Source organism: Streptomyces sp. NPDC057877, assembly GCF_042796855.1.
GTDB lineage: Bacteria > Actinomycetota > Actinomycetes > Streptomycetales > Streptomycetaceae > Streptomyces.
Map to the genome: position 1 here is coordinate 1 of NZ_JBHVMS010000007.1, position 56,746 is coordinate 56,746.

The 56,746-nt window shown below is 72.8% G+C and carries 52 protein-coding genes and 1 rRNA gene (1 of these 53 cut by a window edge); 37 read left to right on the forward strand and 16 right to left on the reverse strand.

The window, feature by feature from the left end; all coding sequences use genetic code 11:
- From rrf to ACFVQG_RS21575, 3 genes are all read left to right on the forward strand, one after another.
- A 5S ribosomal RNA gene (gene rrf, locus ACFVQG_RS21565) occupies positions 1–93 on the forward strand; the annotation flags it as partial.
- Between the two features lie 187 nt (positions 94–280).
- Entirely contained in the window at positions 281–1,159 is an 879-nt protein-coding gene (locus ACFVQG_RS21570; protein WP_383387104.1) for a hypothetical protein, read from the forward strand.
- Complete coding sequence (locus ACFVQG_RS21575) at positions 1,138–1,860, forward strand: tetratricopeptide repeat protein (protein ID WP_383387017.1); 723 nt, start codon at positions 1,138–1,140, stop codon at positions 1,858–1,860. The genes ACFVQG_RS21570 and ACFVQG_RS21575 overlap by 22 nt, the downstream gene beginning before the upstream one ends.
- 95 nt (positions 1,861–1,955) lie before the next feature.
- On the opposite strand, the gene ACFVQG_RS21580 is transcribed toward ACFVQG_RS21575, so the two are convergent.
- The gene (locus tag ACFVQG_RS21580; RefSeq protein ID WP_383385624.1) at positions 1,956–3,248 is read right to left on the reverse strand and encodes a DUF1015 family protein; all 1,293 of its coding nucleotides are present in this window, start codon (positions 3,246–3,248) and stop codon (positions 1,956–1,958) included.
- A gap of 84 nt (positions 3,249–3,332) precedes the next feature.
- On the opposite strand from ACFVQG_RS21580, the gene ACFVQG_RS21585 reads away from it, so the two are divergent.
- The 4 genes from ACFVQG_RS21585 (at position 3,333) to ACFVQG_RS21600 (ending at position 7,454) form a co-directional block, all read left to right on the forward strand.
- A complete protein-coding gene (locus ACFVQG_RS21585) occupies positions 3,333–4,361 on the forward strand; it encodes an HAD hydrolase-like protein (RefSeq protein ID WP_383385627.1) in 1,029 nt (342 codons plus the stop codon).
- Positions 4,362–4,423: 62 nt separating this feature from the next.
- Positions 4,424–5,470 carry a FecCD family ABC transporter permease gene (locus ACFVQG_RS21590; RefSeq protein ID WP_383385630.1) on the forward strand — a complete coding sequence of 349 codons (1,047 nt, stop codon included), beginning with the start codon at positions 4,424–4,426 and terminating at the stop codon, positions 5,468–5,470.
- A gap of 2 nt (positions 5,471–5,472) precedes the next feature.
- Positions 5,473–6,558: a FecCD family ABC transporter permease gene (locus ACFVQG_RS21595; RefSeq protein ID WP_383387020.1), complete on the forward strand. Its 1,086-nt coding sequence runs from the start codon at positions 5,473–5,475 to the stop codon at positions 6,556–6,558.
- Positions 6,555–7,454 (forward strand): ABC transporter ATP-binding protein, encoded by a 900-nt coding sequence (locus tag ACFVQG_RS21600; protein ID WP_383385633.1) that lies wholly within the window; start codon positions 6,555–6,557, stop codon positions 7,452–7,454. The genes ACFVQG_RS21595 and ACFVQG_RS21600 overlap by 4 nt, the downstream gene beginning before the upstream one ends.
- Here the strand turns inward: ACFVQG_RS21600 and ACFVQG_RS21605 are convergent.
- Complete coding sequence (locus ACFVQG_RS21605) at positions 7,438–7,785, reverse strand: sterol-binding protein (protein WP_383385636.1); 348 nt, start codon at positions 7,783–7,785, stop codon at positions 7,438–7,440. The genes ACFVQG_RS21600 and ACFVQG_RS21605 overlap by 17 nt on opposite strands.
- A 42-nt stretch (positions 7,786–7,827) precedes the next feature.
- Here ACFVQG_RS21605 and ACFVQG_RS21610 point away from each other — a divergent pair, with 42 nt between their 5' ends.
- The 5 genes from ACFVQG_RS21610 (at position 7,828) to ACFVQG_RS21630 (ending at position 13,136) form a co-directional block, all read left to right on the forward strand.
- Positions 7,828–8,106 (forward strand): hypothetical protein, encoded by a 279-nt coding sequence (locus tag ACFVQG_RS21610; RefSeq protein WP_383385639.1) that lies wholly within the window; start codon positions 7,828–7,830, stop codon positions 8,104–8,106.
- Between the two features lie 60 nt (positions 8,107–8,166).
- A complete protein-coding gene (locus ACFVQG_RS21615; protein ID WP_383385642.1) occupies positions 8,167–8,982 on the forward strand; it encodes a TlyA family RNA methyltransferase in 816 nt (271 codons plus the stop codon).
- Positions 8,979–9,884, forward strand: coding sequence for an NAD kinase (locus ACFVQG_RS21620; protein WP_383385645.1), 906 nt, complete (start codon positions 8,979–8,981; stop codon positions 9,882–9,884). Before ACFVQG_RS21615 ends, ACFVQG_RS21620 begins: the two co-directional genes overlap by 4 nt.
- 136 nt (positions 9,885–10,020) lie before the next feature.
- Positions 10,021–11,769, forward strand: coding sequence for a DNA repair protein RecN (gene recN / locus ACFVQG_RS21625; RefSeq protein ID WP_383385648.1), 1,749 nt, complete (start codon positions 10,021–10,023; stop codon positions 11,767–11,769).
- A gap of 230 nt (positions 11,770–11,999) precedes the next feature.
- Positions 12,000–13,136, forward strand: a complete 1,137-nt coding sequence (locus ACFVQG_RS21630; RefSeq protein ID WP_383385651.1) for a glycosyltransferase family 4 protein — start codon at positions 12,000–12,002, stop codon at positions 13,134–13,136.
- A 77-nt stretch (positions 13,137–13,213) separates the two neighbouring features.
- On the opposite strand, the gene ACFVQG_RS21635 is transcribed toward ACFVQG_RS21630, so the two are convergent.
- The 3 genes from ACFVQG_RS21635 to ACFVQG_RS21645 all read right to left on the reverse strand — a co-directional run bounded on the left by ACFVQG_RS21635 (position 13,214) and on the right by ACFVQG_RS21645 (position 18,164).
- Positions 13,214–14,875, reverse strand: coding sequence for a PucR family transcriptional regulator (locus ACFVQG_RS21635; protein ID WP_383385654.1), 1,662 nt, complete (start codon positions 14,873–14,875; stop codon positions 13,214–13,216).
- Positions 14,876–14,908: 33 nt separating this feature from the next.
- Positions 14,909–16,291: an FAD-binding oxidoreductase gene (locus ACFVQG_RS21640; protein WP_383385656.1), complete on the reverse strand. Its 1,383-nt coding sequence runs from the start codon at positions 16,289–16,291 to the stop codon at positions 14,909–14,911.
- A gap of 70 nt (positions 16,292–16,361) precedes the next feature.
- Entirely contained in the window at positions 16,362–18,164 is a 1,803-nt protein-coding gene (locus ACFVQG_RS21645; RefSeq protein ID WP_383385659.1) for a glycoside hydrolase family 15 protein, read from the reverse strand.
- A gap of 503 nt (positions 18,165–18,667) precedes the next feature.
- Here ACFVQG_RS21645 and ACFVQG_RS21650 point away from each other — a divergent pair.
- The 11 genes from ACFVQG_RS21650 (at position 18,668) to ACFVQG_RS21700 (ending at position 31,278) form a co-directional block, all read left to right on the forward strand.
- Entirely contained in the window at positions 18,668–20,335 is a 1,668-nt protein-coding gene (locus ACFVQG_RS21650; protein WP_383385661.1) for a CTP synthase, read from the forward strand.
- An 83-nt stretch (positions 20,336–20,418) separates the two neighbouring features.
- Positions 20,419–21,045 carry an NUDIX domain-containing protein gene (locus ACFVQG_RS21655; RefSeq protein ID WP_383385664.1) on the forward strand — a complete coding sequence of 209 codons (627 nt, stop codon included), beginning with the start codon at positions 20,419–20,421 and terminating at the stop codon, positions 21,043–21,045.
- A 161-nt stretch (positions 21,046–21,206) separates the two neighbouring features.
- Positions 21,207–23,297 carry a tetratricopeptide repeat protein gene (locus ACFVQG_RS21660; RefSeq protein WP_383385667.1) on the forward strand — a complete coding sequence of 697 codons (2,091 nt, stop codon included), beginning with the start codon at positions 21,207–21,209 and terminating at the stop codon, positions 23,295–23,297.
- A 129-nt stretch (positions 23,298–23,426) separates the two neighbouring features.
- Positions 23,427–24,551, forward strand: coding sequence for an alanine dehydrogenase (gene ald / locus ACFVQG_RS21665; protein WP_383385670.1), 1,125 nt, complete (start codon positions 23,427–23,429; stop codon positions 24,549–24,551).
- Between the two features lie 556 nt (positions 24,552–25,107).
- On the forward strand, positions 25,108–26,100 hold the full coding sequence (locus ACFVQG_RS21670) for a ParA family protein (RefSeq protein ID WP_383387023.1): 993 nt from the start codon (positions 25,108–25,110) through the stop codon (positions 26,098–26,100).
- Positions 26,085–26,660, forward strand: coding sequence for a hypothetical protein (locus ACFVQG_RS21675; protein WP_383385673.1), 576 nt, complete (start codon positions 26,085–26,087; stop codon positions 26,658–26,660). The genes ACFVQG_RS21670 and ACFVQG_RS21675 overlap by 16 nt, the downstream gene beginning before the upstream one ends.
- A gap of 18 nt (positions 26,661–26,678) precedes the next feature.
- Positions 26,679–27,755, forward strand: a complete 1,077-nt coding sequence (locus tag ACFVQG_RS21680) for a segregation and condensation protein A (protein ID WP_383385676.1) — start codon at positions 26,679–26,681, stop codon at positions 27,753–27,755.
- A complete protein-coding gene (scpB, locus tag ACFVQG_RS21685) occupies positions 27,752–28,396 on the forward strand; it encodes an SMC-Scp complex subunit ScpB (RefSeq protein ID WP_383385679.1) in 645 nt (214 codons plus the stop codon). The genes ACFVQG_RS21680 and scpB overlap by 4 nt, the downstream gene beginning before the upstream one ends.
- Positions 28,396–29,463, forward strand: coding sequence for a pseudouridine synthase (locus tag ACFVQG_RS21690; protein WP_383385683.1), 1,068 nt, complete (start codon positions 28,396–28,398; stop codon positions 29,461–29,463). Before scpB ends, ACFVQG_RS21690 begins: the two co-directional genes overlap by 1 nt.
- A 76-nt stretch (positions 29,464–29,539) precedes the next feature.
- Complete coding sequence (locus ACFVQG_RS21695; protein WP_383387026.1) at positions 29,540–30,259, forward strand: NUDIX domain-containing protein; 720 nt, start codon at positions 29,540–29,542, stop codon at positions 30,257–30,259.
- The gene (locus ACFVQG_RS21700; protein ID WP_383385686.1) at positions 30,256–31,278 is read left to right on the forward strand and encodes an ADP-ribosylglycohydrolase family protein; all 1,023 of its coding nucleotides are present in this window, start codon (positions 30,256–30,258) and stop codon (positions 31,276–31,278) included. The genes ACFVQG_RS21695 and ACFVQG_RS21700 overlap by 4 nt, the downstream gene beginning before the upstream one ends.
- 2 nt (positions 31,279–31,280) lie before the next feature.
- Here the strand turns inward: ACFVQG_RS21700 and ACFVQG_RS21705 are convergent, their stop codons facing one another.
- Both ACFVQG_RS21705 and ACFVQG_RS21710 read right to left on the reverse strand, forming a co-directional pair.
- Complete coding sequence (locus ACFVQG_RS21705) at positions 31,281–31,970, reverse strand: DNA polymerase beta superfamily protein (protein WP_383385689.1); 690 nt, start codon at positions 31,968–31,970, stop codon at positions 31,281–31,283.
- Between the two features lie 21 nt (positions 31,971–31,991).
- Positions 31,992–32,393: a Rieske (2Fe-2S) protein gene (locus ACFVQG_RS21710; protein ID WP_383385692.1), complete on the reverse strand. Its 402-nt coding sequence runs from the start codon at positions 32,391–32,393 to the stop codon at positions 31,992–31,994.
- Positions 32,394–32,568: 175 nt separating this feature from the next.
- Here ACFVQG_RS21710 and aroH point away from each other — a divergent pair, with 175 nt between their 5' ends.
- The 5 genes from aroH (at position 32,569) to der (ending at position 37,006) form a co-directional block, all read left to right on the forward strand.
- Positions 32,569–32,931 (forward strand): chorismate mutase, encoded by a 363-nt coding sequence (aroH, locus tag ACFVQG_RS21715; RefSeq protein WP_383385695.1) that lies wholly within the window; start codon positions 32,569–32,571, stop codon positions 32,929–32,931.
- Positions 32,928–34,013 (forward strand): prephenate dehydrogenase, encoded by a 1,086-nt coding sequence (locus ACFVQG_RS21720; RefSeq protein ID WP_383385698.1) that lies wholly within the window; start codon positions 32,928–32,930, stop codon positions 34,011–34,013. The genes aroH and ACFVQG_RS21720 overlap by 4 nt, the downstream gene beginning before the upstream one ends.
- Before the next feature lie 108 nt (positions 34,014–34,121).
- Entirely contained in the window at positions 34,122–34,799 is a 678-nt protein-coding gene (cmk, locus tag ACFVQG_RS21725) for a (d)CMP kinase (protein ID WP_383385701.1), read from the forward strand.
- Positions 34,796–35,443, forward strand: a complete 648-nt coding sequence (locus ACFVQG_RS21730; protein ID WP_383385704.1) for a lysophospholipid acyltransferase family protein — start codon at positions 34,796–34,798, stop codon at positions 35,441–35,443. The genes cmk and ACFVQG_RS21730 overlap by 4 nt, the downstream gene beginning before the upstream one ends.
- Positions 35,444–35,524: 81 nt before the next feature.
- Positions 35,525–37,006, forward strand: a complete 1,482-nt coding sequence (gene der / locus ACFVQG_RS21735) for a ribosome biogenesis GTPase Der (protein WP_383385707.1) — start codon at positions 35,525–35,527, stop codon at positions 37,004–37,006.
- Positions 37,007–37,061: 55 nt separating this feature from the next.
- Here the strand turns inward: der and ACFVQG_RS21740 are convergent, their stop codons facing one another.
- Positions 37,062–37,463: a hypothetical protein gene (locus ACFVQG_RS21740; RefSeq protein ID WP_383385710.1), complete on the reverse strand. Its 402-nt coding sequence runs from the start codon at positions 37,461–37,463 to the stop codon at positions 37,062–37,064.
- A 76-nt stretch (positions 37,464–37,539) separates the two neighbouring features.
- Positions 37,540–38,322 carry a hypothetical protein gene (locus ACFVQG_RS21745; protein ID WP_383385713.1) on the reverse strand — a complete coding sequence of 261 codons (783 nt, stop codon included), beginning with the start codon at positions 38,320–38,322 and terminating at the stop codon, positions 37,540–37,542.
- A gap of 545 nt (positions 38,323–38,867) precedes the next feature.
- Between ACFVQG_RS21745 and ACFVQG_RS21750 the strand changes: the two genes are divergently transcribed.
- Positions 38,868–39,551 (forward strand): transglycosylase family protein, encoded by a 684-nt coding sequence (locus ACFVQG_RS21750; RefSeq protein WP_383385715.1) that lies wholly within the window; start codon positions 38,868–38,870, stop codon positions 39,549–39,551.
- A gap of 114 nt (positions 39,552–39,665) precedes the next feature.
- Positions 39,666–40,256, forward strand: coding sequence for a transglycosylase family protein (locus ACFVQG_RS21755; protein WP_383385719.1), 591 nt, complete (start codon positions 39,666–39,668; stop codon positions 40,254–40,256).
- On the opposite strand, the gene ACFVQG_RS21760 is transcribed toward ACFVQG_RS21755, so the two are convergent.
- The 3 genes from ACFVQG_RS21760 to ACFVQG_RS21770 are packed head-to-tail and all read right to left on the reverse strand — an operon-like array spanning position 40,183 to position 44,038.
- Positions 40,183–40,884 (reverse strand): ABC transporter ATP-binding protein, encoded by a 702-nt coding sequence (locus ACFVQG_RS21760; RefSeq protein WP_383385724.1) that lies wholly within the window; start codon positions 40,882–40,884, stop codon positions 40,183–40,185. The genes ACFVQG_RS21755 and ACFVQG_RS21760 overlap by 74 nt on opposite strands.
- The gene (locus ACFVQG_RS21765; RefSeq protein WP_383385727.1) at positions 40,881–43,559 is read right to left on the reverse strand and encodes an ATP-binding cassette domain-containing protein; all 2,679 of its coding nucleotides are present in this window, start codon (positions 43,557–43,559) and stop codon (positions 40,881–40,883) included. Before ACFVQG_RS21765 ends, ACFVQG_RS21760 begins: the two co-directional genes overlap by 4 nt.
- Positions 43,559–44,038, reverse strand: coding sequence for a hypothetical protein (locus ACFVQG_RS21770; protein WP_383385730.1), 480 nt, complete (start codon positions 44,036–44,038; stop codon positions 43,559–43,561). Before ACFVQG_RS21770 ends, ACFVQG_RS21765 begins: the two co-directional genes overlap by 1 nt.
- A 127-nt stretch (positions 44,039–44,165) precedes the next feature.
- On the opposite strand from ACFVQG_RS21770, the gene ACFVQG_RS21775 reads away from it, so the two are divergent.
- From ACFVQG_RS21775 to ACFVQG_RS21785, 3 genes are read left to right on the forward strand one after another with little or no spacing between them, the layout of a single operon-like run.
- The gene (locus tag ACFVQG_RS21775) at positions 44,166–44,714 is read left to right on the forward strand and encodes a hypothetical protein (protein ID WP_383385732.1); all 549 of its coding nucleotides are present in this window, start codon (positions 44,166–44,168) and stop codon (positions 44,712–44,714) included.
- Positions 44,683–45,984, forward strand: coding sequence for an ABC transporter substrate-binding protein (locus ACFVQG_RS21780; protein WP_383385735.1), 1,302 nt, complete (start codon positions 44,683–44,685; stop codon positions 45,982–45,984). Before ACFVQG_RS21775 ends, ACFVQG_RS21780 begins: the two co-directional genes overlap by 32 nt.
- A 23-nt stretch (positions 45,985–46,007) precedes the next feature.
- Positions 46,008–46,982 carry a helix-turn-helix transcriptional regulator gene (locus ACFVQG_RS21785; RefSeq protein WP_383385738.1) on the forward strand — a complete coding sequence of 325 codons (975 nt, stop codon included), beginning with the start codon at positions 46,008–46,010 and terminating at the stop codon, positions 46,980–46,982.
- Here the strand turns inward: ACFVQG_RS21785 and ctaD are convergent.
- A complete protein-coding gene (gene ctaD, locus ACFVQG_RS21790; RefSeq protein WP_383385740.1) occupies positions 46,927–48,618 on the reverse strand; it encodes a cytochrome c oxidase subunit I in 1,692 nt (563 codons plus the stop codon). The two genes, ACFVQG_RS21785 and ctaD, sit on opposite strands and share 56 nt — an antisense overlap.
- 440 nt (positions 48,619–49,058) lie before the next feature.
- Between ctaD and ACFVQG_RS21795 the strand changes: the two genes are divergently transcribed.
- Positions 49,059–49,274 (forward strand): I78 family peptidase inhibitor, encoded by a 216-nt coding sequence (locus ACFVQG_RS21795; protein WP_383385742.1) that lies wholly within the window; start codon positions 49,059–49,061, stop codon positions 49,272–49,274.
- 47 nt (positions 49,275–49,321) lie between these two features.
- On the opposite strand, the gene ACFVQG_RS21800 is transcribed toward ACFVQG_RS21795, so the two are convergent.
- On the reverse strand, positions 49,322–50,479 hold the full coding sequence (locus tag ACFVQG_RS21800) for a phosphatase PAP2 family protein (protein ID WP_383385745.1): 1,158 nt from the start codon (positions 50,477–50,479) through the stop codon (positions 49,322–49,324).
- 240 nt (positions 50,480–50,719) lie between these two features.
- Complete coding sequence (locus ACFVQG_RS21805) at positions 50,720–51,925, reverse strand: hypothetical protein (RefSeq protein ID WP_383385749.1); 1,206 nt, start codon at positions 51,923–51,925, stop codon at positions 50,720–50,722.
- A 294-nt stretch (positions 51,926–52,219) separates the two neighbouring features.
- On the opposite strand from ACFVQG_RS21805, the gene ACFVQG_RS21810 reads away from it, so the two are divergent.
- A complete protein-coding gene (locus ACFVQG_RS21810) occupies positions 52,220–53,824 on the forward strand; it encodes an MFS transporter (RefSeq protein WP_383385754.1) in 1,605 nt (534 codons plus the stop codon).
- A 124-nt stretch (positions 53,825–53,948) separates the two neighbouring features.
- The gene (locus tag ACFVQG_RS21815) at positions 53,949–55,139 is read left to right on the forward strand and encodes an acyl-CoA dehydrogenase family protein (RefSeq protein WP_383385759.1); all 1,191 of its coding nucleotides are present in this window, start codon (positions 53,949–53,951) and stop codon (positions 55,137–55,139) included.
- A gap of 39 nt (positions 55,140–55,178) precedes the next feature.
- Here ACFVQG_RS21815 and ACFVQG_RS21820 read toward each other — a convergent pair whose 3' ends face one another.
- Positions 55,179–55,616, reverse strand: coding sequence for a cell division protein SepF (locus ACFVQG_RS21820; RefSeq protein ID WP_383385762.1), 438 nt, complete (start codon positions 55,614–55,616; stop codon positions 55,179–55,181).
- Between the two features lie 344 nt (positions 55,617–55,960).
- Here ACFVQG_RS21820 and ACFVQG_RS21825 point away from each other — a divergent pair, with 344 nt between their 5' ends.
- Positions 55,961–56,746 carry the 5' portion of a DUF5685 family protein gene (locus tag ACFVQG_RS21825; protein WP_383385765.1) on the forward strand. 366 nt of this gene lie beyond the right edge of the window, so 786 of the gene's 1,152 nt are visible here — the first part of the coding sequence; its start codon is at positions 55,961–55,963; its stop codon lies off the right edge, out of view.

Below are 56,746 nucleotides of genomic sequence, written 5' to 3' on the forward strand. Positions count from 1 at the left end.
ACGCCCGGTTACATTCCGAACCCGGAAGCTAAGCCTTACAGCGCCGATGGTACTGCAGGGGGGACCCTGTGGGAGAGTAGGACGCCGCCGAACAATCTTTGGGAAGGACCCCTGGTCACCAGCGTTCAGCTGGGACCAGGGGTCCTTTCGTTGTTTAATGATTTGCGGTACCGAAGACAGGAGTCACCGATGTCCACCAACTCTCCCGACGAGCGACCGGATCGCGAACCGCGGCGACGCGACGGTGGGGATCGGGGCGGATACCGCGGCGGGCCCCGGCGTGAGGGTGACCGCAGCACGGGCGGCACGGGCGGCCGTGGTGGTGACCGCGGCCAGCGTGGTGGCTTCCGGCGCGATGACCGGTTCGGCGGCCCCCGTCGCGATGACCGCGACCGGGACCGTGACAGGGATCGGGGCGGCGACAGCAGGGACCGGGATCGGGACAGGGACCGTGGGTTCCGGCGGGACGGGGACCGTCCGGCGTACCGGCGCGACGACCGCCGTGACGACAGGCGGGATGATCGCCGCGACGTCCGCCGTGATGACCGACGCGACGACCGCCGTGATGACAGGCGTGACGACAGGCGTGACGACCGCCGTGATGACCGTCGTGACGACCGCGGTGGCTTCCGGCGTGACGACCGGCGTGATGACCGTCGTGACGACCGCGGTGGCTTCCGGCGTGACGACCGGCGTGATGACCGACGCGACGACCGCCGTGACGACCGCGGTGGCTTCCGGCGCGACGACCGCGGGCGTGACCGCGACCGGGACCGCGATCGTGACTTCCGGCGTGACGACCGGCGTGATGACAGGCGCGACGACCGTCGTGACGACCGACGCGATGACCGACGTGACAGCGACCGTCCCGCCCCCCGTCGCGACGACGACCGCGGCTATGGACGTCGTACCGAACGACGTGACGGCGACCGTCCCGCCCCGCGGGGCGACCGTGGAGGCTTCCGGCGCGACGACCGGGGTCGTGGCCCGCGGCGTGACGAGCGGCCCGGGCGGCCCGGTGGGTTCCGTGGGCGTGACGACCGTCGGGACGACCGGCGTGATGACCGTAGGGACGACCGCCGTGGCGGTGGACGGTTCCGTGAGGAGCGGGAGCGTGACCGGGAGCCGATCAAGCGGCTGCCGATCCCGGAGGACGTGACCGGGGACGAGATCGACAAGGACGTACGGCAGGAACTGCAGAGCCTGCCGAAGACGTTGGCGGAGGACGTCGCGAAGAACCTGGTGATGGTGGCCAGGCTGATCGACGACGACCCCGAGGGTGCTTACGGGTACTCCAGGGTGGCGCTGCGGCTGGCGTCGCGGGTCGCTGCCGTACGGGAGGCGGCCGGGTTCGCGGCGTACGCGAACCAGAAGTACGCCGAGGCGCTGGCCGAATTCCGGGCGGCGCGGCGGATGACCGGTGGCGTGGAGCTGTGGCCCCTCATGGCCGACTGCGAGCGTGGGCTCGGGCGGCCGGAGAAGGCGCTGGACATGGCCGGGGCGCCCGAGGTGCAGAAGCTGGACAAGGCCGGGCAGGTCGAGATGCGGCTGGTCGCGGCGGGTGCCCGGCGTGACATGGGGCAGCTGGACGCGGCGATCGTGACGCTGCAGAGTTCGGAGCTGGCCTCCAACGCCGTACAGCCGTGGTCCGCGAGGCTGCGGTACGCGTACGCGGACGCGCTGCTCGCGGCCGGGCGGCGCGGGGAGGCGCGGGAGTGGTTCGCGAAGGCCGTGGAGGCCGACCGGGACGGCAGCACGGACGCGTCGGACCGGCTGGCCGAGCTGGACGGTGTCGAGTTCATGGACGCGCTGGACGAGGAGCAGGACGGCCCCTCGGACAACGGCGGCGACAAGGACTGACGTAGGCGAAAGGCCCAGAGGCCCAGAGGCCCAGAAGCCCAGACGAAGAAGGGGCGGGTTCCGGTGCACACCACCGGAACCCGCCCCTTTTTCGTTCAGCGCTCCAGCGCGCGCAGTACCAGTCCCGACGCCGGTTTCGGGCCGAAGGACGTCGACTTGCGGGGCATGGTGACGCCCTGGCGGGCGAGGTCGCGTACGACGTCCTCGCGGACCGGGTGCATCAGGACCGCCGTACCGCCGTCGTGTTCGGCCTTGGCGACGGTGGCGGCGGCGTCGTGGATGTAGGCGATGTGGGCGGGGGAGTCCTCGGGGACGTGCCAGACGTGGGCCAGGAGGGCCGCGTGCAGGACCGTGGCGTCCAGGGTGCGCCAGGCCCGGGGGCGGTCGGTGGGGATGGTGCGGGTGAGGAGGCCCGGGTCGGGGCGGTCCACGAGGTGGTAGGCGCCGTCTCCGGCGAGGAGGAAGGCGTTGCTCGCGTGGGCGGCGTCCGCGAGGGCCGTCAGGGCCTCGGGGAGCGGTGCCCGGAGGTGCCGTACGCGGAACAGGCCGTCCAGGGCGGCCAGGGCGTCCGCGACCGGCAGGCCGTGCAGCAGGCGGTGGATGGCACGGACGCGCAGCGGGTAGCGGGCGGTGTCGACGAGGAGGACCAGGCCGTAGTCCCAGGGGCTGGGTGAGGGGTGCTCCGCGCGGAGGCTGCGGTAGGTGGCCCAGCGGTGGTGGCCGTCGGCGATGAGGGCCTGGTGGTGGGAGAGGTCGGACTGGATGGCCGTCAGGTCGGTGGGGTCGGCGAGGGACCACAGGCGGTGGCTGACGCCGTCCTCGGTGGTGGTGGCGAGGAGGGCGGGCTTTTCGGCGGCGCGTTCGATGATCTCGGCGGTGGGGGCCGTCGAGCCGTTGCCGCGGTAGGTCAGCAGCAGGGGTTCGAGGTTGGCCGAGGTGGCGCGCATCAGGTCGGCGCGTTCGGCGACGATGTGCGGCATGACGTCCTCGTGCGGGAGGACCAGCCCGTCCTCGGGGTCCGTGACGCGCAGGGCGCCGATGAGGCCGCGTTGGAGGGTGCCGTCGGGGTCGCGCTGCTCGTAGACGTAGAGGGCGGGCTCGGGGTCGGCGGCGAGGACTCCCTCGGCGAGCCAGCGGCGCAGGGTGGCGGCGGCCTGTTCGTCGCGGGCGGCCGGGGTGGTGGCCTGCGGGAGGATCAGGCGGACGATGTTGTGCGGGTCGGCTGATTCCAGGTGGTGCAGGCCGTCGGGGCGGACCACGACGTCGTACGGCGGCGATGTCACGGCGGCCAGACTGCCGACCCGGTCGGGGTCGTAGCGCAAACCTCGGAACGGGGTGAGTTCGAGGCCTCGGCGCTTCGTTGCTTCCGAGTGACCTGCTGCGTTCATCCCGGCATCGTACGTGTGTCAGTGGGATACGCGATGATCGGGGGAAAGCGGAGCGGACCGGGATCAGCGAGGAGCGATGTGGTGATGAGCCGGAGCGTCAGGACGAGGCCCGAGGGCAGTGGGCGGGCCCTGAGCGAGGCGTATGACACGGCGCTGCTCGATCTGGACGGCGTGGTGTACGCGGGCGGGCAGGCGATTCGGTACGCGGTCGACTCGCTCGGCACGGCCCGCGCGGGCGGGATGCATCTGGCGTACGTCACGAACAACGCGCTGCGGACGCCCGACGCCGTGGCCGCGCATCTGACCGCGCTCGGGATACCGACGGCGGCGGACGATGTCATCACCTCGGCGCAGGCGGTGGCGCGGCTGATCAGTGAGCAGGTGCCCGCGGGAGCGCGGGTGCTGGTGATCGGCGGTGAGGGGCTGCGGGTGGCGCTGCGGGAACGGGGGCTGGTGCCGGTCGAGTCCGCGGACGACGATCCGGTGGCGGTGGTGCAGGGGTACGGCGGGCCCGACATGGCGTGGGGGCGGTTCGCGGAGGCCTGCTACGCGATCGCGCGCGGGGTGCCTTGGTTCGCGTCCAACACCGATCTGACGATTCCGGGGGCGCGGGGGATCGCCCCGGGGAACGGGGCGGCGGTGGAGGTGGTGCGGATCGCGACCGGTGCCGAGCCTCAGGTGGCGGGCAAGCCGCTGCCGCCGATGCACCGGGAGACGATCCTGCGGACGGGGGCGGAGCGGCCGTTGGTGGTGGGGGACCGGCTGGACACGGACATCGAAGGGGCGTTCAACGGCGAGGTGGACTCGCTGCTGGTGCTGACCGGGGTGACCGACGGGGCGCAGCTGCTGGCGGCGGCGCCCCGGTACCGGCCCACCTATGTCGACGCCGATCTGCGGGGGTTGCTGACCGGGCAGCCGGAGGTGGAGGCCGTGGACGGGGGGTTCCGGTGCGGCGGGTGGACCGCCAGGGCGGGTGGCGAGCGGTTGGAGGTCGAGGGGGACGGGGGCGCGCTCGACGGGTTGCGGGCGCTCTGCGCGGCGGCCTGGACGGCGGCCGGTGACGGGGTGTGCGAGCTGGACGGGGGGAAGGCGCTGGCGCGGCTGGGGCTGTAGCCGGAGGGCGTGCGCGGGGCTCGGGATCTTGATCAAATAGGAGGGTAGGCTAACCTAACTGCGTGTTGGTCGACAGTCCTCCCGTACAGCGCGCGGAAACCGCCCCCGCGCCCCCGAGCCGCCGGGCGGCGATACGTTCCGTCGGCTTGCTCGTCTCGGTGGTGGTCCTGGTGCTCGTCGCGCTGGCGAGCATCGCGATCGGCGCCAAAGAGCTTTCGCTGGAGCAGGTCTGGCACGGCCTGTTCGAGAGTTCGGGGACGTACGGCGACGCCGTCGTGGACGAGAGGCTGTCGCGGACCGGGCTGGGGCTGCTCGCCGGTGCGGCGTTCGGGCTGGCCGGAGCAGTGCTCCAGGCGCTGACCCGCAATCCGCTGGCCGACCCCGGACTGCTCGGCATCAACGCGGGCGCGTCCGCCGCGGTCGTCACGGCCATCACCTTCTTCGGCGTCACCAGCCTCAGCGGCTATGTGTGGTTCGCCTTCCTCGGCGCGGCTTCGGTGGGCGCCCTGGTGTGGTTCCTCGGCGGCAGCCGGGGGGCGACGCCGGTGCGGCTGGTGCTCGCCGGTACGGCGATCAGCGCCGCCCTCTTCGGCTATCTCCAGGCCGTGATGATCATGGACGAGGCGGCGCTGGGCAAGATGCGCTTCTGGACGGTCGGTTCACTGAACTCGGCGACCGACCAGACCATCAGGCAGGTGCTGCCCTTCCTGCTGGCCGGGGTGGTGCTCGCGCTGGCGCTCGCCCGGCCGCTCAACGCCATGGCCATGGGCGACGACACCGCACGGGCCCTCGGCGCCAACCTCAACCGCACCCGGGCACTGTCCATGCTCGCGGCCACGGTGCTGTGCGGGGCGGCGACCGCCGCCTGCGGTCCGATCGTGTTCGTCGGCCTGATGGTCCCGCATGTGGTGCGCTCCTTCACCGGGCCCGACATGCGCTGGATCCTGCCGTACGCCACGGTCCTGTCGCCCGTGCTGCTGCTCGGCGCCGACGTGCTCGGCCGGATCGTGGCGCGGCCCGCGGAGCTTCAGGTCGGCATCGTCACCGCCGTGCTCGGCGGGCCGGTCTTCATCTTTCTCGTACGTCGGCGGAGGACGGCCCAGCTGTGAAGATCCAACGCGCCCACCGTCCCCGCGACAGCCGTCCCCGCGACAGCCGTCCCCGCGCCAACCGCACCCTGCGCACCCCCGGCGGGCTCTCCGTGCGGGTGGACGTGCGCGCCCTCGTCGTCGTCGTCCTGCTGCTGGTCGCCGCGTTCGCCGCGAGTGTGGTGCTCATCGGGACCGGGGACTTCGAGATCTCCGCCGGGGACGTCGTCAGGACGCTGTTCGGCGGCGGCGACACGATGCAGGAGTTCGTCGTCAACGAACTGCGGCTGCCGCGCGTCCTGGTCGGGCTGCTGGTCGGGGCCTCGCTCGGCCTCGGCGGCGCGCTGTTCCAGGCCATCTCCCGCAACCCGCTGGGCAGTCCGGACGTGCTCGGCCTCGGCCAGGGCGCCACGGCCGGCGCGCTCATCGTGATCGTGCTGATGTCCGGGAGCGCCACACAGGTCACCGTCGGTGCGCTCCTCGGCGGACTGGCGACCGGTATCGCCATCTACGTGCTCGCCTGGAAGCGGGGAGTGCACGGCTATCGGCTGGTCCTGGTCGGTATCGGCGTGTCCGCGATCGTCACGGCGATCAACGGCTATCTGCTCACCAAGGCCGACCTCGTCGACGCCTCCCGCGCGGTGGTGTGGATGACCGGCTCGCTCAACGGCCGGGGCTGGGACCAGGTCTGGCCGCTGCTCGTCCTGTGCGCCGTCCTGCTGCCGCTGGTGCTCGCGGGCGGGCGCGGGCTGCGGATGATGGAGATGGGCGACGACGTCTCGTACGCCCTCGGGGTGCGGGTGGAGCGGCTGCGGATGCTGCTGCTGGTGGCCGCCGTCCTGCTCACCGCGACCGCCACCGCCGCCGCCGGGCCGGTCAGCTTCGTGGCGCTCACCGCCCCGCAGCTCGCCCGCCGCCTGACCCGCTCGCCCGGCCCGAACCTGGTGCCCTCCGTGTGCATGGGCGCCACCCTCCTGGTCACCGCCGACTGGGCCTCGCAGCGGCTGTTCGGCGCCGACCAGCTGCCCGTGGGCGTGGTCACCGGGGTGCTCGGCGGCGTCTATCTGCTGTGGCTCCTCGTCACCGAGCGCAAGGCGGGCCGGATATGAGAACCGGTGGGCCCCGCCGCGGCGCCGACCGCGAGCCGAACAACCCAAGGAGCACCGTGAACCGCCTGTCCGCAGAGAACGTCACCCTCGCCTACGACCAGCGCGTCATCGCCGAACAGCTGTCGGTGGAGATACCCGACAACTCCTTCACGGTGATCGTCGGGCCGAACGCGTGCGGCAAGTCGACCCTGCTGCGGGCGCTGTCGCGGATGCTCAAGCCCCACGAGGGCCGGGTGCTGCTCGACGGGCAGGTCATCCAGTCGATGCCCGCGAAGAAGGTCGCGCGCACCCTCGGCCTGCTGCCGCAGTCGTCGATCGCGCCGGACGGGATCACCGTCGGCGACCTGGTGGGCCGCGGCCGGTATCCGCACCAGGGCATCCTGCGCCAGTGGTCGGCCGAGGACGAGCGGGTCGTCCAGGAGTCCATGGCGCAGACCGGGGTCGCCGAGCTGGCCGACCGGTACGTGGACGAACTGTCCGGCGGTCAGCGGCAGCGGGTGTGGATCGCGATGGCCCTCGCCCAGCAGACGCCGCTGCTGCTGCTGGACGAGCCGACGACGTATCTGGACATCCAGCACCAGATCGACGTACTGGACCTGTGCGCCCAGCTGCACGAGGAGCAGGGGCGCACCCTGGTCGCCGTCCTGCACGACCTGAACCACGCCGCCCGCTACGCCACCCACCTCATCGCCCTGCGCGGCGGCGAGGTCATCGCGCAGGGCGCGCCGAACGACGTCGTCACCGCCGGGCTGGTGGAGGACGTCTTCGGGCTGCGCTGCCAGGTCATCGACGACCCGGAGACGGGGACACCGCTGGTCGTGCCCGCGGCGCGCAAGGCCAGGGCCAGGGGCATCGAGAAGGCGGTGGAGAAGACGGGGGCTACAGCAGCTTCCTGAGGTGGAACAGGTCCCTCAGACCCGCCTCCAGCCTCACCCGGCCCGAGCCCCAGGCCCGGGCGAAGTGCAGCTCGCCGTCGACCAGGGCCAGCAGGTCGTCGCCGGTCAGCGTCAGGCGGATCTGCGCCCTCTCGCGGGGTGCGCCCTGGACGGTGTCGTGGACCTCGATCCTGCCGCCCTTGAGACGGCCCACGAAGGTGACGTCGAGGTCCTTGATGTGGCAGCTCACCGAGCGGTCCAGGAGCGTCGCCTCGCGGACGTCCCCCTCGGCGTGCTGCATGTTTCCGGAGAGCTTGTCGAGCGCCGCGCGGCACTCCTCGATCGTGGCCATCGCGACCGACGGTACCGCAGGGGTTCGGGGTAGCGTCTGGGCATGCACGATCCCGTTCCCCAGGAAGCGGTGGCCGAGTCGGAGGCTGTCGCGGCCGACCCCGCCGCGCCCGCCCCGCTGAACGTCCCGCGCGACCCCACCGGCGACCCCGAGGTCGACGCCCAGCTGGCGCGGCTGGCCGATGCCGACCACCTCGCCACGGACGGACACGTCGAGGTGTACGAGGATGTACACCGGGGGCTGCGCGACGCGCTCACCGCGCTCGACGCCCGCCCGGGACCTCCGGCTCCCACCCGTCACCCGACCACCACCCCTCGATGAGACCCTTCGGGTCCCCCCTTTTTTTGATTCGACGTACCGGCAGTAGGAGCTGAACCGAACGTGGCAGGAGTCGCACGCCGCCGTCTCGACGCGGAGCTGGTCCGCCGCAAGCTCGCGCGCTCGCGCGAGCACGCCAGCCAGCTGATCGCCGCCGGGCGGGTCAGCGTCGGCAAGACCGTGGCGACCAAGCCCGCCACCCAGGTGGAGACCGCCGCCGCGATCGTCGTCACGGCCGACGACAGTGACCCCGAGTACGTCTCCCGGGGCGGGCACAAGCTCGCGGGCGCGCTGGCGGCGTTCGTCCCGCGCGGGCTGGTCGTCGAGGGGCGGCGGGCGCTGGACGCCGGGGCGTCGACCGGCGGCTTCACCGACGTGCTGCTGCGGGCCGGGGCCGCGCACGTCGTCGCCGTGGACGTGGGATACGGCCAACTCGCGTGGACTCTCCAGAGCGATGAACGCGTCACCGTCAAGGACCGTACGAACGTACGCGAGTTGACGCTTGAGGCGATCGATGGGGAGCCTGTGGATCTTGTCGTGGGGGATCTGTCCTTCATTCCGCTCGGGCTGGTGCTGCCCGCGCTGGCGCGGTGCACGAAGCCGGACGCCGACCTGGTGCTGATGGTCAAGCCGCAGTTCGAGGTGGGCAAGGACCGGCTGGGCAGCGGCGGTGTGGTGCGCAGCCCGGAGTTGCGGGCCGAGGCCGTGCGCGGGGTGGCCGAGCGGGCGTGGGAGCTGGGGCTCGGGGTCCGGGGCGTCACGGCCAGCCCGCTGCCGGGGCCCTCCGGCAACGTCGAGTACTTTCTGTGGCTGCGGGCCGGGGCTGACCGCCTGGACCCGGCCGACGTCGACCGTGCAGTTGCGGAGGGGCCACGTTGACACCGAACACCGCTCGTACTGTTTTCCTCCTCGCCCACACCGGCCGCCCGGCCGCCATCCGCAGCGCCGAGCTGGTGGTGAAGGGGCTGCTGCGGTCCGGGCTCGGTGTGCGGGTGCTGGAGGCCGAGGCGGCGGACCTGCCGCTGCCGGACAGCGTGCAGCTCGTCAAGGAGGCGACCCCGCAGTGCCTCGACGGGTGCGAGCTGCTGATCGTCCTCGGCGGTGACGGCACGCTGCTGCGCGGCGCGGAGTTCGCGCGGGCGTCCGGGGTGCCGATGCTCGGCGTCAACCTGGGGCGGGTCGGGTTCCTCGCCGAGGCCGAGCGGGACGACCTGGACAAGGTCGTGGACCGGGTGGTCTCCCGTGCCTACGAGGTCGAGGAGCGGATGACCGTCGACGTCGTCGTGCACAGCAACGGCGACATCGTGCACACCGACTGGGCGCTGAACGAGGCGGCCGTGCAGAAGGTGTCCGCCGAGCGGATGCTGGAGGTCGTGCTGGAGATCGACGGGCGGCCGGTGACGGGGTTCGGGTGCGACGGGATCGTGTGCGCGACGCCGACCGGGTCGACCGCGTACGCGTTCTCCGCGGGCGGTCCTGTGGTGTGGCCGGAGGTGGAGGCGCTGCTGATGGTGCCGATCAGCGCGCACGCGCTGTTCGCGAAGCCGTTGGTGACGTCGCCGGATTCGGTGCTGGCGGTGGAGATACTGCCGCACGTCCCGCCGGGGGTGCTGTGGTGTGACGGGCGGCGGACGGTGGAGTTGCCGCCCGGGGCGCGGGTGGAGGTGCGGCGGGGGACCGTGCCGGTTCGCTTGGCGCGGCTGCACCACGCGTCGTTCACCGACCGGTTGGTCGCCAAGTTCGCGTTGCCCGTCTCCGGGTGGCGGGGAGCGCCGCACTAGCGGTTCGTGGGGGTGGTTTGCGTGTTCTGGCGGCTGCGGGTTCGTCGTGCTTGCTCGCGCCGTTCCCCGCGTCCCTTCGGGTCGGTCCACTCGCCCGGGTGACAGGGCGCCTCGCACTGGTGCCGCTCCACCTCGTATGGTCGTGTCCGTGCTTGAGGAGATGCGGATACGGTCGCTCGGTGTCATCGACGACGCGGTCGTCGAGCTGTCGCCCGGTTTCACGGCCGTCACGGGTGAGACCGGGGCGGGCAAGACCATGGTGGTCACGAGTCTGGGGCTGCTGCTGGGCGGTCGGGCGGACCCGGCGCTGGTGCGGATCGGCGCGAAGAACGCCGTCGTCGAGGGGCGGATCGCCGTGCCCGACGACGCGGTGGCCGCCGTGCGCGCCGAGGAGGCCGGGGCCGAGCTGGACGAGGGCACCCTGCTGATCAGCCGTACCGTTTCCGCCGAGGGGCGCTCGCGAGCCCACCTGGGCGGGCGCAGCGTGCCCGTGGGGCTGCTCGCGGAGCTGGCCGACGAACTGGTGGCCGTGCACGGGCAGACCGACCAGCAGGGGCTGCTGAAGCTGTCCCGGCAGCGGCAGGCGCTCGACCGGTACGCCGGGTACGCGGTCGCGGTGCCGCTCGGCAAGTACACCGAGGCGTACCAGCGGCTGCGGGCGGTCTCCGTCGAGCTGGAGGAGATCACCACACGCGCGCGTGAGCGGGCCCAGGAGGCCGACCTGCTGCGCTACGGCCTCGACGAGATCGCCGCCGTCGAACCGCGCGCCGGTGAGGACGTGGAGCTGGCGGAGGAGGCCGAGCGGCTCGGGCACGCGGAGGCGCTGGCGTCCGCCGCGACGGCCGCGCACGCCGCTCTCGCGGGCAACCCCGAGGACCCCGAGGGTGTGGACGCCGCCACGCTCGTCGCGGGCGCCCACCGGGCCCTGGAGGCCGTACGCTCCCACGACCCGGCGCTGGCCGCGCTCGCCGACCGGATCGGGGAGGTCGGCATCCTGCTGGGGGACGTCGCCGGGGAGCTGGCGGGGTACGCCGACGACCTGGACGCCGATCCGCTGCGGCTGTCGGCGGTGGAGGAGCGGCGGGCCGCGCTGACGGCGCTCACCCGCAAGTACGGCGGGAACGTCGACACCGCTGCCGTCCTCGCGTGGGCCGAGCAGGGCGCCGCGCGGCTGACCGAACTCGACGGCGACGACGAGCGGATCACCGAGCTGACCGCCGAGCGGGACGCGCTGCGCACCGAGCTGGGCGGGCTGGCGCAGGCGCTGACCGACGCCCGTACGGAGGCCGCCGAGCGGTTCGCCGCGGCGGTGACCGAGGAGCTGGCCTCGCTGGCGATGCCGCACGCGCGCGTGTCCTTCGACATCCGGCAGACCGAGGACCCGGAGGGCGTCGAGGTCGGCGGCCGTACGGTGGCGTACGGGCCGTCCGGTGCCGACGAGGTGGAGCTGCTGCTCGCCCCGCACCCGGGGGCGCCGCCGCGGCCGATCGCCAAGGGGGCGTCGGGCGGTGAGCTGTCGCGCGTGATGCTGGCCGTGGAGGTCGTGTTCGCGGGGACGGATCCGGTGCCGACGTATCTCTTCGACGAGGTGGACGCGGGCGTCGGCGGCAAGGCGGCGGTGGAGATCGGGCGGCGGCTCGCGCGGCTCGCGAAGTCGGCGCAGGTCGTGGTCGTCACGCACCTTCCGCAGGTGGCCGCGTTCGCGGACCGGCAGCTGCTGGTGGAGAAGACCAGCGACGGGTCCGTGACCCGCTCCGGCGTGAAGGTCCTGGAGGGCGAGGAGCGGATCCGGGAGCTGTCGCGGATGCTGGCCGGACAGGAGGACTCCGAGACGGCGCGGGCGCACGCGGAGGAGTTGCTGGCGACGGCGCGGGGTGAGGCGTAACGGGCGGCGTCCACGGGCGTCTCGTACAAAGGTGTCCCTGCCTCACCCGTGTGGGTGACGTGACGTGGCGGAGGACGGGAGGCCGCCGAACCCGGCATTGTCGTCGGGGACGGATGTCCTGGCATCCTTAGCGCGGTGCACGCGCGGAAGGCGCGGTGCAGTTCCTCCGCCCGATCCTTCTGTACGTTTCTTCGTGACCCCTCTGTCGCCGAACCAGGAGTGCCGGCCGCGTGAGCCCCGTGATCAGCCCCTCACCGCACGGCCAGTCGTCGTTGCGTACCGTGCAGGTGCTGGGCGGAGGCAGCGTCGGCAGCAGCGCGCACGTGCGGTCGCTGGCGGCCGGGCTGGTGGCGCGGGGCGTGCGGGTCACGGTGTGCGCCCCCGTCGAGGCCGAACGCGCCTACGACTTCACGGGCATCGGCGCCGACCACGTACACATCCCCCGCAGCAGCGACCCGGCGTCCGTGGCGGCGCTGCGGGCGGCCTGTGCGGACGCCGACCTGGTGCACGCGCACGGGCTGCACGCCTCGTTCCGTACGGTGCTGGCGCTCGGCGGGCGCCGTACCCCGCTCGTCGTCACCTGGCACAACCGGGCGCACGCGGAGGGCGCGCGGGCCCATCTGCTGCGGATGCTGGAGCGGCGGGTGGTGCGGGCGGCCACCCTGGTGCTCGGGGCCACCTCGGACCTGGTGGACCGGGCCCGCCGCAGCGGGGCGCGGGACGCCCGGCTCGCCGCGGTCGCCCTGCCCGGCCGTCGTACGGACACCGAGCCGGTGGACCCCGACCGGCTGCCGCCCAAGATCCTCGCCGAACTCGGCGCCACCGGCCGCCCGTTGCTCGTCGCCGTCGGCTCCCTGGACCAGCACCGCGGCTACGACGTCCTGCTGGACGCCTCCCGCGCGTGGCTGGGCCTGGACCCCGTGCCGGTGGTGGTGATCGCGGGGGAGGGGCCGCTGTGGGCGGAGTTGCAGGCCCGGATCGAGGCCGAGGGGCTGCCGGTACGGCTGATGGGGCGCCGTGACGACGTGGGCGAACTGCTCGCGGCGGCCGATCTGGCGCTGCTGACGAGCCGGTGGGAGTCACGCTCCGTACTCGCGCAGGAGGCCCTCCACGCGGGCGTGCCGCTCGTCGCCACCCGCGTGGGCGGGGTGCCCGACATGGTGGGCGACGCCGCCGAGCTGATCCCGTACGGGGACGCGCGCGCCCTCGCCGACGCCGTCGTCCGGCTGCTCGGCGATCCGGCGCGGCGGGAGTGGCTGGCGCAGCGGGGCGCCCGGCAGGCGGCCAGCTGGCCGACCGAGGACGAGACGATCGCCCAGGTGCTCAGCGTGTACGACGAGTTGACGCAGCCCCGGCCGCTGATCTGACCGGAACCAGGGCCTGTCTGACGATTCCCGCCTGCTCAGCGGCGCTTCGGGCGACGACGGGAATGGTCAGACAGGCCCTAGGCGTGCTGGTCCACATGGCGGCGCGCACGCAGGGCCAGACTGAGGGTCAGGACCGTCTGCGGGTCGTCCAGGTCCGTGCCCAGCAGTTCGCCGATGCGGGCGAGGCGGTTGTAGAGCGTCTGCCGGTTGAGGTGCAGTTCGCGGGCCGTCTCGGCCTTGCGGCCCGCGTGGGCCAGATAGGTCTCCAGGGTAGGCAGCAGCGGGGGCCGGGAGCGGCGGTCGTGGTCGCGCAGCGGGCCGATGGCGCGGTCGACGAAGGCCGCGAGGTCGGGGTGGTCGCGCAGCCGCCACAGCAGCAGGTCGATGTCCAGGCGGCGGGCGTCGTACCAGGGCCGGTCCGGGAGCCCCTGGGCCGCCGTCGCCGTCTCCGCGGCGTGCCGCAGCCCCGCCGAGGCCGCCGCCCAGTTCCCGGCCGGTCCGACGACCACGACCGGCTCGCGCGCGCCGGGCCGCCGCATCCCGGCCCGCTCGACGCCCGCCCGCAGGGCCACCGCCACCCGGTCGGCGACGGCCGCCCGCTCCGGTTCCGCGCGCAGGCCCAGCAGCAGCGGGACACGGCCCTCCACCGGCCGTACGCCCAGCAGCACCGGCACGCCGACCGAGGCCAGCTCCTCGGCGACCGCCCGCGCGAGCACCGCCCAGCCGCCGCCGGGCGAGAGCGCCTCGCCCAGCCGCATGACCACCGGCAGCAGCGGGCTGTCGCCGGGCTTGAAGCCGAGTACGCGGGCCTGCGCGGGCGCGGCCTCGGCGGTGATACGGCCCTCGGCGAGGTCGGTGAGGAAGTCCCCGCGCCCCCGCGCGGCCAGCTCCTCCTCCTGGCGGGCCTGCATCAGCACCACCGCCAGGATGCCCGCGGCCCGCTCGGCGGCGATGCGGTGCACCGGCGCGAGCGGCGCGCGCACCGGCAGCGACACCAGACGGCCCCGCACCGAGCCCGCCCCCGGACCGCCGCCGGGCACGTCCACCAGCACCGACCCGGCGGGCGGCGGGGCGTCCTTGTGCGGGCCCCGCAGGCCCTCCCAGACCTGCAGCGGATCGGCCCCCTCGGGCCCGGCCCCGGCCGCGTACAGGAGCTGGCCGTCGGCGGTCTCCAGGAACACCGGGTTGCCGCAGAAGTCGGCCAGGATGCCGAGCACCTGGGGGACACCGCCGCCGCCGAGCAGTGCCTCGGTGCAACGGCGGTGCACCTCCTCCGCCCGCTGCAACAGCGCGTAGTGGCCGTTGACGATCTCGGTGTGGATCTCCTCCGTGACCGTCACGAAGGGCACCTCGCGGTGCAGTTGGACCAGCGGCAGCCCGGCCGCGCGCGCCGTCTCGACCAGCGTGGCGGGCAACCGGCTGAAGCGCGGGCCCAGTTCGACGACGAGCGCCGCGATGCCGCGCTCGGCCAGGGTGCGCACGAACGCGCGCTGCTCGGCCGGGCGGGTGCCGAGCCCGTAGCCGGTGGTCAGCAGCAGCTCGCCGCCCTTGAGCAGCGAGGCGATGTTCGGCACCTCGCCCGCGTGCACCCAGCGCACGGTCCGGTGCAGCCGGTCGGCGCCCGCGAGGACCTCGGGGAGCCCACCGCGCAGGCCGGGCAGCTCCAGCGCCCGCCGCACGGTGATCCCGGCGTCGTGCCCGGCCTGGCTGTCGAATCGGTGGTCCGTACGGCTGTCCATGCGGCGGACGCTACCTGTGCGGGCCGGACGGGGTCAGGCCGGGCGGACGTTGTGGTTGAAGCGGAACACGTTGTCCGGGTCGTAGCGGCGCTTGAGGGCCGCCAGGCGGGCGGTGTTCTCCGGGCCCAGGCCCGCCGCGACCCGGTCGGTGCCCTCGTCGCCGATGAAGTTGAGGTAGACCGCGCCGGTGGACCAGGGGCGCACGTCGGTGCGGACGTCGTGGACCCAGCGGACGCAGCGGTCGTCGTCGGCGGGGTCCTCCCAGATGCCGAACGGGTGCACCGACCAGGGGGCGTCCCGGTAGGGGACGGGGTAGTCGGCGGGGCCGTCGGCGATCGCGCCGCCCTGCGGGAAGAGGACGTGCTGGGTGCCGGTGGGGACGGGGAGGGTGTCCGCGCGGGCGCAGAAGACGTCCACGAGGGCGTCGGGGAGGCCCGTGAGGTACTCCGCCGACCAGTAGTTCCGCAGGCCGGGCGGATCGTCGATCATGCACTGCACGTCGGCGTACGGCATGGCGCCCACGACCTCCGCCTCGTGCGGCAGTGCCAGCAGCGGCTCGGCGACCTTGCGCAGGTCCTGCTCGCCGCCCGCGTAGGTGAGGAGCGCGAGGCAGGTCAGCTTCCCCACCAGGGACGGCGGTACGAAGTCCTCGGGCGGGCCGGTGACGTACAGGATCGCGCCGCCCGCCTCCGTGGGGCCGTGCGCGATCAGCTCCCGGTAGGTGCGGACCACCTCGGGGCCGTACTCCGGCAGGTACACCACCAGGGCGATGGCGAACCCGGGCAGCTCGTGCAGTTCCAGCGTCAGCGCGGTGGCGATGCCGAAGTTGCCGCCGCCGCCGTGCAGCGCCCAGAACAGGTCCGGGTTCTCGTCGGCGTTGGCGTGCACGCGCGTGCCGTCGGCGGTGACCAGTTCGACGCCGAGGAGATTGTCCACGGCCAGGCCGCACCAGCGGTCCAGCCAGCCCGTGCCGCCGCCCAGGACGAAGCCGCCGACGCCGGTGGTGGAGACCCGGCCGCCGGTGGTCGCCAGGCCGTACGGCTGGGTCGCGCGGTCCAGGTGGCTCATGGTGGCGCCGCCCTCGACCCGTACCGCTTCCGCCGCCGGATCGACGGTCACCCCGCGCATCCGGCGCAGGTCGACCACCAGCCCGGCGTCGTTCACGCCCATGCCCGCGACGCTGTGCCCGCCGCCGCGCACCGCGATGTTCAGGTCCAGGTCCCGCCCGAACCGCACCGCCCGCACCACGTCCGCCTCGTCGGCGCACTGGGCGAGCACGGCGGGCCGCCGGTCGATCATGGCGTTGAACACGCTCCGGGCGTCGTCGTAGCCCGGGTCCCCCGGCGCGAACACCTCGCCGGTGAGATCCTCGCGCAGCGCGGCGAGGGCCGCGCCCGCCTTGGAAAGGGAAGCCATGGCCGCCCCCTTCCCGGAAGGGAGTTACCGTCCTCTTCCAGGCTAGGCAGGGGCGGCCCCACCCGCGCGGTCAGCCGCCGTACGCCCCCGACGCCGTCAGGCGCAGCGCGGTGTCGATGAGCGGCACGTGGCTGAAGGCCTGGGGGAAGTTGCCGACCTGGCGCTGCAGGCGCGGGTCCCACTCCTCGGCGAGCAGACCGAGGTCGTTGCGCAGGGCGAGGAGCTTCTCGAACAGCTTGCGGGCCTCGTCCACGCGGCCGATCATCGCCAGGTCGTCGGCCATCCAGAACGAGCAGGCGAGGAACGCGCCCTCGTCGCCGGGGAGGCCGTCGACGCCCGCCTTCTCGCCGTCGGTGGGGTAGCGCAGGATGAAGCCGTCCGTGGTGGACAGCTCGCGCTGGATCGCCTCGATGGTGCCGATCACCCGCTTGTCGTCCGGCGGCAGGAAGCCCATCTGCGGGATCAGCAGCAGCGAGGCGTCCAGTTCCTTGGAGCCGTAGGACTGGGTGAAGGTGTTGCGCTCCTTGTCGTAGCCCTTCTCGCAGACGTCCCGGTGGATGTCGTCGCGCAGTTCCTTCCAGCGCTCCAGCGGGCCGTCCGCGTCACCGGACTCGATCAGCTTGATGGTGCGGTCGACCGCGACCCACGCCATGACCTTGGAGTGCACGAAGTGGCGGCGCGGGCCGCGCACCTCCCAGATGCCCTCGTCCGGTTCCTGCCAGTGGTCCTCCAGGTAGCGGATCAGCTTGAGCTGGAGCAGCGAGGCGTAGTCGTTGCGGGCCAGGCCGGTCATGTGGGCCAGGTGCAGGGCCTCGGTGACCTCGCCGTAGACGTCGAGCTGGAGCTGGTGGGCCGCGCCGTTGCCGACCCGGACCGGGGCGGAGTTCTCGTAGCCGGGCAGCCAGTCCAGCTCGGCCTCGCCCAGCTCGCGCTCGCCCGCGATGCCGTACATGATCTGGAGGTTCTCGGGGTCGCCCGCGACCGCCCGCAGCAGCCACTCACGCCAGGCGCGGGCCTCCTCGCGGTAGCCGGTGCGCAGCAGCGAGGACAGGGTGATCGCGGCGTCGCGCAGCCAGGTGTAGCGGTAGTCCCAGTTGCGGACGCCGCCGATCTCCTCGGGCAGGGAGGTGGTGGGGGCCGCCACGATGCCGCCGGTGGGGGCGTACGTCAGCGCCTTCAGCGTGATCAGGGAGCGGATCACCGCCTCGCGGTACGGGCCGTGGTACGTACAGTGCTCCACCCACTCCCGCCAGAACTCCTCGGTCGCCTCCAGCGACTGCTCCGGCTCCGGCAGCGGCGGCGGCTCACGGTGCGAGGCCTGCCAGGAGATGGTGAACGCGATCCGGTCGCCCGGGGCGACGGTGAAGTCCGCGTACGTCGTCAGCGTCTTGCCGTAGGTCTCGCACTCGGTGTCGAACCACACCGAGTCCGGGCCCGCGACGGCGACCGTACGGCCCTCGTGCTTGTGCACCCAGGGCACGACCCGGCCGTAGGAGAACCGCATGCGCAGCGCCGAGCGCATCGGCACCCGGCCGGAGACGCCCTCCACGATCCGGATCAGCTGCGGGGCGCCGTCACGCGGGGGCATGAAGTCCGTCACACGGACCGTGCCGCGCGGGGTGTCCCACTCGCTTTCCAGGACCAGCGAGTCGCCGCGGTAGCCGCGCCGGGCCGCCCTGGGCGGCGCCGCGTCGGCGGGGTGCGCCGGTCCGATCCGCCAGAAGCCGTGCTCCTCGGTGCCCAACAGCCCGGCGAAGATGGCATGCGAGTCGAAGCGGGGCAGGCACAGCCAGTCGACTGTGCCGTCCCGGCAGACCAGTGCGGCGGTCTGCATGTCTCCGATGAGTGCGTAGTCTTCGATGCGCCCGGCCACGTGCAACTCCAGTCGAACGGCCACGTCGCCCCACACGGGGGCATTCGCTAGTGCGGTCAAGGGGTCGTTGTATTGCGTCGCTGAGATGTACAGCAAAACAGTCGAGTCGCCCTACAGCGAAAAGACAATTCCTTCTCAACGAACTGACGAGCTCTCGTTGTTCCGGTGCTTACGGGCGGGGGTGGTGCCGTACAGCCGGCGCGCTCGGCAGCGAGTGTCCGAGCAGGATACGACGCACGTAGATGATCCGCGTGCCGCTCCGGGCAACGCGACTGCGCCGAACGAGTGAGCACCGGGTGAGAGCCCGGTGAGAACGGGGTGAGCGGTACGTGTCCGTGCCCGGGCGTGCGCGCAGCGTGGCCGGGAGCCATCCCCTCCGGGCGCTGATACGCTGGTAGCCCGTGGACCGGTGGAAGCCCCCGACGGCGCTGCGACAGACGCAGCAGCAGGGGTCCCCCGACGCCGCACCTCCAGATCGCGACCACGGGAGCCCCCTCTTGGCCATGCCGCCCGCTGCTTTCCGAAACAGCACAGCCACGACGACCAAGCACATCTTCGTCACCGGGGGTGTCGCCTCCTCGCTCGGCAAGGGTCTGACCGCCTCCAGCCTCGGCATGCTGCTGAAGGCGCGGGGCCTGCGCGTCGTCATGCAGAAGCTCGACCCGTACATCAACGTCGACCCGGGCACGATGAACCCCTTCCAGCACGGTGAGGTGTTCGTCACCAACGACGGTTGCGAGACCGACCTGGACATCGGCCACTACGAGCGTTTCCTCGACCGCGATCTGGACGGCTCCGCCAACGTCACCACCGGCCAGGTGTACTCCACCGTCATCGCCAAGGAGCGGCGCGGCGAGTACCTCGGCGACACCGTGCAGGTCATCCCGCACATCACCAACGAGATCAAGCACCGCATCCGCCGCATGGCGACGGACGAGGTGGACGTCGTGATCACCGAGGTGGGCGGCACGGTCGGCGACATCGAGTCGCTGCCGTTCCTGGAGACGGTCCGTCAGGTGCGGCACGAGGTCGGCCGGGACAACGTCTTCGTGGTGCACATCTCGCTGCTGCCCTACATCGGCCCGTCCGGTGAGCTGAAGACCAAGCCCACCCAGCACTCGGTGGCCGCGCTGCGCAACATCGGCATCCAGCCGGACGCGATCGTGCTGCGCTGCGACCGTGAGGTCCCGACCGCGATCAAGCGCAAGATCTCGCTGATGTGCGACGTCGACGAGGCCGCCGTGGTGGCCTGCCCGGACGCCCCGTCCATCTACGACATCCCCAAGACCGTCCACTCCGAGGGCCTGGACGCCTACGCCGTCCGCAAGCTGGACCTGCCGTTCCGCGACGTGGACTGGACGACCTGGGACGACCTGCTCGACCGGGTGCACAGCCCGGAGCACGAGATCACCATGGCGCTGGTCGGCAAGTACATCGACCTGCCCGACGCCTATCTGTCGGTGACCGAGGCGCTGCGCGCGGGCGGCTTCGCCAACAAGACCCGCGTCAAGATCAAGTGGGTCACCTCCGACGACTGCAAGACCCCGGCCGGTGCCGAGCAGCAGCTCGCCGACGTGGACGCGATCTGCATCCCCGGCGGCTTCGGCGACCGCGGTGTCTCCGGCAAGGTCGGTGCCATCCGGTACGCCCGCGAGAACCGCGTCCCGCTGCTCGGTCTCTGCCTGGGCCTGCAGTGCATCGTCATCGAGGCGGCCCGCAACCTCGCCGGGATCGCCGACGCCAACTCCACCGAGTTCGACCCGGCGACCTCCCACCCGGTCATCTCCACCATGGCCGAGCAGCTCGACATCGTCGCCGGTGAGGGCGACATGGGCGGCACCATGCGGCTGGGCATGTACCCGGCGAAGCTGGCCGAGGGCTCGATCGTGCGCGAGGTGTACGACGGCAAGGAGTACGTCGAGGAGCGGCACCGGCACCGCTACGAGGTGAACAACGCCTACCGCGCGGAACTGGAGAAGAAGGCCGGGCTCCAGTTCTCCGGCACCTCCCCGGACGGCAAGCTCGTCGAGTACGTGGAGTACCCGCGCGACGTCCACCCGTACCTGGTCGCCACGCAGGCCCACCCGGAGCTGCGCTCGCGCCCGACCCGCCCGCACCCGCTGTTCGCCGGGCTGGTGAAGGCCGCGGTCGAGCGGAAGACCTCGAAGTAACACGACAGTTGTACGGTGGCCGGGGCGCGCGCATTCAACGGCGCGGGCCCCGGTTTTCCTCGTACGTGTGGAAGGGCAGGGGCATGACGATCAAGGACACCCCCGAGGAGTGGGAGATCCGGGCGACGGACACCCCCTTCGTGGGCAACAAGACCTCCGTCCGCACGGACGACGTGGTCATGCCCGACGGGACCGTGGTCCGCCGCGACTACCAGGTGCACCCCGGCTCGGTGGCCGTCGTCGCCCTCGACGAGGCCGACCGGGTGCTGGTCCTGCGCCAGTACCGCCACCCCGTGCGCCACAAGCTCTGGGAGATCCCGGCCGGGCTGCTCGACGTCCCCGGCGAGAACCCGCTGCACGCCGCCCAGCGCGAGCTGTACGAGGAGGCGCACGTCAAGGCCGAGGACTGGCGGGTGCTGACCGACATCTACACCACGCCCGGCGGCTGCGACGAGGCCGTACGCGTCTTCCTCGCCCGGGGTCTGTCCGACGCCGAGGGCGAGCGCTTCGAGGCCGAGCACGAGGAGCTGGACCTGGAACTCGCGCGGCTGCCCGTCACGGACCTGGTGCGCGGGGTGCTGGCCGGGGAACTGCACCACACCCCACTGGTGGTCGGCGTGCTGTCCCTGGTGGCCGCCCGCGCGGGTGACGGGCTCGACGCGCTGCGCCCGGCGGAGGCGCCCTGGCCCGCGCGTCCCTTCGAGGCCTGAGCGGCGCCCGACGCTGCCGGTGTGACGATCGCCTGATCCGATCGGGGGATGTCCCCGCCCCGCTCACCGCGGATCGCCGCAGGGCCTGAACTAGGCTCTGAAAGCGCCCGAACCGGAGTCCCGGCGGGCTTTGCGCGTGCGGTGGAACGGGAGCGTGACCCGTGACGGATCAGGCGGTGGACACGGACGGCGTCGAGCTGTCGGAATCCGCGTCGGCTCAGAGCCGGTTCCTGGGCCGTACCCGCGAGCTGAAGGAGCTGCGCGCCGACATCGAGCGCGCGGGCCTCGACACCCTGGCCGGAAAGAAGGCCCCCCGCGCGCGCGTGCTGCTCATCGCGGGCCGCCCCGGCTCCGGCCGCACCGCGCTGGCCGAGGAGCTGGTACGGCAGGTCGGGCAGCGCTACCCCGACGGGGTGCTGCGCGCCCGGCTCAGCGAGCCCGACGGCACGCCCGTGCCGACCGAGGCCGCCGCGCGTGACCTGCTCACCGCCCTGGAGCTGACCGCCCCGGCGGGCGCCGGCATCGACGACCTCTCCGCCGCCCTGCGCGACGCGCTGGCCGGTCGCCGGGCGATCCTGCTGCTGGACGACGCGGCCACCGCCCAGCAGGTCGACGACCTGCTCCCGGACACCGCCGACTGCCTGGCCGTCGTCGTCGCCCAGGGCCCGCTCACCGGCATCTCGGACGTCCGCCCGTGCACCCTGGGCGGCCTGGACACCAAGTCCGCGGTGGAGCTGCTGTCCCGGCACACCGGCTCGGTGCGCATCACCGTCGACCCGCGCGCCGCCGAGGGCCTGGTGGAGGCGTGCCAGGGCCAGCCCGCCGCGCTGACGCTGGCCGGGGGCTGGCTGGCCGCCCGCCCCAAGGCGGCCGTCGCCGACCTCGCCAAGCAACTGCGCACCGAGGGCGACGACGCGACCCCGCTGAGCCGGGTCTTCCGGCTCGTCCACCGGTCGCTGCCGGGCGCCGCCGCCCGGATACTGCGACTGCTCGCGCTCGCCCCCGCCGGGCTCGTCGACCCGCACACCGCCTCCGCGCTCGCCGGATGCTCGGTCGGCTCCGCCCGCACCACCCTCGACGACTTCGCCGCCATGGGGCTGCTGCGGGCGGTGGAGTCGCCGCTGCCGCAGTACGAGGTGCCGGGGTGTCTGCACCCCCTGCTACGGACCCTGAGCGGGTCCCAGGACCGCCCGGCCGAGCTGCAGCTGGCCCGCGCCCGGATGCTGGAGCGCACGGTACGGCTGCTGCAGTCGTGCCGGGCCATCACCGAGACCGACAGCCCGCAGGCCCGCGAGAAGCTGCTCGGCATGCCGCGCTCCCTGCGGTTCCCGAGCCCCCGGGCGGCGGCCGAGTGGCTGACCCTCGGGCGGCCCGCCCTGCTGGCCTCGGCCCGGCTCGCGGTCGCCGACGGCGAGCTGGACACGCTGGCCAGACGGCTGCTGTCGCAGCTGGTGCGGGCGATGGTCGCGCACTTCGGCACCCAGGCCGCGGCGCCCGACCTGTACGGCATCCACGGCCTCGTGCTGGACGTCGCCGAGCGCCGCGACCTGCCCCGGGAGCAGGCGGCGGCGCTGCTCAACCTGGGCGACCTGGACGCCCGTACCGGCCGCACCACCGACGCGCTGGCCCGGTACCGGGCCGCGCTGGACGCCGGACGGGAGGCGAACGACCCGTATGCGACCGGCCGCGCGATGGAATCCGTAGGCGGCGCGTACCTGGAGCTGGCCGACTACGACCGGGCCGCCGACTGGTTCGGCCGGGCCCTCACCGAGCGGCTGGCCCGCGACGAGCGCGAGGACGCCGCCCGGCTGTACGGCCGCATCGCCGCCGCCCACACCTACGCGGGCCGGTACGGCGAGGCGCAGCGCGGCTGGCGTGCGGCGGCGGCCTTCCTGCGCAGGCTGGACGACGTGGCCGGGCACGCCCGGGCGCTCAGTGAGCTGGCCCGGGTCCAGGAGTACGCGGGGCGGCCCGAGGAGTCGCTGCGCACCTGCCAGGAGGCCGTGGAGTGGGCCCGCCGCGCCGACGACGCACGGCTGCAGGCCGCGCTGCACCTGCGGATCGCCGACACCCTGGACCACCTCGGCGACCCCACGGCGGCCGGGCTGCACCGCAGCGCCGCGGAGCGGATGCTGGGGGAGGAGCCCCAGGACGGGACCGCGCCGGAGCCCCAGGACGGCGATACCCCAGTTCCAGCCATGGAACAAGCCGATAACGCCTGCGAAATCCGTAGTACATCCGCTGAAGATTGATGCAATGAAAGGCTAGACAGCGGGAACACCTTCATTAGACTGGCTCTGCCGCACGTTCTCCTGCGGTGTCTCCCGGTGTGCCCTGAACATCCGGGTATGTCGCGCTATACACCCTCTGAGCCAAGGACCGTGATCGACGTGAAGGTCGGCATCCCCCGCGAGGTCAAGAACAACGAGTTCCGGGTGGCCATCACCCCCGCCGGCGTGCACGAGCTGGTGCGCAACGGCCACCAGGTCGTCATCGAGCGCGGCGCGGGCGTCGGCTCCTCGATCACGGACGACGAGTACGTCGCCGCCGGTGCCGCGATCCTGGGCACCGCCGACGAGGTGTGGGCCGCCGCCGACCTGCTGCTGAAGGTCAAGGAGCCCATCGCCGAGGAGTACCACCGGCTCCGCAAGGACCAGACGCTTTTCACCTACCTGCACCTGGCCGCGTCCAAGGAGTGCACGGACGCCCTCGTCGAGTCCGGCACCACCGCGATCGCCTACGAGACGGTCGAGCTGCCGAACCGCTCGCTGCCCCTGCTCGCCCCGATGTCCGAGGTCGCGGGCCGCCTCGCCCCCCAGGTCGGCGCCTACCACCTGATGCGCGCGGCCGGTGGCCGGGGCGTGCTGCCCGGCGGTGTCCCCGGTGTCACCCCGGCCAAGGCGGTCGTCATCGGCGGCGGCGTGTCCGGCTGGAACGCCACGCAGATCGCCGTCGGCATGGGCTTCGACGTGACCCTGCTGGACCGCGACATCAACAAGCTGCGCGAGGCCGACCGGATCTTCGGCACCAGGGTCAAGGCGATCATGTCCAACTCCTTCGAGCTGGAGAAGGCCGTCCTGGAGGCCGACCTCGTCATCGGCGCGGTGCTGATCCCGGGCGCCAAGGCGCCCAAGCTGGTCACCAACGAGCTGGTGTCCCGGATGAAGCCGGGAAGTGTCCTTGTCGACATCGCGATCGACCAGGGCGGCTGCTTCGAGGACTCGCGTCCCACCACGCACGCCGAGCCGACCTTCCCGGTGCACGGCTCGGTCTTCTACTGCGTCGCCAACATGCCCGGCGCGGTGCCCAGCACCTCCACCAACGCCCTCACCAACGCCACGCTGCCGTACATCGTCTCGCTGGCCAACAACGGCTGGGTCGAGGCGCTGCGCCGTGACCCCGCGCTCGCCAGGGGCCTCAACACCCATGACGGCCAGGTCGTTTACAAGGAGGTCGCGGAGGCGCACGGGCTGGCGCACGTGGAGCTGGAGACCCTGCTCGGCTGACCCGCCCCGGACGCCGTGCGGTTAAGTCACCTTTTCGTAAAGGCGATAGGTCAACACGGCTCGTCAACCTCGCACACCCGGCCGGACCTTGCCCGACAAGGTCCGGCCGGGTGTGTGTATGGTCACTTTGCGCCGCTCGGTCAACTCGCCTCGAACGTAACCCTTCCACCGATTCGCACACCCGTGAAACCTGCCGTGCGACGGCCGTACGCCCTTGACAGAGGGATGTTTCATTGCCGACACATCCTGCCGGGTCCGGCGGATTGTGTTGCTGCGGACGCCCGACACGCCATAGAGTCGCCAACCGTCGGCATGGTGCCACGCTGACCTGTCTAGAAGTTTCCTGGTCACCAAGGAGGTAAGACGACTTGTGAATGAGTCGACATTTTCTCCCGGGGGTGGTCATCCAGGAACGCCGGTGCGGAGCCAGGTCTCCGCGGGGTTCGAGGCTGTCGGCTCCGTCGCGGTGCGCACCTTCGCAGCCCACCAGGGTCACCAGACCTCAGCGGTGACCCGCCCAGCACACCAGAGCATGGATGGCCATCACGTGAACGCCATGGCCGGCGACGGAAGTGGCGCGCCCCACAACCACTTCGCCGACTACGACGAACTGCCCGACGGGCACTTCTACGACCCCGACGCCGAGTACGAGCCCGATCCGGAGTACGCGGCCACGCTCGCGCCCGACGCGGCCCGACAGCGCCGTGAGCGCATCGGTCCGACCGGTCGCCCGCTGCCGTACTTCCCGATCCCGGGTCCGCTGACCGACCACGGTCCCGCGAAGATCATCGCGATGTGCAACCAGAAGGGCGGCGTGGGCAAGACCACGTCCACCATCAATCTGGGCGCCGCGCTCGCGGAGTACGGGCGCCGGGTACTGCTCGTCGACTTCGACCCGCAGGGCGCGCTGTCGGTCGGTCTCGGCGTCAACCCCATGGAGCTGGACCTCACCGTCTACAACCTGCTCATGGAGCGGGGCCTGTCGGCCGACGAGGTGCTGCTGAAGACGGCGGTCCCCAACATGGACCTGCTGCCCAGCAACATCGACCTGTCCGCCGCCGAGGTCCAGCTGGTCTCCGAGGTCGCCCGCGAGTCGTCGCTGCAGCGCGCGCTGAAGCCGCTGCTGCCCGACTACGACTACATCGTGATCGACTGCCAGCCCTCGCTCGGTCTGCTCACGGTCAACGCCCTGACGGCCGCCCACAAGGTGATCGTCCCGCTGGAGTGCGAGTTCTTCGCGCTGCGCGGTGTGGCGCTGCTGACGGAGACCATCGAGAAGGTGCAGGAGCGGCTCAACCCCGAGCTGGAGCTGGACGGCATCCTGGCCACGATGTACGACTCCCGGACCGTGCACAGCCGCGAGGTGCTCGCGCGGGTCGTCGAGGCCTTCGACGACCACGTCTACCACACGGTCATCGGGCGCACGGTCCGCTTCCCGGAGACCACGGTCGCCGGTGAGCCGATCACCACGTACGCCTCCAACTCCGTTGGCGCCGCCGCCTACCGCCAGCTCGCCAGGGAGGTGCTCGCCCGGTGTCACGCCGAGTGAGTCTGCCGGGGGCCGACGAACTCTTCCGTACGACAGGGGGCATGGCGCTCCAGGCGTCCACCCCGAGACGACAGGCCAACGGCGAGGCCCGGGTGCCCGCGCCCGCCGGGGAGAGCGACCAGACGGCCGCCACCGAGGACGCGCCCCAGTCCGTGCCCGCGCAGGGCGGTGACGGCGACGGGGCGGAGCATGTCGCGGCCGACGCCGAGCCCGCGGAGGGCGGAGGTGAGACCCGTAGCCGGGCCACAGAGCGCTCCACGCGCCGTCAGACGGCGCAGGAAGGTTCTGGCGGCGCCCAGCCGCAGGCCCAGTCCCGCAAGCGCGGACGCACCGCCTCACGCCGCCCCAGCGGGCGCGAGCGCCACGACGAGAAGATCACGGTCTATGTCTCCGCCGAGGAGCTGATGGACCTCGAGCACGCCCGCCTCGTCCTCCGGGGCGAGCACGGCCTGGCGGTCGACCGCGGCCGGATCGTCCGCGAGGCCGTCGCGGTCGTCCTCGCCGACCTGGAGACCCGGGGGGACGCCAGCATCCTCGTACGGCGGCTGCGGGGGCGGTAGGGGTAGCCTGCGGGGGTTATGACCACCCCTGGTGCCTCTGTCCCCGCGTCCGGCCGTGCCGGGCGTCGGCGTGCGCTGGGGAAGGGGCCGGGGGCTCCGGCCGAGCAGGAGCCGCTGGTCGAGGCGGCGGTGGCCGTCGAGGTGGCGCCGGAACGTGAACCGGCCGAGGTGCTTCCAGGGCCCGCACCGGCCGAGGTGGCGCCGGAACGTGAACCGGCCGAGGTGCTTCCAGGGCCCGCACCGGCCGAGGTGCCCCCAGGATCCGAGCCGGGCGAAGAGACCGACGACGGTGTCTTCAAGGTGCGGCTCGCGAACTTCGAGGGGCCCTTCGATCTGCTGCTCCAGCTGATCTCCAGGCACAAGCTGGACGTCACCGAGGTCGCGCTGTCGAAGGTGACCGACGAGTTCATGGCGTACATCCGGGCGCTGGGGCCGGACTGGGACCTGGACGAGACGACCGAGTTCCTGGTCGTCGCCGCCACGCTGCTCGATCTGAAGGCGGCCCGGCTGCTGCCCGCCGCCGAGGTGGAGGACGAGGCCGACCTGGCGCTGCTCGAGGCGCGCGACCTGTTGTTCGCGCGGCTGCTCCAGTACCGGGCGTACAAGCAGGTCGCCGACATCTTCAGCGGCAGACTGGAGGCCGAGGCCCGCCGCTACCCCCGTACCGTCGGACTCGAACCGCACCACGCCGAGCTGCTGCCGGACGTCGTCATCAGGATCGGCCCGGAGGGGTTCGCCCAGCTCGCCGTCAAGGCGATGCTGCCCAAGCCCAAGCCGCAGGTGTACGTCGAGCACATCCACGCCCCGCTGGTCAGCGTGCGGGAGCAGGCCGGGATCGTGGTCGCGCGGCTGAAGGAGCTGGGCGAGGCCAGCTTCGGCACGCTCGTCGAGGACACCGACGACACCCTGACCGTCGTGGCCCGGTTCCTGGCGCTGCTCGAGCTGTACCGGGAGAAGGCCGTCGCGCTGGACCAGGAGACGGCCCTCGGGGAGCTGCTGGTGCGCTGGACCGGTGGGGACGGGGAGGCCGCCCCCACCGTCACCGACGAGTTCGACCGACCGCCGGAGACGCCCGGGGAGGAGAGGAAGCCGTGAGCGAGGGGACCACCGGCGTGCCGACCGTCGCCGATCTCGATCTCAAGCCCGCCCTGGAGGCCGTCCTGATGGTCGTGGACGAACCCGCGACCGAGGAGCACCTCGCGAGGATCCTCCAGCGGCCCCGGCGGCAGATCGCGGACGCGCTGCGCGCCCTGGCCGACGAGTACACCGTGCAGGGCCGCGGCTTCGAGCTGCGGCTGGTCGCGGGCGGCTGGCGCTTCTACACCCGGCCCGAGTACGCGGCGGCCGTCGAGGGCTTCGTCCTGGACGGCCAGGTGGCGCGGCTCACCCAGGCCGCGCTGGAGACGCTCGCCGTGGTCGCGTACCGCCAGCCGGTCAGCCGTAGCAGGGTCTCCGCGGTGCGCGGAGTGAACTGCGACGGCGTGATGCGCACCCTGTTGCAGAGGGGCCTGATCGAGGAGGCGGGCGCGGAACCCGAAACAGGTGCGATCCTGTACAGGACGACGAACTACTTCCTGGAGCGGATGGGCCTGCGCGGCCTGGACGAACTTCCGGAACTCGCGCCCTTCCTCCCCGAGGCGGAGGCGATCGAGGCCGAGACGCAGGAAGGCGTGCCGTCGTTCGATCCGGACGCTCCGGATTCCGAGGACGCAGACGACAAGACGACGGAACTTTGATGCGAAGCAGCGGCAGCGGCAAGAGCGGCGGGCGCGGTAACCACCGCGGTGCCGGTAACGACAGGGACCAGAAGCAGGGGCAGCAGGGCCGCCCCCGCAAGCCCCGCCCCGAGGAGCGCCGCTACGACGTGGGCCCCGGCGCCACCAAGGACGGCCCGAAGGCGGGGCGCGGCGCGTCCGCGCGCGGTGCCGCCAAGGGCGGACCCAAGCAGGGCGGCCAGGGCCGGGGCCGTACGGTGCCCGCGCGGTCCCGGGAGTACGACGCCCGGGTCGAGGAGCGCAACCGGGAGCGGTACGCGGGCAAGAAGGACGTCAAGCTGCCCAAGACCTTCCCCGGCGCCGAGCAGGAGGGCGAGCGCCTGCAGAAGGTCCTCGCGCGCGCGGGCTACGGCTCCCGGCGCGCCTGCGAGGAGCTGATCGAGCAGGCCCGGGTCGAGGTCAACGGCGAGATCGTGCTCGAGCAGGGCAAGCGGGTCGACCCGGAGCACGACGAGATCAAGGTCGACGGGCTCACCGTCGCCACGCAGTCGTACCAGTTCTTCTCGCTGAACAAGCCCGCCGGGGTCGTCTCCACCATGGAGGACCCGGAGGGCCGCCAGTGCCTGGGCGACTACGTCACCAACCGCGAGACCCGGCTGTTCCACGTCGGGCGCCTGGACACCGAGACCGAGGGCGTCATCCTGCTCACCAACCACGGTGAGCTGGCCCACCGCCTGACCCACCCGCGGTACGGCGTCAAGAAGACCTACCTCGCGCACATCGTCGGCCCGATCCCGCGCGACATGGGCAAGCGCCTGAAGGACGGCATCCAGCTGGAGGACGGCTACGCGCGCGCGGACCACTTCCGCGTCGTCGAGCAGACCGGCAAGAACTACCTCGTCGAGGTCACCCTGCACGAGGGCCGCAAGCACATCGTGCGCCGCATGCTCGCGGAGGCGGGCTTCCCCGTCGACAAGCTGGTGCGCACCGCCTTCGGCCCGATCACCCTGGGCGACCAGAAGTCGGGCTGGCTGCGCAGGCTGTCCAACACCGAGGTCGGGATGCTGATGCAGGAGGTCGACCTGTAGGCCGCGCCTGAGGGTTGTCTCCGACGGCCACCCCCTTTTATAGTCGCAGTGACTATTAAAGGGGGTGGCCGTCGCCATGCACGGCTACGACAAGCACGCCTACGAACCCTTCGCCGTCACCGTCGACCTCGCGGTCTTCACCCTCCGCGCGGGCGCCCTGCACGTCCTGCTCGTCGAGCGCGGACAGGAGCCGTACGCCGGTCACTGGGCGCTCCCCGGCGGCTTCGTGCGGCCGACGGAGTCCGCGGAGACGGCGGCCCGGCGCGAACTCGCCGAGGAGACCGGGCTCGACGACGTGACCGGGCTGCACCTGGAGCAGCTGCGGACCTACAGCGAGCCCGGCCGCGACCCCCGCATGCGGGTCGTGTCCGTCGCCTTCACCGCCCTGCTGCCGGACGCCCCCGAGGCGCGGGGCGGCAGCGACGCCGCGCAGGCCCGCTGGGTGGGCCACGACGCCGTCGGGCCGCTCGCCTTCGACCACGACCGGATCCTGGCCGACGCGCGCGAGCGCGTCGGCGCCAAGCTGGAGTACTCCTGCCTGGCCACCGCCTTCTGCCCGCCCGAGTTCACCCTCGGCGAGCTGCAGCAGGTCTACGAGACCGTCTGGGGCACCGCCCTTGACCGGCCCAACTTCCGGCGCAAGGTGCTCGCGACGCCGGGCTTCGTCGAGCCGGTGCCCGGTGCGGCACGGCTGACCGGCGGCCGGGGCAAACCCGCCGCGCTGTACCGCGCGGGCCCCGCCACCGCCCTGCACCCGCCCCTCCTCCGCCCGTCCCGGGAAGGACGCCCCGCATGACCACGACCACCGTCACCAAGCGCGCCGCCACCGGCGCGCTCACCGGCCTCGCCCTCGGCGACGCGCTCGGCTTCCCGACCGAGTTCAGCGACGTGCCGTCGATCCTCGCCAAGTGCGGGCCCTGGCGGGAGATGCGGCTGCCGACGCCCGCCGTCGTCACCGACGACACCCAGATGACGCTGGCGCTGGGGCGGGGGCTGCGGACGGCGATGGACCGGGGGCTGCTGGGGCCGAAGCGGATGGAGCGGCCGGTGCGGGAGGAGTTCGTGGACTGGTACCAGTCGCCGGAGAACAACCGCGCGCCCGGCCGTACCTGCCTCGTCGCGTGCGACCTGCTGAAGGCTCCCGACCGCCCCTGGCAGGACGCCAGCCAGATCCACTCCAAGGGCTGCGGCGCCAACATGCGCGTCGCCCCGGTCGGCCTCGTCCCCGGCCTCAGCGACGAGCAGCGCGCGGGTGCCGCCCAGCTGCAGGCCGCGCTCACCCACGGGCATCCGACGGCGCTCGCCGCCTCCGACCTCACCGCACACGCCGTACGGCTGCTCGCGCAGGGGGCCGAGCCGACCGGGCTCGTCGGGCTGTTGCGGTCGTACGCCTACGAGAACCGCACCCGGTACCACGAGCGCTGGCTCGGCGACCTGTGGACGCGGGCCCAGGACCCCAGCGCCGAGCACTTCATCGCGCGCGGGTGGGACGAATGCCTGGAGATCCTGGAGCGCCTTCAGCGGGCCGTGCGGACGGTGTCGCCGGAGACCGACCCGTGCCTGGCCACCGGCGAGGGCTGGATCGCGGAGGAGGCGCTGGCGACCGGCCTGCTGTGCTTCCTGCTGTTCGTCGACGAACCGCTCACCGCCCTGCGCCGCGCGGCCTGCACCTCCGGCGACTCGGACTCCATAGCCTGCCTGGCCGGTGCCTTCGCGGGGGCGTACCTCGGCGCCGACGTCTGGCCGACCGAGTGGGCGGACCGGATCGAGTACCGGGGGGAGCTGGTGACGCTGGGGGCGCTCTGGGACGCCTGAGGTCAGTGCGCCGAGGCGCGGCGGACCCGGACCAGGAAGTCCTGCACGCGGCGCCGGTCCGGTTCGGGCGCAAGCGGGGTGCGGGAGAGGGCCTCCTCCGCCTCCGCCTCCAGCCGGGTCAGCCAGGACTCGACCTGCGGCCAGGAGACCTCGCCGCGCTTCACGGCGAGCAGCGGTTCACGCTGGTCGCCGACGTCGACGCGCAGACGGCCGGTGCGCAGCAGGTCGCGGGCGCTCATCAGCAGCCGCAGCAGATGCATGGCGTGCTTCCAGCGGGGCGCGCCGTGCGTACGGACGTCGGCCTCCAGCTTCTTGCGCTGGCCGTGGGCGTACCGGGTGAACGACAGGTGCGCCTGGCGGGAGAGGAAGGCGCCGCGCAGGGCGAGGAGTTCGCGGCCCGTTTCGTCCGCGTGCTCCACGAGCGGGGAGTGCAGGCACTCCAGGACGTTCGGGTTGGCGCGCAGGGCCAGCTCGCAGAAGCGTTCCAGCTCCCAGCTGAACTGCTCCTCGGCCGGGCCGTCCACATGCGTCGGCGGCTTCTCGAAGCGCCAGAACAGGGGGGTCGGCGCGACGAACACGCCCCGCCGGTCGGTGTCACTGCCGTCGGTCGCCAGGCCGAAGGCGCGCGAGCCCATGACGCAGGCGTAGACGGTGTGGTCGCGTACCAGGGTCGTGGCGGTCTGCGGGCGCATGCCCGGAGCGTACGGGGCGGATCACGCCAGGCGGATCGAATTTCCGTCCACGGTGATCCGCTTTCCGGGCAGCGGCTTGGTCGCCGGGGGGTTGCTCACCGAGCCGTCCGTGATGCTGAACCTGCTGCCGTGGCAGGTGCAGTTGATGGTGCCGTCCGAGACATCGGCCACCGGGCACTGCTGGTGGGTGCAGATGTTCGAGAAGGCCTTGAACTCGCCCTCCTCCGGCTGGGTCACCACCACCTTCGCGTCCTTGAAGACGGTGCCGCCGCCGACCGGGATGTCCGAGGTCTTCGCCAGTTCCTCGCCGGGGGAGGCGTCGGTGCCGGTGTCGGAGCCGGAGTCGCCGTCGCCGCAGCCCGCGGTGAGCGCTGCCGCGCCGGTCGCGAGGAGGACCGTACGCCGGGTGGGGCCGTGGATCATGATCGTCACTCCGTTGGTGCGCGTCCGGGGCAGGCAGCAGCATCCTGGCACCGAAAGCGCCGGGGACGAAGGAACCGCGCGCCGGTGTCCGTGTCTCAGCGGGCGGGCGCGGCGCGTGCGGTCCCGGCGGGCTGACTACGCTGGACGAACGGAGAGCCGAGCTAAGGAGCGGGTTGTGGCGGTACGAGCGGTCCGGGGAGCCGTCCAGCTGGAGCGGGACGAGGCCGGACACATGGACCAGCAGGTCGGGGCCCTGCTCACCGCCGTGCTGGAGCGGAACGGACTGACCACGGACGACCTGATCAGCATCTGGTTCACGGCCACGCCGGACCTGCACTGCGACTTCCCCGCCGCTGCCGCCCGCAAGCTCGGCATCGTCGACGTACCGCTGATCTGCGCGCAGGAGCTGGACATCGCCGGTGCCATGCCCCGGGTGGTCCGGATCCTCGCGCACATCGAGTCCGACCGGGCCCGCGCCGACATCAACCACGTCTACCTCGGTGCCGCCGCCGCCCTGCGCAAGGACATCGCCCAGTGAGAACCGCACTCGTCATCGGCACCGGCCTGATCGGCACCTCCGCCGCCCTGGCCCTGGCCCAGCGCGGGGTCGTCGTCCACCTCACCGACCACGACCCCGAGCAGGCCCGGACGGCCGCCGCGCTCGGCGCCGGGACCGTCGAGGCGCCCGAGGGGCCCGTGGACCTGGCGATCGTCGCCGCCCCGCCCGCCCATGTGGCCGGGGTGCTCGCCGACGCGATGCGGCGCGGCGCGGCCCGCGGCTACCTCGACGTGGCCAGCGTCAAGGGCGGACCGCGCCGGGAGCTGGAGGCGCTGGGGCTCGACCTGGCGCCGTACATCGGCACGCACCCCATGTCGGGGCGGGAGCGGTCCGGGCCGCTGGCCGCTACCGGTGACCTCTTCGAGGGGCGCCCCTGGGTGCTCACACCGACCCGGGACACCGACACCGAGGTGCTGAACCTCGCCCTGGAGCTGGTCTCGCACTGCCGCGCGGTGCCGGTCGTCATGGACGCCGACGCCCACGACCGTGCCGTGGCCCTCGTCTCGCACATGCCGCACCTGGTCTCCAGCCTGGTCGCCGCCCGGCTGGAGAACGCCGAGGAGGCCGCCGTACGGCTGTGCGGGCAGGGCATCCGGGACGTGACCCGGATCGCCGCCTCCGACCCGCGGATGTGGATCGACATCCTCTCCGCGAACCCGGGGCCGGTCGCCGACCTGCTCACGGACGTCGCCGCCGACCTCGACGAGACGGTCCGTGCCCTGCGCGCGCTCCAGTCCTCCGACGAGGCCAAGCGGCTGGACGGGACCTCCGGGATCGAGGACGTCCTGCGGCGCGGCAACGCCGGACAGGTCCGGGTCCCCGGCAAGCACGGGTCCGCGCCGCGGGTCTACGAGGTCGTGGCCGTGCTCATCGACGACCAGCCGGGGCAGCTGGCCCGGATCTTCGCCGACGCGGGGCGGGCCGGGGTCAACATCGAGGACGTGCGCATCGAGCACGCGACGGGGCAACAGGCGGGCCTGGTGCAGCTCATGGTGGAGCCGAAGGCGGCGTCCGTGCTGAGCGCCGCGCTGCGCGAGCGCGGGTGGTCGGTCCGGCAGTAGGGCTCCCGGCGGGACGCGTCGGCCGGACGGGTGAGCGACACCCAGTAACCTTGTCCCGGGCGCACTCCGCCCTCCCCGCCGCCCAGGACCAGGAAAGGTGTCCCCACAGTGGAACGCGCCGCAGTGATTGTCGCCATCGACGGGCCGTCCGGCACGGGCAAGTCGAGCACCTCGAAGGCCGTGGCGGCGCAGCTCGGGCTGAGCTACCTGGACACCGGTGCCCAGTACCGGGCGATCACCTGGTGGATGGTGACCAACGGCATCGACACCGACGACCCGTCCGCGATCGCCGCCGCGGCCGGAAAGCCGGACATCGTCTCCGGTACCGACCCGGCCAACCCGACGATCACCGTCGACGGCACGGACGTCGCCGGGCCGATCCGCACCCAGGAGGTCACCTCCCAGGTCAGCGCGGTCAGCGCGGTGCCCGAGGTGCGGGCCCGGATCACCGAGCTGCAGCGGTCCATCGCGACCGCCGCCGAGCACGGCATCGTCGTCGAGGGGCGCGACATCGGTACGACGGTCCTGCCGGACGCCGATCTGAAGATCTTCCTGACCGCCTCGCCGGAGGCGCGGGCCGCGCGCCGCAGCGGGGAGCTGAAGGGCGCCGACGTGCACAGCACCCGCGAGGCCCTGCTGAAGCGGGACGCGGCCGACTCCAGCCGCAAGGCCTCCCCGCTGGCCAAGGCGGACGACGCCGTCGAGGTCGACACCACCGAGCTGACCCTCGCGCAGGTCATCGAGTGCGTGGTCACCCTCGTCGAGGAGAAGCGGGCCGGGAAGTGACCGAGGTGCCGTCGGCGCGGGGCGCCGAGGTCGGCCGCCGGATCGGCGTCGGCCTGATGTACGGGCTGTGGAGGCCGCGGGTCCTGGGTGCCTGGCGGGTGCCCGCGACCGGTCCGGCGATCCTCGCCGTGAACCACTCCCACAACATCGACGGCCCGATGGTCATGGGCGTGGCGCCCCGGCCGACGCACTTCCTGGTCAAGAAGGAGGCGTTCGTCGGCCCGCTGGACCCCTTCCTGACCGGCATCGGCCAGCTGAAGGTGGACCGCTCGGGCGCCGACCGCACGGCGATCACCCGGGCGCTGGGCGTGCTGGAGGCGGGCGGGGTGCTCGGGATATTTCCCGAGGGCACCCGGGGCGAGGGCGACTTCGCCGCGCTGCGCGCCGGGCTCGCCTACTTCGCCGTCCGCAGCGGGGCGCCGGTCGTCCCGGTGGCCGTGCTGGGAAGTTCCGGGCGGCCCGGACGGTTGATAAAGGCGCTGCCCCCGCTGCGCAGCCGTGTCGACGTGGTCTTCGGAGACCCCTTCGAGGCGGGCGACGGCACCGGCCGCCGTACGCGCACGGCCCTCGACGAGGCCACCGAACGCATCCAGAAGCAGCTCACCACCCACCTGGAAAACGCCAGGCGCCTCACCGGCCGCTAGGCGACACTGAGTAGTGGATCTGTCCGGCCAAACCGGACACGCTCCACCGATCACCACGATGAACGACGAGGTACGGACTTCATGAACGACCACATCCAGCCCGACGGCTCGGCCGGGTTCGAGCACGAGCACGGGGCGCTCGGCGACGCCGAGTACGCGGAGTTCATGGAGCTTGCCGCGGAAGAGGGCTTCGACCCGGAGGAGGTCGAGGGGGCCATCGAGGCGGCCGGGCACGGCCCGCTGCCCGTGGTCGCCGTCGTGGGCCGCCCCAATGTCGGCAAGTCGACCCTGGTGAACCGGATCATCGGCCGCCGCGAGGCCGTCGTCGAGGACAAGCCGGGCGTCACCCGGGACCGGGTCACCTACGAGGCCGAGTGGGCGGGCCGTCGCTTCAAGGTCGTCGACACCGGGGGCTGGGAGCAGGACGTCTTCGGCATCGACGCGTCCGTCGCCGCGCAGGCCGAGTTCGCGATCGACGCCGCCGACGCGGTCGTCTTCGTCGTCGACGCCAAGGTGGGCGCCACCGACACCGACGAGGCGGTGGTACGGCTGCTGCGCAAGGCCGGGAAGCCGGTCGTGCTGTGCGCCAACAAGGTCGACGGCCCGAGCGGCGAGGCCGACGCGTCCTATCTGTGGTCCCTCGGCCTCGGCGAGCCGCACCCGGTCTCCGCGCTGCACGGCCGCGGCACCGGCGACATGCTGGACGCCGTCCTGGAGGCGCTGCCGGATGCGCCGCGCGAGACCTTCGCGGGGGCGGGCCTCGGCGGCCCGCGCCGGGTCGCGCTGATCGGCCGCCCGAACGTCGGCAAGTCCTCGCTGCTGAACAAGGTCGCGGGCGAGGAGCGCGTCGTCGTCAACGAACTCGCGGGCACCACCCGCGACCCCGTCGACGAGCTGATCGAACTGGGCGGCAAGACCTGGAAGTTCGTGGACACCGCCGGTATCCGCAAGCGGGTCCACCTCCAGCAGGGCGCCGACTACTACGCCTCGCTGCGCACCGCCGCCGCCGTCGAGAAGGCCGAGGTCGCCGTCGTCCTGATCGACGGCGCCGACACCATCTCCGTGCAGGACCAGCGCATCGTCACCATGGCGGTGGAGGCGGGCCGTGCGCTCGTCCTCGCCTACAACAAGTGGGACACCCTCGACGAGGAGCGCCGCTACTACCTGGAGCGGGAGATCGAGACCGAGCTGGGCCAGGTGGCGTGGGCGCCGCGGGTCAATGTCTCGGCGCGCACCGGGCGGCACATGGAGAAGCTGGTCCCGGCGATCGAGGCGGCCCTCGCGGGCTGGGAGACCCGGGTGCCCACCGGTCGGCTCAACGCCTTCCTCGGCGAGCTGGTCTCCGCCCATCCGCACCCGGTGCGCGGCGGCAAGCAGCCGCGCATCCTCTTCGGCACCCAGGCGGGCACCAAGCCGCCCCGGTTCGTGCTGTTCGCCAGCGGCTTCATCGAGGCGGGCTACCGGCGCTTCATCGAGCGCCGACTGCGCGAGGAGTTCGGCTTCGAGGGCACGCCGATCCATATCTCCGTGCGGGTGCGGGAGAAGCGCGGGAAGAAGAAGTAGCCGAAAGGGGCGGCCACCGTTCTGGGTGGCCGCCCCTTTCGCTCGTGTCCCCGCGTCAGAAGCCTCTGCGCGGGGCCGGTGGCAGTGCCGCCGGGACGTGGTGCATGCCGGTGGGCTGGTCCCCGAGCTGGCTGAGCTGTCCGACGCGGTGCCACTGGTGTCCCGCCGGTCCCGCGCCGTGGCGGGCCGAGCTGGCGCCCGCGCTGTAGGCGCTGTAGGACGCCGGGGCGGGGATGGAGAACCCGCCCGTACTGTGCGGAACGGCCCCGAAGGCGGTGAAGCCCAGCTCCTCCTCGCCGCTGCGGTCGCCCGGGAGCGAGCGGAACGTCTTGACGTACTCGGCGTAGAGCGAGTCGTAGATCGGCGTGGCCGATGGGCCGCCCTGGGGGTCCTGAACCGGTCGTGCGGAGGCGGCTGACGGGCGGTGGGGGCGGCGGGAAACGTCGTATGCGTGCACGTATGTCCAAACGACCCCGCGGGTCAGGGGATGCGGGCGGCCTCGGGGAGCGCGGGGTACGCCACCCCTGGTGGGCTCAGGTTCCGGCGAGCGGGAGCGCGGCGGCGACCAGCTTGCCGTTCGCGGCGGCCTTGTCGAGCGCCCCGCGGAGCAGGTCCTCGCGGGGCTGGCGGCCGATGGAGCCGACCGGCGCGGCGAACATCAGCACCTGCTGGTGCTTGTTGGCGGCGGCGCGCCAGCTCTCGGTCACCTGGAGCGGCTGGTGCGCCTGCCACCAGGCCACCGGCTGGCCACCGGCCGCGCCCGGCTGGAGCACGGCGTGCAGCCGGCCCATGGCGAGCAGCACCGACCAGCCGTGCAGCACCGGCGGTACGCCGGTCAGCTCGGGCAGCGGCATGAAGCCCTGCTCGATCAGGAGCGGCAGGAAGTCGTCGCCCGCGCCGGTCGCGCCGGGGCGCACGATGGGACCGGTGGGCTCGACGACCAGCGCGGGGTGCAACTCACCGGCGAGCAGGACGAGTCCGCTGGTGACACCGAGGACGGCCTGCTCGGGCACGACCTTCTCCGGCTCCAGGTCGACGGTGTCGCCGCTGATGGACTTCACGGCGCCCCTCAGCTGCTCCTCGGTGACCTGGACGACCTGGGAGGGCAGACAGGTGGAGTGGGCGAAGGCGAGCACGGCGGTCTCGTCCCCGATGAACAGGACGGTGCTGGTCCGCTCGCGTTCGGAGTCGCCTGGGGTGCGGCAGGACGTGCAGTCGTAACTGCCCGGGGTGTTGTCTCCGGCGAGCAGCCGGTCGGCTTCTTCGTCGCCGATCTCGGCGCGTACCTCGTCGCTGACGTCGAGCATGCGCGGCACGGGTGGCTCCCTCGGGATGCGGTGCGTGGCGAGGCCGGGTGGCTCCCGGCCCGTGGTCCGGGTCGGTCCCGGGCTCATGAAGAAGACAACGGGCGATCTGTGGCGGGAGTCACGCCGCACGGCGAACGGAATCGAACCATCCACCGCACAGGGTCACCAGCGCGACGGAATCGGACACTCAGGGTCAACTCCTGTGGCCGTCAAGGAACTTGACGCGGTGAAGTGGGTCACAGATCGATGTCGAAGAGGGTCGACAAATCGGGAAATCGGTGAACGAAAGGGCTGTCCGGAAATAGCTGTTACCTGAGGTAACCCCGAACTGGCCAGCCAGGACGGGGAGTTGGTTGATGCCGACTCGCCGCGCTCCGTACATTCCTCCGCCGTGTGCAACGAGCACCGCTCGGGGACGTCCGCCGGACGTGTCGGCAGCACCAGCGCCGACGCGCAGCACAGCCCACGGCGGACGGGGCGGAGCGCGACGACCGTGCCCCTGCACGGGGACGCGCCCCGTCCGGGGGACCCCGGGTCCGTCGAGAGGGAGTTCCATGTCCGAATGTGCCGATACCACCCGTGACGACGTCCGCGACCCCGTTCGCCGGACACGTACGACCCGTACGACGGCGGTCCTCGCCGGGGCGGCACTGCTCGCCCCGCTCGGACTGCTGGCCGCCACCGGCAACGCCGTGGCGGCGGACGGCGGAGTGTGGGACCGCATCGCCCAGTGCGAGAGCGGCGGCAACTGGCACATCAACACCGGAAACGGCTACTACGGCGGCCTTCAGTTCTCCGCGTCCACCTGGCGCGCCTACGGCGGCACCGCCTACGCGCCCACCGCCGACGGGGCCACCAGGGAACAGCAGATCGCCGTCGCCACCAAGGTGCAGCGGGCCCAGGGATGGGGCGCCTGGCCGACCTGCTCGGCACGGGCCGGGGCGTACGGCAGCGCACCGGCGGCGGGGTCCGGCTCGGGCTCCGGGTCCGGCTCCGGGTCCGGCTCGGAGTCGGCCACCAACTCGGTGCCCTCGCAGCCCTCGCAGGCCCCGGCGCGCACCTCGGGACACACCGACCGCGGTGCCTCCCGCGGCGACTACACCGTCCGCGCGGGTGACACCCTCAGCGGGATCGCCGCGCGGCACGGGACCGGCTGGCAGCGCCTGTACGCCGCCAACGAGGCCGTCATCGGCGCGGATCCCGACGTGATCGTGCCCGGGCAGCGGCTCGAGATCTGACGCCGCCCCCTCGCCGAGGGCACGGGTCCCATCCGGTCCGCCGACCGGGTGGGGCCCCACGCGCACCGGGCGCGGCTCGGGAGCCCGACGCCGGGTGCCGCTTAGCTTGGGCCGATGCATCACCGTACGTGGATCTCGCGCACGCCTGTCGCGGCCCTGCTGGCCGCCGTGGCCGGGGCGGCCGTGCTCACGCCCGCTCCCGCCGTCGCCGCCCCCCAGCCCTGCCCGAAGGACAAGTGGCCCTGGGACTGTGTCGCCGACTGCGAGAGCGGCGGGCGCTGGCACGTCAACACCGGCAACGGCTTCTACGGAGGGCTCCAGTTCTGGCAGCCCACCTGGCGGGAGTTCGGCGGGCTGAAGTACGCTCCGCGCGCGGACCTCGCCACCCGCGAGCAGCAGATCGCGGTCGCCTCGGAGGTGCTCGCGGTGCAGGGGTGGGGGGCCTGGCCGGTCTGCTCCAAGCGGTACGGGCTCAGTGGCCGGATGCACACCGTGAAACCCGGCGACACGCTCTCCTCCATCGCCCGCAAGTACCGCGTCACGGGCGGCTGGCGGACCCTCTACGACGCCAACAGGAAGACCATCGGCGCCAGCCCCGACCTGGTGCGGACCGGCACCCTGCTCGTCCTGCCTAAGGGCGCGGTCCGTGCGCAGGGCCCGGACCGGGCCCCCGCCGTGTTCGGTCCGCCGCTGGCCGGTGCCTGAGTTCGGCCGCCTCCCCGGCGAAGACGACGGCGCCCCGGCGCAGTTCGTACACGAGTGCCGCCCGGCCGTGCAGCGCGGGCGGCACCCGCTGTTCGGCGACCACCACGCACGCGTGCAGCCCTGCCAGTAGCTCGTAGGTGACAGCCGCGACGGTGGGCGACATGCCCTGCGCGGGTTCGTCGACGAGCACCACCCGCGCGCGTGACAGCAGGGCGCGCGACAGGGCGAGCATGCGCTGCTCGCCGCCGGAGAGGGTGCCCGCCCGGCGGGGCAGCAGCGGGGCGAGCTGGGGATAGGCGTCGAGGGCGGGGGCGTGGTCCGGGGCGGCGAGTTCGAGGTTCTCGCGGACGGTGAGGGAGCCGAAGACCGCCTGGCGCTCCGGAACCATGCACAGGCCCCGGCGGGCGCGCTCGTGGGCGGGGACACCGGTCACGTCGGCGCCGTCCCACACCACCGCCCCGCCGGAGAGCGGGACGGTTCCGGCGAGCGCGCGCAGGGCCGTCGTACGGCCGGAGCCGTTGCGGCCGAGCAGGATCGTCAGACCGGGGGCGGGGGCGGCGAGGGTGACGCCGTGCAGGGCCTCCAGGGGGCCGTAGCGCACGCGCGCGTGGCGCAGGGCGATGGTCATGCGGTGACCTCCCGGCCGTCGAGGACGCGGTCGGGCGGGCCGGAGGCGACGATGCGTCCGGCGGCCATGACGTGCACGACGTCGGCGAGGTCGGCCACCAGGTCCAGGTCGTGCTCGACGACGAGCAGGGCCGTGCCGTCCGCGGCGAGGGCCTTCAGGACCCGGGCGAGGGCCGCCACCTCGGCGGTGTCCAGACCCGCCGCGGGCTCGTCCAGCAGCAGCACGCGCGGGCCGCCCGCGAGGGCCCTGGCCAGCTCGACGCGGCGCAGCGTGCCGGTGGGCAGCCCCGCGGCGGGAAGCGCCCGCACCGGGCCGTCCAGGCCCAGCAGCCGCAGCGACCGCTCCACCGCGCCCGGATCGACCACCCGCCCCTGCTCGGCGCCGACCCGTACGTTCTCGGCCACCGTCAGCGTCGGGAAGACGGCCAGCTGCTGGAACGTCCGCGCGATCCCGAGCCGGGTGCGGGCGTGCGCCGCCAGCCGCGTGATCTCCCGCCCGCCGTACCCGATCCGTCCCCGCACCGGCCGCACGGTCCCGGCGAGACAGTGGAACAGGGTGCTCTTCCCGGCCCCGTTCGGCCCGACCACCGCGGTGATCCGTCCCGGGGGCAGGTCGAGGCCGACGCCGTCGAGAGCGGTGAAACCGGCGTAGGCGACGCGCAGGCCGCGGGCGGTGAGCAGGGGCGGGGGCGGCGCGGTGGGCTCAGGCCGCCGCTGGAGCGGTGCGCGGGGCCCCGGCCGCGGTGTGCCCCCGCTTGCCGTGTCCGGGGCCGTCACGGCCGTCGCCCCCGTCAGGCCGGGACCCGGGGGAGCGGGCTCGTCGCGGGGGCGCAGCCGGGCGCGGAGGCGGGCGCCCAGGGGCGTCAGCCGCGCCCGGCGTTCCAGCCGCAGGCGCCTGGCCGCCGTCCGCAGGGCCTCGTAGGGGCCGCCCGGGAAGCGGCCGACGAGGACGGCGAGCAGGCCGATCACGGCCGCCGCCACGCCGCCGCGGGTGCCCGCGTCCAGGCCGACCAGGAGGGCCGCGGCGGCCAGCGCGCCGAGGGTGCTGTCGGCGCCCAGGACCACCACCGCCGCGAACCAGAGCAGGCCGCGCACGGGGTCGAAGGCGCCGGGGTTGAAGGCGCGCAGGCCCATGCCGAGCATGCCGCCGCCGAGCGCGGCCAGCGCGGCGCCGGACACGAACGCCAGCAGCTTCAGGGACGGCACGCGCACCCCGGCCGCCCCGGCGCCCGCCTCGTGGTCCCGCATCGCCGCCAGCGCCCTGCCGGTGCGGCCCCGGCGCAGGGCGTGGGCGGTCAGGAGGGCGACGGCCAGCAGGGCCAGCTCCAGCACGTAGTACGCCCGGTCGCCGTCGAAGCCCGCCGGGCGGCCCAGGGACAGCCCCGAGGTGGCGTACGGCTGGGCGAAGACGAAGCGGCTCACGCCGACGCCCACCGCGAACGTCGCCAGCGCCAGCGCCAGGCCCTGCCTGCTGATCGCGGGCCAGCCCGTCAGCACACCCAGCGGGGCCACCAGGACGACCGCGACCGCCAGCGCCAGCAGTTCCGGCAGCCGGGGCAGGCCGGGAAAGCGGCCCGCGGCGAGCAGCGCCGTGAACAGGGCGCCCAGGCCCGCGTACGCCGCCTGCCCGAGGGAGATCTGGCCGCCGCGGCCGGTGACCACCACCAGCGACAGCAGCACCACCCCCAGCGCCGGAACCTGCACCGAGGTGTGCAGGTCCCGCCCGGCGAAGCCCAGCGGCAGCAGGAACAGCACCCCGGCCACGATCCACGCGCCCGGCGGGGTGGGCACCCGCGCGGTCGCCGTGCGCGGCAGCGCGTCGCGCGTGCCGACCCCCGGCAGCACCAGGGCCGCGACCAGCAGCGCCACCACGAACAGGTTGGCGCCGACCGCCTGGAGCAACGGCTCCCGCCACCCGGACGGATGCAGCCGCGTCAGCTGGCTCTGCGCGATCCCGAGCCCCAGCGCCACCACCACCGCCACCGCCAGACCGCGCATCCGCGCCGCCACGGCGACCGCCACCACCTCCATGACCAGCAGCGGCAGCCCGTAGGGGTCGAGGCGGACGTACGGCGCCAGCAGCACCCCGGTCAGCCCCGCGGTGAACGCGCCGAACGCCCAGCCCGCCGCCGCCACCCGGTCCGCGTCGATGCCCGCGAGCACCGCGAGCCGCCGGTCGTCCACCACCGCCCGCAGCTCCCGCCCGAACCGGGTCCAGCGGATCGCCGCCGCGACCCCCGCCGCCAGCACGACCACCACCGTCAGCTGCCCCCACGGCTCGGCGGGCACCGCCTGCGGCGCGTCGTCGCGGGCGCCCTGCCCCCACAGCAGCGCCGCACCGCCGACCAGCAGCACGAACACCCCGATGGACGCCACCAGCGTCTGCGCCGGATCGCTGCCGAGCACGGACAGCGGGCGGAACACGAACCGCTCCAGCACCACCCCGATGCCCGGCGCCACCACCAGCAGCGTCACCGTGGCCCCCAGCCACAGCGGCCACCCCCACTCGACCACGAAGGCGCGCAGCACATACGCGCACACCATCGCGATCGCCCCGTGCGCGAAGTTCAGCACGCCCGTCGCCCGGTAGGTCACGATCAGACCGATGCCGGTGAGCGCGGCGGCGCTGCCGACGGACAGCCCCGCCAGGGTGAGGTCGTAGGTCAGGGACGACATCAGTCCTCTGTCGCTTCGCCGGGCTCGCAGATCGGGCACGGCTCCAGATCGCCCTCCGCCAGCAGCCGCCCGTCGACGGGCACCGCCTCCGCCTTCCCGGCGACCAGCGGACAGTCCGCCCGGTGCAGCAGCGTCCCGCCCGGCACCATCCGCAGCTCCCCGCTGACCGCGACCGGCGCGAGCGCCGCCCGTCCGGGCTCCCGCGCGTCGGCGGCCTCCGCGCGCACCAGCAGGCCGTACAGCTCCTCCACCCGGGTGGCGGCGACGGTGACCCGGCCGTGGGTGAGCAGCACCGCCCCGGCGACGATCAGCGCGGCACCCGGGACCGTGCAGGACGCCAGGTAGGGCAGCTGCCGCTCGGCGTACCGCTCGCCCGAGACGCCGTACCAGCCCAGCACGCACAGCACCGCGCCCACGGCGAGCGCGGCCCACCCCGCCCACAGGACGGGGTGCACGGTCCGCAGTCGGGCTGTCCGCATCGCTGGCTCCCCTGCGTCGGGTGGCGGTGCACGTGCCGGTGCCGATGGCTTGCACTATGCCTTTCGGAAGCTGACCCTGAAAGAACCGGGCGCCCACCGCCCGGACCGACACCCGGTGGTGAGCCAGATGGTTCTCGGCAGCGACCCCAGGCGGGGGACGAGGGGACGGGGTACGGCACTGGCGGCGGCCCTGCTGCTGTTCCTCGCCCCGGCACTCGCCGCGTGCGGCGACGACGAGGGCGGCGGCGGTGAGAGCCCGCCCCCGACACCGACGGCGGAACGGACCCCGACGAGCGCGGCGACCGCGCCCGCCGACCGGGCCCAGGCCGAGCAGGAGATCAAGGAGAACTGGCGCACGTTCTTCGACCCGGAGACCTCCCTCGAGGACAAGCAGGCCGTCCTGGAGAACGGTGACGCCATGGCCCCCGTGCTGCGCGCCTTCAGCGGCGACGAGCGCGGCGGACAGGTCCAGGCCGAGGTCACCAAGGTCGAGTTCACCTCGGCGACCGAGGCGGACGTGACGTACACCCTCACCCTGAAGGGCGCCACCGCCCTGCCGGACGCCTCCGGGACGGCGGTCGAGGAGGACGGCACCTGGAAGGTGTCCGCCAAGACGCTGTGCGCGCTGGTGAACCTGAGCGGCAATGGCTCGGCGTCGCCGGTTCCGGGCTGCTGAGGCCGTCGCCGCGGTGCTGCTGCTCGCCCTCGGCACCGCCTGCGGCAGCCGGTTGCCGGAGAGCGACTTCGAGCGCGACGACCGCACGCACCCGCGCGTGCCCGCCACCGGCGACGGTACGCCGATCCGCGTCGGCATCGTCACCAGCGCCACCAGCCCGGTCGGCGGCGACGCCTTCACCGGCCCGCGCGACGGCGCCAAGGCCTACTTCGACCACGTCAACGCGCGCGGCGGCATCGACGGCCGCCGGGTCGAGGTGCGGCAGTGCGACGACGGCGGCAGCGGCGTCGGCAACAACGAGTGCGTGCGCAAACTGATCGACGAGGACGTGGTCGCCCTGGTCGCCACCACCGTCCTCGACTACGCGGGCGCCCCGCTGGTGTCCCGCGCGCGCGTGCCGGACATCGGCGGCCAGCCCATCGGCGCCGCCTACGACACCTACCCGCACCTGTACAGCGTCTACGGCACCTCGGCGCCCCGGAACGGCAGGCCCGGCTGGGACGGCAAGCTGTACGGCGGCACCGAGGTCTACCGCTACTTCCAACGCGAGCACGGCGCCCGTACCGCCGCCGTCGTCTCCTACAACCAGGCCGCCTCCGCCGCCTACGCCCGGCTCGTCGAGCGCGGTCTGCGGGCCGAGGGCTACCGGGTCGTCACCGAGCAGGTCGACTTCGCGCTGCCCAACTTCCGCGCCGTCGCCGCCGATCTGAAGGAGCAGGGCGCCGACCTCGTCTTCGACGCCATCGACGGCCACGGCAACGCCCGGCTGTGCGAGGCGATGGACGACGTCGGTGCCGAGGTCACCGCCAAGGTCACCAACGTGCAGAACTGGACGTCCACCGTCGAGGACGACTACCGCGACGCGCCGCGCTGCCGCAACGCCCTGTGGGCGACCGGGTCCAGCCGCAACTTCGAGGACACCGGGCAGGCGGCGGTACGGGAGTTCCGGGACGCCACCGAAGGGCTGGAGACCCACTCCCAGTGGCAGGTGGAGGGATGGGCGGCGGCGAAGTGGTTCACGGACGCGGCCCGGGCCTGCGCCAAGGAGGGCATCACGCGCGCGTGCGTCGACGACCGCGTCAACAGCGCCGACGGCTACACCGCGGGCGGCCTCCTGCTCCCCGTCGGCTTCGAGGTGAGCCCCGAGCCGCCCACCCACAGCCGCAACTGCCTGTCGGTGGCGCGCTGGCAGGACGGTGAGGGATGGGTCTCCCAGGGGGAGATGACCACGAACTGCTTCGACGTACGGCAGCTGGAGTACGAGCCGTAGGCGGCCCCCTGGATACTCACCCCATGCTCGAAACCTCCGCCCGACTGCTGCGGCTGCTCTCGCTCCTCCAGGCCCACCGCGAGTGGTCCGGCGCCGAACTCGCCGAACGCCTCGGGGTCACCGCGCGCACCGTGCGCCGGGACGTGGACCGGCTGCGGGAGCTGGGCTACCCCGTCAACGCCAGCCCCGGCACCGGCGGCGGCTACCAGCTGGGCGTGGGCGCCGAACTGCCGCCGCTGCTCCTGGACGACGACGAGGCGGTGGCGGTGGCCGTGGGGCTGCGCACCGCCGCGGGGCAGGGCGTCGAGGGCATCGGCGAGACCTCGGTGCGGGCGCTCGCCAAGCTGGAGCACGTACTGCCGCACCGGCTGCGCCGAAGGGTCGGCGCGCTCAACGCGTTCACCGTGCCGATGCTGCGCGAACCGCAGCCCACCGCCGTCGACCCGGGCGTCCTGACCGAACTGGCGGGCCTGTGCCGGGACGCCGAACGGCTGCGCTTCGAGTACGAGGGCCACGACGGCACCCCCAGCCGCCGTACCGTCGAACCGCTCCGCCTGGTGTGCAGCGAGCGCCGCTGGTACCTGGTCGCCTGGGACCTGGACCGCGACGACTGGCGCACCTTCCGGGTGGACCGCATCACCCCGAAGCCGCCGCACGGCCCGCGCTTCACCCCGCGCACCCCGCCCGCCGAGGACCTCGCCGCGTACGTCTCGGAAGGCGTCTCCACGCGCGCGTACGCCGAGCAGGCCGTCGTACGGCTGCTGGTGCCCCTCGCCGAGGCCGCCGCGCACATCTCGCCGACGGCCGGGATGCTGGAGCCCGACGGTGAGCACGCGTGCGTGCTGCGCACCGGGGCCGCCAGCCTGGACGTGATGGTGATCCATGTGGCGCTGATGGGCTTCGAGTTCGAGGTACTGGAGCCACCTGCGCTCACCGAGGCGATCAGGACGGCCAGGGACCGCTTGAGCCGGGCTCTTGAGCGACATGACGGTGGCTGACGCCGTACTCCGGATGGTGCAGGTCGAACGCGGGCGAGTCGGAGCGGATCCGCGGCAGCGTCGTGAAGTTGTGGCGCGGCGGCGGGCAGGAGGTGGCCCACTCCAGGGAACGGCCGAACCCCCAGGGGTCGTCCACGTCGACCTTCTCGCCGTACTTCGCGGTCTTCCACACGTTGTAGAGGAACGGCAGCGTGGACAGGCCCAGCAGGAACGAGCCGATGGTGGAGACGGTGTTCAGGGCGGTGAAGCCGTCCGCGGCGAGGTAGTCGGGGTACCGGCGCGGCATGCCCTCCGCGCCCAGCCAGTGCTGCACCAGGAACGTGGTGTGGAAACCGGTGAACAGCGTCCAGAAGTGGATCTTGCCGAGCCGTTCCTCGAGCATCTTCCCGGTGAACTTCGGCCACCAGAAGTAGAAGCCCGCGAAGATCGCGAAGACGACGGTGCCGAAGACGACGTAGTGGAAGTGCGCCACCACGAAGTAGGTGTCGGTGACGTGGAAGTCCATCGGCGGCGAGGCCAGGATCACCCCGGTCAGCCCGCCGAACAGGAACGTCACCAGGAAGCCGACCGACCACAGCATGGGCGTCTCGAAGGACAGTGAGCCCTTGATCATCGTCCCGGTCCAGTTGAAGAACTTCACCCCCGTCGGCACGGCGATCAGGAAGCTCATGAAGGAGAAGAACGGCAGCAGCACCGCGCCGGTGGCGAACATGTGGTGCGCCCACACCACCACCGACAGCCCGGTGATCGCCATGGTGGCGCCGACCATGCCCATATAGCCGAACAGCGGTTTGCGGCTGAAGACCGGGATGATCTCCGTGATGATGCCGAAGAACGGCAGCGCGATGATGTAGACCTCGGGATGGCCGAAGAACCAGAACAGGTGCTGCCACAGCAGCGCGCCGCCGTTCCCCGCGTCGAAGATGTGCGAGCCGAACTGCCGGTCGGCCTCCAGGCAGAGCAGCGCCGCCGCCAGCACCGGGAACGCCATCAGCACCAGGATCGAGGTGAACAGCGTGTTCCAGGTGAAGATCGGCATCCGGAACATCGTCATCCCGGGGGCGCGCATGCCGATGATGGTGGTGATGAAGTTGACCGCGCCGAGGATCGTCCCGAACCCGGCCAGCGCCAGACCCATGATCCACAGATCGGCCCCGATGCCGGGCGACCGCTCCAGGCTGTTGAGCGGCGCGTAGGCGAACCAGCCGAAGTCGGCCGGGCCGGAGGGCACCAGCAGCGAGCCGAGCACGATCAGCCCGCCGAACAGGAACAGCCAGTACGAGAACATGTTCAGCCGTGGGAAGGCCACGTCCGGCGCGCCGATCTGCAACGGCATCAGCTCATTGGCGAAGCCCGCGAACGTCGGCGTCGCGAACAGCAGCAGCATGATCGTGCCGTGCAGCGTGAACAGCTGGTTGAACTCCTGGTTGGTCACCAGTTGCAGCCCCGGCCGGGCCAGCTCGGCGCGCATGATCAGCGCCATCACCCCGCCGACGAGGAAGAAGCCGAAGGAGGTGATCAGGTACAGATGGCCGATCTTCTTGTGGTCGGTCGTGGTCAGCCAGTCGATGATCACCCGGCCGTGCTGTCTGGTCCCTACGGGTCGTGCCGGTGCCGGTACGGTGTCCGTCCCCATGGCTCGCTCGCCCCTTCGCTCGTCACGCCCCGGGCCCGCCGAAGCCCGCGCCACACACGCTCGCGAGCCCTCGCCATGATGCTCGCGCCGACGCGCGCTCCGACAGGGGGCGGACCGGGAAGCTGTGGGGAGCCGGGTATTTCCTGTGTGGTAGCGGGCCGCCCCGGCGCCGCCCGGAATGGGAATGAAATGGTGTCCGGGCACGGTTCTCGGGCAGTCCTCCGGGAACTTTCCACCGCCTTATTCCACGAGCCGTGGCGACACGCGGGAATTGCGATCGAATGCCCGCTGAAGACGTACGGGACCGCTCATCCGGGTGGGTGAGTTCCACCGAAACGCGTGTCGTGATCCTGTGACAGAAGTGTGACCGGAGGGGGATCAGTGACCCTCGGTGCACGTGCGCACTTCCCCGCCCGCCGCCCAGCGCCTAGCGTGGCCGTATGGCACCCATTCCGACACCCCCCGCGGAACCCCAGGACAGCCCGGACACCTACGTCGGCCTCGACGCGGCCACGGCCGAGCGGCTCGCGCGTGAGCGGGGCTGGTCGACGGTGCGGTCGCTGCCGCCGGGCGCGATCATCACGATGGAGTACCGCGTGGGACGGATGAACTTCGAGGTCAGGGACGACCGGGTGGCGCGGGCCTGGAAGGGCTGAGCGGTCCGGCAGGCCCCCGGCCCGCCGGATTTCGCGCCGGGGGCGGGTCAGCCGCCCGTCATGGGGCGGGCCGCCGAGGGCGTGTTGCGCGCGGCGCGGTCGGAGTGCGGCGGTCGGCGGCTGCCCGCCGGGGTGACCGGTGTGCGCTCCGAGCGGGCCGTGTGCGGGCCCGGGGCCAGATAGACCGGCGGCCGGGTGGTCCGCACCGTCGACGGCAGGACGGTCTCGCGCACCGGTGACGCGGCCGGGTCGGCCGGGTCGCCCTCCTGGTCGGTCTCGTCCCCCGGCGCCGCGGTGAGCAGCGCGGGAGCGGCATCGGCACCGGACGCCACGGCGGACTCCGGGGCCACGGCGGCAGCGGTACCGGTGACCGCGGCGACCGGCGCCGGGGCGGGGGCGGGAGCGGGAGCGGGCCGCGGAGCCGTACCCCGGGCGGGGCGGAAGACCGTCAGGCGGTCGCGCTGGGCCAGGATCCAGGCCTCGGCGTGCGCGATCAGCGGCTCGCACCAGGGCAGCGCGAGCAGGATCAGCAGACCGGCGGCCCAGCCGAGGAGCACATCGCTCAGCCAGTGCGTACCGAGGTAGACCGTGGTCAGGCCCACGCTCAGGGACAGCACCGCCGACAGGGCCGACAGCCAGCGCCGGGCGCTCGGCGTGGAGGCGAGATAGGCGAGGATGCCCCAGGTCACCACCGCGTTGGCGGTGTGTCCCGAAGGAAATATGTCGCTGCCCGCCTGGAACCAGTGCCACATCTCGTTGGAGCCGACATCGGTCGCGTAGTGCGGGCCCGAGCGCCCCAGGCCGTACTTCACGGCCCCCACGGTGATGTTCAGCAGCAGCAGGGCCGCGCCGAAGGCCAGCAGCGGACGCACGGTGTGCTGCCGCCAGGACCGCCAGCCGAGCCAGGCGGCGACCATCACGGCCGTCGGGCCGCGCTGGCCGAGGACCACCCAGTAGTCCAGGAAGGCGTGGATCTCCGGCCACTGCTGATACGGCCGGAAGAGCATCGCCTGCCAGTCGAAGCGGACCAGCGCCGAGGTGACCGCGACGGCCAGCACGATGGCGAGGTAGAAGGCGAGCGTCGCGCCGAAGAGCACCACCCGGTGCCGCGTCATCCGCGGCACGTCGAGGACCGGCCGCGCCGGTTCGCGGTCCAGTCGGGCGAAGATCCGGTCGAGCCGGGTCGGCTTTGGTTCGGTACGCACCCAATCGACGTTACAGGGAGTGAGGTCAGTTCCCTCGCGAACCACCGGGGTTGTAATGACGATGTGATGTGGGATTGCTCTCAGAAGGGGGCCTATTTCCGGGGATTCCGCAATCACCGAGGGCCCTTCCCTGCAATTCCTTTGATCATTCCATAGCCGGTGTTTTGGCTTGCTTTTATATGCGTTCACCGGATCGTGGGATGGGGTATTCCGGGCGCTCACCGGGGCGCCGTCATGGGTTCACGGCGGACCGGAGCCGTTCAGCCAGAAGGCGCCATAGACCGCCGAGACCACCGCGGCACCGGCCACCACCAGCGCCGATGTGCGCGGACGCGCCCGGACCAGGGCGCGGGCGGGCGGCAGCAGCAGCGGGAAGGCGGGCAGCAGCAGCCGCGGTTTCGAGCCGAAGTAGCTCGACGCGCACAGGGCGAGCACGGCGACGACACCGCCGTAGACGAGGACGGGGAGCGGCTGGCGCTGTCGTACACAGACGACATACAGCCACCCGAGCAGCGCCACCGCGACGATCAGCCCGGCACCCGCCAGGGCGGAGGGGAACGACGTGAACTTTTCGGCGACGAACCGGGCGAAGGCGTAGCCGCCGTCGAAGCCGTTGCGCCAGCCCGCCTGGACGTCGAGATAGCCGAACGGGCCGCCGCCGGTGCGGTGGCCGACCCACAGGACGTACCCGGCGGCGCCGAGGGGCGCGAGGAGCATGCCGAGGGCGCGTACGGCGGTGGGGGCGCCCGGCGACGGAGCCGTGCTGCGGGCCCGCCCGGACGGGGCACCCTCCCGGTCACGCGCGTCCCGTACGAACGAGGCGACGGCCGCCACCCAGACCGCCGCCGCCACGGCCAGCCCCACCGGGCGGGTCAGCCCCGCCAGCAGCGACAGGACGCCCGCGGTCACCCAGCGGCCGGTCAGCACGGCGTACAGCGACCAGGCGGCCAGCGCGGTGAACAGCGACTCGCTGTACGCCATCGACTGCACGATCCCGACCGGCAGCACCGCCCACAGCAGCACCGCGCAGACCCCGGCCCGCCGCCCGTACAGATGGTCCGCCACCGCGAAGATCCCCCAGGCCGCGGCGAGCGAAGCGAACAGGCTGACCACGAGACCGGCGTCGGCGTACGACAGCGGGGTCACCGCGTGCCCCAGCCGCTCCAGCCAGGGCAGCAGGGGGAAGAAGGCCAGGTTGGAGTGGACGTCGCCGTTCGGCAGCCGCACCTCGTAGCCGTAGCCCAGTTCGGCGACCCCGGTGTACCAGAGGGCGTCCCAGCGGGCGGTCAGCAGCGTGTACGCGCTCTTGTCGCGCGCGGCGCTCCACAGGACCAGGGCGAGCAGGCCCAGGGCGCGCACGGCGGCGTACCCGAGGAGGGCCGGGGCCGCCCGGCGCCAGGTGGGCGCGGCACCGGACGGTGCGACGCGCGTGGCAAGATCGGTCACGGGCTCGATTATCGGATGGACGCCGCACCCGGCGGCCGGGGGTGGCGGAAGCGGCGTGGTGGAAGCGCGGATCCGGACGCGGAGTGACGGAAACGGAGTGGCGTACGCCACATCGTTCCCCCGCATGTGTGAGAGGTCCGCCACGTGACCCTGGCGCGAACTCGCGTACGCTGACGTGTCACTCGCCGTTCGTGTGCGCGGGCCGGAGACACCGCTCCTCTCCGGCCGAGTCGCGGGGAGTCCCCACCCCGTGAACCCGCCGGACGCGAGGGAACATCTGGGAGGTACGTGTACATGTCCGGGACGACCTCGGCCGCCGCTGTGCTGCGCCGTCGGGCGGCCGGGGCCGGTGCCAACCGCTGGGTGGTCCTCTTCGTCCTCTGCACCAGCCTGCTGCTGGTCGCGGTCGACGCCACGGTGCTCCACGTGGCGATCCCCGCCGTCACCGAGGACCTCAGGCCCGGCGCGATAGAGCTGCTCTGGATCGTCGACATCTACCCCTTGGTCTGCGCCTCGCTGCTGATCCTCTTCGGCACGCTCGGCGACCGGGTGGGCCGCAGACGGATCCTGCTCCTCGGCTACGCCCTGTTCGGGGTGGCCTCCGCGCTCGCGGCCCTCGCCGAGAACCCGCAGGTGCTGATCCTCGCCCGGGCGCTGCTCGGCGTCGGCGGCGCGATGATCATGCCCGCGACGCTGTCGATCCTGCGCCAGGTCTTCCCCGACCGGCGTGAGCGGGCGCTGGCGATCGGGGTGTGGAGCGCGGTGGCCGCGGTCGGCGCGGCGGTCGGACCGCTGCTCGGCGGCTTCCTCCTGGAACACTTCTGGTGGGGCGCGGTCTTCCTCGTCAACATTCCGCTGATGCTGGTCAGCCTCCCGGTGGGACGGCTGCTGCTGCCCGAGTCGACCGGCGACGGCGACGGCCCCTGGGACGTGGTCGGCGCGCTGATGGCGGCGGCCGGTCTCTTCGGGCTGGTCCTCGGCGTGAAGCGGCTCGGCGGCGGTGAGTCGGTGAGCGGCGCCCTCACGCTGCTGCCGCTGCTGACGGGCGCCGTGCTGCTGACGCTGTTCGTACGGCGGCAGCGGCGCCGTCGGCATCCCCTGGTGGACCTGCGGATGTTCGCCCGTCCGGCGTTCAGCACGGCCGTCGGGTGCATCGTGCTGGCGATGCTCGCCCTGGTGGGGCTGGAGCTGATCGCGGCGCAGTACCTGCAACTGGTGCTCGGACTGTCTCCCCTCGAGACCGGGCTGCGGCTGCTGCCGCTGACCATAGCGGCGATGGGCGCCGGGCTGGCCGGGGCTCGGATGCTGCGGCGGTTCGGGCCGCGCCGGATGGTGTGCTCAGGGTTCTGTGTGACGGCGGGCGCGGTGGTGCTGCTGCTGGGGATGGGGGAGCACGACAACCCCGTGCTGCTGCTGTCCGGCTTCGTGCTCCTCGGCTTCGGTCTGGAGACGACGCTGTTCGGGGCGTACGAGTCGATGCTGAGCGAGGCGCCGCCGGAGCAGGCGGGCGGGGCGGCGGCGATCGGTGAGACGTCGTACCAGTTGGGTGCGGGGATCGGCATCGCGCTCCTCGGCACCGTGATGAACGCGGCGTACGCGCCCGGGGTGCGGTCCGCGCCAGGGGTGCCGGAGTCGGCGTCCGCGTCGGCGGGGCATTCGCTGGGCGAGGCCTACGAGGTCGCCGGGCGGCTTGGCGGGTCGGCGGGGGAGACCCTGCGACGGGTCGCGCGGGACTGCTTCGTACACGGGCTGCACGTGACGTTGCTGGTGAGTGCGGGGTTGTTGCTGCTGGGCGCCGCGATGGCGTTGCGGTTGCCGCGGGTCATGCAGTGCGAGTCGGCCGGGGCTCCGGAGGTGCCCGCGCAGCGCGGCGCCGAGAAGTCACGCGTCTCCGTGTGAGCGTTGGGGCGTTTTCCCACCACACCCACCCGTTTGCCGTCAGCCCACGGGTGGACGTGCACGGGCTCGCGCCGTAGCGTCGGGCTGAATGCTGCGGTTAGCGGCGCTAGTTTTGAGTCGGAGGGTGTCCGTGTCCTCGAAGTTGCCCCCGTTCGACCCCGGCGACCCGCTGGGCCTCGACGACCTGCTCAGCCCCGAGGATCTAGGGGTCCGGGACACCGTGCGCCGGTGGGCCGCGGACCGGGTGCTGCCATATGTCGCCGAGTGGTACGAGGCGGGCGAGCTGCCCGTGATCCGGGAGCTGGCGAAGGAACTGGGCGGCATCGGCGCGCTCGGGATGTCGCTCAGCGGCTACGGGTGCGCGGGCGCCAGCGCGGTGCAGTACGGGCTCGCCTGTCTGGAGCTGGAGGCGGCCGACTCCGGCATCCGCTCGCTGGTGTCGGTGCAGGGCTCCCTCGCCATGTACGCCATCCACCGGTTCGGCAGCGAGGAGCAGAAGCAGCGGTGGCTGCCCGGCATGGCCGCGGGCGAGATCATCGGCTGCTTCGGGCTCACCGAGCCCGACCACGGCTCCGACCCCGCCTCGATGCGCACCCACGCCCGGCGCGACGGCGGGGACTGGGTGCTGAACGGCCGCAAGATGTGGATCACCAACGGCTCGGTCGCCGGGGTGGCGGTCGTCTGGGCGCAGACCGACGACGGCGTGCGCGGCTTCGTGGTGCCCACCGACAGTCCCGGGTTCTCCGCGCCCGAGATCAGGCACAAGTGGTCCCTGCGGGCCAGCGTCACCAGTGAGCTGGTCCTGGACGACGTACGGCTGCCCGCCGACGCGGTGCTGCCCGAGGTGACCGGGCTGCGCGGCCCGCTCAGCTGTCTGTCGCACGCCCGGTACGGCATCGTCTGGGGCGCCATGGGCGCGGCGCGCAGCTCCTTCGAGGCGGCGGTCGACTACGCGAAGTCGCGGGAGCAGTTCGGGCGGCCCATCGGCGGCTTCCAGCTCACCCAGGCCAAACTCGCCGACATGGCGGTGGAACTGCACAAGGGGATCCTGCTCGCCCACCATCTGGGGCGGCGGATGGACGCCGGGCGCCTGCGTCCCGAGCAGGTCAGCTTCGGCAAGCTCAACAACGTACGCGAGGCCATCGACATCTGCCGTACGGCCCGGACGATCCTCGGTGCCAACGGGATCTCACTGGAGTACCCGGTGATGCGGCACGCGACCAACCTCGAATCGGTGCTCACCTATGAAGGCACCGTCGAGATGCACCAGCTCGTGCTGGGCAAGGCGCTCACCGGACTGGACGCCTTCCGGTAAGGCCGGGGTGGGGCAGGGCCGGTGTGAAACGGCCCTGCCTCAGCTCTGGTTGAAGAAGCCGTCCGCGCGGTGCGCGGCAGGTTCCCCGCTGATGATCTCGGTGTCGGCGGGCGTCAGCAGGAACACCCGGTTGGAGACGCGGTCGATCGAACCGCGCAGCCCGAAGATCAGCCCGGCCGCGAAGTCCACCACGCGCTTGGCGTCGGCGGGCTCCATGGCCGTGAGGTTCATGATGACCGGGACCCCCTCCCGGAACAGCTCGCCGATGGCCCGCGCGTCCCGGAAGCTGTCCGGGGTCACCGTGCCGATCCGGCGGCCCTTCTCCTCGGCCGTGTCCGTGGCCACCTTCACCCGGGGGTCGGTGACCCAGGCGGCCCCGGTGTCGCTCCCCTCGGAGTAATCGTCGTCGTAATAGCGCTCGTCATCGTTGTCGTCGACGAGGCCGAGCCACGCACTCGCCTTGCGCACCGATCCCATGGACGCCTCCTCTCACAGCGGTCTCTCGTGCTTTCCGCTCCCTATGGTCATCCATGATGCGGACGTCGCGCCAAGTGGATAGACGCCGCCCGGGGGGTTTGTGACGGTACTGGTGCACAGCGAATACGTCGAGAGTCCAGGTCCCCCAAGGGTCGTTCCGCAAACGCCTGCTGACTGAGAGTGAAATATGACTCTTCCCCGCGTCCGGGTGATGAGCGGTGCGTAAGGGTGAACGGAACTGCGCCGAGGGTGGGCCATAAGAGATGACGATCCGTCGATAGGATGCGATCGCTCAAAGGTGGGACACGGTCCTACGCACCACGGGGGAGCACGGGGGATCACGCGTGTTCGGAATAGTCAGGCCCTGCCGTCATCGGCTCGGGGAGCGGCTCAAGACGGAATGGATGGCGCATCTGTGCGGGCTGTGTCTCGCGCTGCGCCGCGACCACGGGCAGTTCGCGCGGGTGGTCACCAATTACGACGGCTTGCTGGTCTCCGTGTTGACGGAGGCTCAGGCGGGCCGCTCCGAGGACGGTCGGCGGACGGCCGGGCCGTGCCCGCTGCGCGGGATGCGCACCGCGTCCGTCGCCCGGGGTGAGGGCGCGCGGCTCGCGGCGGCCGTCTCGCTGGTGCTCGCCTCGGCCAAGATGCGCGACCACGTCACCGACGGGGACGGGCTGCTCGCCCGGCGGCCGGTGGCGCTGGCGGCGCGCCGGGTCGCCGACGGCTGGGGGCGCGCGGGCGCCCGCAGCGGCTCCGCCGTCGGGTTCGACACCGCGCTGCTGGTCGACGCCGTGGACCGGCAGGCCGGGGTCGAGGCGCTGGCCGGGCCCGGCACCCCGGTGCTCACCGTCACCGAGCCGACCGAGACGGCCACCGCGGCGGCCTTCGCGCACACCGCCATCCTCGCCGGGCGGCCGGGGAACGCCGGGCCGCTCGCGGAGGCGGGGCGGCTGTTCGGGCGGCTCGCGCATCTGCTGGACGCCGTGGAGGACCGGGAGGCCGACGCCGCGTCCGGCGCCTGGAACCCCCTCACCGCCACGGGGACCCCGCTCACCGAGGCGCGGCGGCTCGCGGACGACGCCGTGCACGGCATCCGGCTCGCGCTCGGCGAGGTCGAGTTCGCGGAC

Bases quoted from the DNA above. Each gene is read 5' to 3' on its own strand.
- ACFVQG_RS21580 (WP_383385624.1), bottom strand. From the start codon at position 3,248: ATGAACGCAGCAGGTCACTCGGAAGCAACGAAGCGCCGAGGCCTCGAA.
- ACFVQG_RS21585 (WP_383385627.1), top strand. From the start codon at position 3,333: ATGAGCCGGAGCGTCAGGACGAGGCCCGAGGGCAGTGGGCGGGCCCTG.
- ACFVQG_RS21600 (WP_383385633.1), top strand. From the start codon at position 6,555: ATGAGAACCGGTGGGCCCCGCCGCGGCGCCGACCGCGAGCCGAACAAC.
- ACFVQG_RS21605 (WP_383385636.1), bottom strand. From the start codon at position 7,785: ATGGCCACGATCGAGGAGTGCCGCGCGGCGCTCGACAAGCTCTCCGGA.
- ACFVQG_RS21610 (WP_383385639.1), top strand. From the start codon at position 7,828: ATGCACGATCCCGTTCCCCAGGAAGCGGTGGCCGAGTCGGAGGCTGTC.
- recN (WP_383385648.1), top strand. From the start codon at position 10,021: ATGGTCGTGTCCGTGCTTGAGGAGATGCGGATACGGTCGCTCGGTGTC.
- ACFVQG_RS21635 (WP_383385654.1), bottom strand. From the start codon at position 14,875: ATGGACAGCCGTACGGACCACCGATTCGACAGCCAGGCCGGGCACGAC.
- ACFVQG_RS21640 (WP_383385656.1), bottom strand. From the start codon at position 16,291: ATGGCTTCCCTTTCCAAGGCGGGCGCGGCCCTCGCCGCGCTGCGCGAG.
- ACFVQG_RS21650 (WP_383385661.1), top strand. From the start codon at position 18,668: ATGCCGCCCGCTGCTTTCCGAAACAGCACAGCCACGACGACCAAGCAC.
- ACFVQG_RS21655 (WP_383385664.1), top strand. From the start codon at position 20,419: ATGACGATCAAGGACACCCCCGAGGAGTGGGAGATCCGGGCGACGGAC.
- ACFVQG_RS21670 (WP_383387023.1), top strand. From the start codon at position 25,108: ATGGCCGGCGACGGAAGTGGCGCGCCCCACAACCACTTCGCCGACTAC.
- ACFVQG_RS21680 (WP_383385676.1), top strand. From the start codon at position 26,679: ATGACCACCCCTGGTGCCTCTGTCCCCGCGTCCGGCCGTGCCGGGCGT.
- ACFVQG_RS21690 (WP_383385683.1), top strand. From the start codon at position 28,396: ATGCGAAGCAGCGGCAGCGGCAAGAGCGGCGGGCGCGGTAACCACCGC.
- ACFVQG_RS21695 (WP_383387026.1), top strand. From the start codon at position 29,540: ATGCACGGCTACGACAAGCACGCCTACGAACCCTTCGCCGTCACCGTC.
- ACFVQG_RS21700 (WP_383385686.1), top strand. From the start codon at position 30,256: ATGACCACGACCACCGTCACCAAGCGCGCCGCCACCGGCGCGCTCACC.
- ACFVQG_RS21705 (WP_383385689.1), bottom strand. From the start codon at position 31,970: ATGCGCCCGCAGACCGCCACGACCCTGGTACGCGACCACACCGTCTAC.
- ACFVQG_RS21710 (WP_383385692.1), bottom strand. From the start codon at position 32,393: ATGATCCACGGCCCCACCCGGCGTACGGTCCTCCTCGCGACCGGCGCG.
- der (WP_383385707.1), top strand. From the start codon at position 35,525: ATGAACGACCACATCCAGCCCGACGGCTCGGCCGGGTTCGAGCACGAG.
- ACFVQG_RS21750 (WP_383385715.1), top strand. From the start codon at position 38,868: ATGTCCGAATGTGCCGATACCACCCGTGACGACGTCCGCGACCCCGTT.
- ACFVQG_RS21755 (WP_383385719.1), top strand. From the start codon at position 39,666: ATGCATCACCGTACGTGGATCTCGCGCACGCCTGTCGCGGCCCTGCTG.
- ACFVQG_RS21760 (WP_383385724.1), bottom strand. From the start codon at position 40,884: ATGACCATCGCCCTGCGCCACGCGCGCGTGCGCTACGGCCCCCTGGAG.
- ACFVQG_RS21765 (WP_383385727.1), bottom strand. From the start codon at position 43,559: ATGTCGTCCCTGACCTACGACCTCACCCTGGCGGGGCTGTCCGTCGGC.
- ACFVQG_RS21770 (WP_383385730.1), bottom strand. From the start codon at position 44,038: ATGCGGACAGCCCGACTGCGGACCGTGCACCCCGTCCTGTGGGCGGGG.
- ACFVQG_RS21775 (WP_383385732.1), top strand. From the start codon at position 44,166: ATGGTTCTCGGCAGCGACCCCAGGCGGGGGACGAGGGGACGGGGTACG.
- ACFVQG_RS21780 (WP_383385735.1), top strand. From the start codon at position 44,683: ATGGCTCGGCGTCGCCGGTTCCGGGCTGCTGAGGCCGTCGCCGCGGTG.
- ACFVQG_RS21785 (WP_383385738.1), top strand. From the start codon at position 46,008: ATGCTCGAAACCTCCGCCCGACTGCTGCGGCTGCTCTCGCTCCTCCAG.
- ctaD (WP_383385740.1), bottom strand. From the start codon at position 48,618: ATGGGGACGGACACCGTACCGGCACCGGCACGACCCGTAGGGACCAGA.
- ACFVQG_RS21795 (WP_383385742.1), top strand. From the start codon at position 49,059: ATGGCACCCATTCCGACACCCCCCGCGGAACCCCAGGACAGCCCGGAC.
- ACFVQG_RS21810 (WP_383385754.1), top strand. From the start codon at position 52,220: ATGTCCGGGACGACCTCGGCCGCCGCTGTGCTGCGCCGTCGGGCGGCC.
- ACFVQG_RS21820 (WP_383385762.1), bottom strand. From the start codon at position 55,616: ATGGGATCGGTGCGCAAGGCGAGTGCGTGGCTCGGCCTCGTCGACGAC.